Origin of the sequence: Pseudomonas sp. TAE6080 (assembly GCF_018732265.1) — a bacterium.
Taxonomy (GTDB): domain Bacteria; phylum Pseudomonadota; class Gammaproteobacteria; order Pseudomonadales; family Pseudomonadaceae; genus Aquipseudomonas; species Aquipseudomonas brenneri.
In genome coordinates, this window is sequence record NZ_JAHIDY010000006.1 from 1 (window position 1) to 57,671 (window position 57,671).

The window sequence follows — 57,671 nt, forward strand, 5'->3', positions numbered from 1 at the left end:
CGGTAGCCCCGCTCTTTTTCAAGAGGGGTGTCAGATTAAGTCGAGACTTCTACAAATAATGGGATCTCTTACTTGATCAATGTCACCCCCTATATTCTTCTGCGTAACTACCCGTCCAATCCGCTCGATATTCGAATAGGCGACAACTTAGGTCTGTTACGCCTTACCAGTTCGAACAATTACGACAGCACCCGACCACAACTCACCGTCACATACACCGCTGCCAACAACTTCACCATCTCCCCATCAACCTGCACTATCAACAATAACAATCCAATCGAAATCAACTTCGGCAACGTACACCAGCGAGCAATCGGCACCGACCCACTGACATCAACCATCGTCAGCAACCGCAGACTTACCTACTCATGCCCGGATGGGGGGATTAATACACCGATCACCATTACCTATCGAGGTACTGCATCGTCGTTCGATTCACGTCTGCTGAGAATGACCAACCCGAATGTAGGCACGGCCCTAGTGCGTGCAGGCTCTGCGGTTCAAGTGAACGGTTCGTTCCTGACCCGCATTACCAACAGCGTAGGAGGGGACGATGTAACATTTTCCCTTGTTCGACGAGCCGGATCCCTGCCGACTCCCGGGGCCATCAGCGGCAGCGGTGTCCTCGTGATGGGGGTGCCATAAGGCCGAACATTGCCAAGGGCTTGAAGGTCCGGGCCGGGCACACCGCCATGGGTGCCCGGTAAAAATCAGAGAGCCTTTAGTGCGTGGGAATGATCGATACCCAAAGCGCCTCGCATCCCCCTAGAATGCCTGCTCCTCCACCTCTGGTTTTTTGGGGCTCTCATGCACATCTCTTCCGGCCGCGGGGTCTACGGTTTATCCCTGACCCTGCTGACCGCGCTGCTCTGGGGCATTCTGCCGATCAAGCTCAAACAGGTCCTGCAGGTGATGGACCCGATCACCGTGACCTGGTTTCGCCTGATGGTGTCCGGTACGTGCCTGTTTGTGTACCTGGCCGCCGTCAAACGCCTGCCCAGCCCGAAGGTGCTGGGCAAGCGCGGTGGCTGGCTGGTGGCAATGGCGGTGTGCGGCCTGGTGGGCAACTATGTGCTGTACCTGGTCGGGCTGAAGATGCTGAGCCCCGGCACGGCGCAACTGGTGGTGCAGATGGGGCCGATCTTCTTGATGATCGCCAGTGTGTTCCTGTTCAAGGAGCGTTTCAGCCTGGGGCAGGGCGTTGGCCTGCTGGTGCTGATCATCGGTTTTGCGCTGTTCTTCAACCAGCGCCTGGCAGAGTTGTTGACGTCCCTGGGCACTTACACAGCTGGGGTCTTGACCATTCTGCTGGCGACCACCATCTGGGTGTTCTACGCCCTGGGCCAGAAGCAATTGCTGACGGTGTGGAATTCATTGCAGGTGATGATGGTGATCTACCTGTGCTGCGCGTTTCTGTTGCTGCCCTGGGTGCATCCCATGGAGGCGCTGCAATTGAGCCCATTGCAAGGCTGGCTGTTGCTGGCGTGCTGTTTCAATACGCTGATTGCTTATGGCGCGTTTGCCGAGGCGCTGGCCCATTGGGAAGCATCGCGGGTCAGTGCGACCCTGGCGATCACGCCTTTGGTGACGTTCGTGGCGGTGGCGATTGCGGCCTGGTTGTGGCCCGACTATGTACACGCCGAACAGATCAACGGCCTGGGGTATGGTGGCGCGGTACTGGTGGTGCTGGGGTCGGCGTCGGTGGCGTTGGCGCCGTCCTTGATCGCCGGGCTCAAGGCCCGGCGCGCAAGGTTGGTACAACCCCTGTAGGACGGTTACAGGGAAGGTCAATGCCCTGCTTCGAGCATATTCTCCGGGCGGACCCACTGATCGAACTCGGCGTCGGTGAGGTAGCCCAGGTCCAGCGCCGCTTCGCGCAGTGTCAGCCCTTCGGCATAGGCTTTCTTGGCAATCTCTGCTGACTTGTCATAGCCGATATGCGGGTTCAGCGCCGTCACCAGCATCAGGCCCCGTTCCAGGTGCTCGGCCATTTGCTCGGCGTCGGGCTCAAGGCCGGCGATGCAATGCTCCTGGAAGTTGCGACAGCCGTCGGCGAGCAAGCGGATCGACTCCAGCAGGTTGTGGATAATCACCGGCTTGTACACGTTCAATTGCAAATGCCCTTGGCTGGCGGCAATGCCGATGGTCACGTCGTTGCCCAGGACCTGGCAGGCCAGCATCGACAGCGCCTCGCACTGGGTCGGGTTGACCTTGCCGGGCATGATCGAACTGCCCGGCTCATTGGCCGGCAGGCGCACTTCAGCAAGCCCCGCGCGCGGGCCAGAGCCCAGCAGGCGCAGGTCGTTGGCGATTTTCATCAAGGCCACGGCCAGGGTTTTCAGGGCGCCGGACAGGGTGGTCAGCGGTTCATGGCCCGACAGCGCGGCGAATTTGTTCGGTGCGGTGACAAACGGCAACCCGGACAACGCAGCGATTTCTGCGGCAATCGCCTCGCCAAAACCATGGGGCGAGTTCAGGCCGGTGCCCACCGCCGTACCGCCCTGTGCCAATTCGTAGACGGCGGGCAGGGCACTGCGAATGGCGCGCTCGGCGTAGTCCAGTTGCGCGATAAACGCCGAGACCTCCTGGCCGAAGGTGATGGGGGTGGCATCCATCATATGGGTGCGGCCGGTCTTGACCAGCTTCATGTGGCGCGCCGACAACTCTGCCAGTCCGCCGGACAGTTCACGCAGCGCCGGCAGCAACTGTTCGTGCACCGCCTGCACAGTGGCAATGCTCATGGCGGTGGGGAAGCAGTCGTTGGAGCTTTGGGAGCGGTTGACGTGATCGTTGGGGTGTACCGGGCTCTTGCCGCCACGGGGCTGGCCCGACAGCTCGTTGGCGCGACCGGCGATCACTTCGTTGGCGTTCATGTTGCTTTGGGTGCCGCTGCCGGTCTGCCAGACCACCAGCGGGAATTGGTCGTCGTGCTGGCCATCTAGCACTTCATCGGCGGCCTGTTCGATCAGCCGGGCGATATCGGCGGGCAGGTCGCCATTGCGGTCGTTGACCCGTGCCGCGGCTTTCTTGATCAAGGCCAGGGCGTGCAATACCGCCAGTGGCATGCGTTGCTCGCCGATGGCGAAGTTGACCAGCGAACGTTGGGTCTGTGCGCCCCAGTAAGCGTCATCCGGGACCTGTACTTCGCCCAGGCTGTCGGTTTCGATACGGCTCATCGCGGGGACCCTCCTTGTAGTCGGTTTGCGCAGTTTAGGCCCTGGGCGCGCGTTTGGGTTCCATAAAACCCATTTCATCGGCCAAACTCCCGCAAAACCAGGCCCTACAAGGCGTGGGGTTGAGTGCCAGCGTTTTTTAGGCGCAGAATGGTCGCCCTTGGGGTCTTACCTCGCCTGCTAGAAAAGGAAACTCGATGACTCGTCTTCGTGCCATCTGTACCGCGGTTGCTCTGGTATGTGCCAGCGGCCAGGTTCTTGCCGATACCGCCAGCCACAACGCCAGTGCCGAAGCCTTCCTGACCCTGGCCCACGCAGACAAGCTGGGCACCCCGGTGTACATGCAAGTGCAGCAAATGTTTGCCCAGCGTTTCGAGCAGACCAAGGCACCTGCCGCCAAGCAAACCGTACTCGACACTTACCAGGCCAAGGCCAACGCCGCCCTGGACCAGGCCATTGGCTGGAACAAGCTCAAGCCGGACATGGTCAAGCTGTACACCAGCAACTTCAGCGAGTCCGAACTCAAGGACCTGGTTGCCTTCTACAAGTCGCCACTGGGCAAGAAAGTCCTGGAGAAAATGCCGCAACTGACCCAGCAATCGGCCCAGTTGACCCAGGCCAAGCTGGAAAGCGCAGTGCCGGTGGTGAACAAACTGTTGGAAGACATGACCAACGAACTGGCTCCGGCGAAAAAAGCCGCCGCGCCTGCCAAGAAGTAAGTGGAGCCAGGAATGACCATGCAACAGCGCATCGAGACGGCGCTTGCCGCCCTGGGCCCGGAACACCTGAGTGTGCTGGACGAAAGCCATATGCACAGCCGTGGATTGCAGACGCACTTCAAGGCCGTGCTGGTCAGCCAGCAGTTCGACGGGCTCAACCGCGTCAAGCGCCACCAGAAGGTCTACGCCACCTTGGGCGACCTGATGGGCGAGTTCCATGCGCTGGCGCTGCATACCTACACGCCTGAAGAATGGGCAAAAACCGACGCAGCCCCGGCCTCGCCGACTTGCGCTGGCGGACATTGATGGGTAACGCCCAACTTCTGTAGGAGCGAGCTCGCTCGCGAAAAACGCAAAGGCGCCGCGTTTACCCAGGGTGCCAGCGTCATCGTTAACGAGCTTCGCGAGCAAGCTCGCTCCTACAGTTCAGGGTTTATCCCTGATAGAATCCGCAACGCGCCGCTCAGTCGGCGCGTTTTTTTTGCATCCGGTTCACCCTTTGCGAGGGTAGCCACCTGGAGAGAACACCCATGACACAACCCATCGTCGTGGCGGCACTGTATAAGTTCGTCACCCTCGAAGATTACGTCAGCCTGCGCGAGCCTCTGCTGCAAGCCATGGTCGACAACGGTATCAAGGGCACCTTGCTGATCGCCGAAGAAGGCATCAACGGCACCGTTTCCGGTAGCCGCGAAGGCATTGATGGCCTGATGACCTGGCTGAAGAACGACCCGCGCATGATCGACATCGACCACAAAGAGTCGTACTGCGACGAGCAGCCGTTCTATCGCACCAAGGTCAAGCTCAAGAAAGAGATCGTGACCCTGGGCGTCGAAGGCGTCGATCCCAACAAAAAAGTCGGCACCTATGTTGATCCACAAGACTGGAACGCGTTGATCAGCGACCCAGAAGTGCTGTTGATCGACACCCGTAACGACTATGAGGTGTCGATCGGCACCTTCGAAGGCGCAATCGACCCGAAAACCACGAGTTTTCGCGAATTTCCCGACTATATCAAAGCCAACTTCGATCCGGCCAAGCACAAGAAAGTCGCCATGTTCTGCACCGGCGGCATTCGCTGTGAAAAAGCGTCGAGCTATATGCTCAGCGAAGGCTTCGACGAGGTGTATCACCTCAAGGGCGGCATCCTCAAGTACCTCGAAGAGGTGCCGCAGGAAGAAACCAAGTGGCAGGGCGACTGCTTTGTTTTCGATAATCGCGTGACCGTGCGCCACGACTTGAGCGAAGGTGACTACGATCAATGTCATGCCTGCCGCACACCGATTAGCGTAGAGGATCGCGCATCCGAGCATTACGTGGCCGGCATCAGTTGCCCGCATTGCTGGGATAAGCTGTCCGAGAAGACCCGTCGCAGTGCGATCGACCGCCAGAAGCAGATCGAACTGGCCAAGGCCCGCAACATGCCGCACCCGATTGGTTACAACTACAAGCAATCATCCACCGAGGCTTGAACCATGTCCGCACGCCTGCTCTATGTTATGGACCCGATGTGTTCCTGGTGCTGGGGTTTTGCCCCGGTGGCCAAGGCCTTGGTCGAGCAGGCCCAGGCGGCGGGCGTGGAGCTGCACCTGGTGGTGGGCGGCTTGCGTACCGGCAGTGGCGCGGCGTTGGAGCCGGCGACCCGGCGCTATATCCTGGAGCACTGGCAGGCGGTGACTGAGGCCACTGGCCAGCCGTTTCACCTGGAGGGCGCCTTGCCTGACGGTTTTGTGTATGACACGGAGCCGGCATGCCGCGCGATAGTCACGGCGCGCAGCCTGGCGCCGGATTGCGCCTGGACGTTGCTCGGGCTGATCCAGCAGGCGTTTTATGTCGAAGGTCGCGATGTGACCCGCGCCAGTGTGCTGGTGGAGTTGGCCGAGACTGCGGGCGTGCCGCGTATCGAATTTGCCGAGGCCTTTGACCGCGCTGAACAGCATGCCGCCACGGCCGCCGATTTCACCTGGGTGCAGGACCTGGGCATCGCTGGGTTCCCCACGTTGCTGGCCGAACGCAATGGTCAGTTGGCGTTGTTGACCAACGGCTACCAGCCGCTGTCCGAGCTGTCGCCTTTGCTCGGTCGCTGGCTGGAGCGAGCTGCCTGTGCATGACCCGTCTCATACCGGCGAGCCACGCGCGCGCATCGATCGGCTGACCTGGGCAGAAATTCGCCGCCTGGCCCTGCGCCATAAAAAAGCCCTGTGGATTGCCAATGGGGTCGCCGTATTGGCAACCCTGTGCAGCGTACCGATCCCCTTGCTCTTGCCCTTGCTGGTGGACGAGGTACTGCTGGGCAATGGCGATGCCGCGTTGAAGGTGATGAACCACGCATTGCCTACGGCCTGGCAACAGGCTGCTGGCTATATCGGCCTGATGCTGCTGATCACCCTGATCCTGCGTTGCGCGGCGTTGGTATTCAACGTGGTCCAGGCGCGCTTGTTTGCGGGGCTGGCCAAGGACATTGTCTACCGGATCCGTGTGCGGCTGATCGAACGGCTCAAGCGCGTCTCCCTTGGCGAATATGAAAGCCTGGGCAGCGGCACCGTGACCACGCACCTGGTCACCGACCTGGACACTGTGGACAAGTTTGTCGGTGAAACCTTGAGCCGCTTCCTGGTGGCCACGTTGACCCTGGTCGGCACCTCCGGGATCCTGATGTGGATGCACTGGAAGCTGGCGCTGTTGATCTTGCTGTTCAACCCGTTGGTGATCTATGCCACGGTGCAGTTGGGCAAGCGGGTCAAGCACCTCAAGAAGCTGGAAAACGACAGCACCTCGCGGTTTACCCAGGCCCTGACGGAAACCCTCGATGCTATCCAGGAAGTACGCGCTGGCAATCGCCAGGGCTTTTTCCTCGGGCGCCTGGGGCAGCGCGCCCAGGAAGTGCGCGATTTTGCCATCAACTCCCAGTGGAAAAGCGACGCCTCCAGCCGGGCCAGTGGCCTGCTGTTCCAGTTTGGCATCGATATCTTTCGTGCGGCGGCGATGCTCACCGTGCTGTTTTCCGACCTGTCCATCGGCCAGATGCTCGCGGTGTTCAGCTACCTGTGGTTCATGATTGGTCCGGTGGAGCAACTGCTGAACCTGCAATACGCCTATTACGCCGCCGGTGGTGCGCTGACGCGGATCAACGAACTGCTGGCCCGTGCCGACGAACCGCAATACGCCGGGGGCGAGGATCCGTTTGCCGGGCGCGAAACCGTGGGCATCGAGGTACGGGGCCTGGATTTCGGCTACGGCGAGGAGTTGGTGCTCAATCAATTGAACCTGGCCATTGCGCCGGGCGAGAAGGTCGCGATTGTCGGCGCCAGCGGCGGCGGTAAAAGTACCCTGGTGCAACTGTTGCTGGGGCTCTACACCCCGCAAGCGGGCACGATACGCTTCGGCGGCGCGACTCAGCAGGCGATTGGCCTGGAAACCATCCGTGAGAATGTCGCGGTGGTGCTGCAACATCCTGCGCTGTTCAATGACACCGTGCGCGCCAACCTGACCATGGGCCGCGAACGCAGCGACTTGGCCTGTTGGCAGGCTCTTGAAATTGCCCAGTTGGATGCTACGGTCAAAGGGTTGCCCCAGGGGCTGGACAGTATTGTCGGGCGCTCGGGGGTACGCTTGTCCGGTGGCCAGCGTCAACGCCTGGCGATTGCCCGGATGGTGCTGGCGGAGCCAAAGGTAGTGATTCTCGACGAAGCCACCTCGGCCCTGGATGCGGCCACCGAGTACAACCTGCACCAGGCGCTGGCGCGGTTTCTCAGTGGGCGTACTACACTGATCATTGCTCACCGTTTGTCGGCGGTGAAGCAGGCTGATAGGGTGTTGGTGTTTGACGGTGGGCACATTGCCGAAGATGGCGACCATCAGCAGCTGATTGCCGATGGCGGTTTGTACGCCAAGCTTTATGGACACTTGCAACAAGTTCGCTGAATCGATCCCGGCTACGATCCTGGAGGGATCGCGTTTGGCTTCGGCTGTGCTGTCAGGAGCAGTTTTTACTCGCCTGTGCTGATGCAAGGGACCTCATGAAGCAGAAGCGAACTCTCGGAACACCCCGGTTGCTCGGTATTGTCTGGCCCTTTATTGCCGTCGTGCTGTTCCAGGCACTGCTGGGCTGCGTCAGCCTCTACGTGCTGTCGGCCGTGCGCGGCTATGTGGCGGGCGAAAGCCTGTGGTCCAAGGGCCAGAAAGACGCCATCTACTACCTGACCCTGTACGCCGACAACCGCGACCAGGCGACCTATCTCAAATACCAGAACGCCATTGCCGTGCCCCAGGGCGGGCATGAGCTGCGCGTGGCCCTGGATCAGCCCAGCCCTGACCTGACGGCCGCGCGCCTGGGCATTCTCAAGGGGGGTAATCATCCTGATGACGTATCGAGCGTGATCTGGTTGTACCTTAATTTTCGCCATTTCAGCTATCTGGAGAAGGCCATCGAGTTGTGGACCGTGGGCGATGGTTACCTGGTGCAACTCGATGACTTGGCGCAGGAGATGCACCGGGCAATCCTGGTCAATCAGGTCAGCAGCAGCGAGATCCGTGCCTGGAAAGAACGCATTATCGCGATCAACGATGGCGTGACGCCGGCGGCCAAGGCCTTCAGTGATGCGTTGGGCGAAGGCTCCAGGATGATTCTGCGCCTGTTGCTGATCACCAACCTGGCCACCGCTTTGGGCCTGATTGCCTTGGCGTTGTTGCGCACGCGTAAGCTACTGGCCCAGCGCCATGCGTTTGCCGATGCCTTGCAACTGGAGAAGGAGCGGGCACAGATCACCCTGGAGTCCATCGGCGACGGAGTGATCACCACCGATGTCGATGGCGCGATCGCCTATATGAACCCGGCGGCGGAATCCCTGACCCACTGGAGCGCCGCCCAGGCCCAGGGCTTGCCCTTGGCCGCATTGTTCAATCTGCTGGATGAAAACGCCCAGGCCGATGGGTTTACCCTGATCGACCATATTCTGGGTGGCCAGCTCAGCGGTGGCAGCGAGCATTCCAAGCTGATCCAGCGCCTGGATGGCAGCACCGTGTCCGTGACCCTGGTCGGCGCGCCGATCCGCAGTGCCGGCAAAGTCAGCGGGGCGGTGCTGGTGTTGCACGACATGACCCAAGAGCGCCAGTACATTGCCAATCTGTCCTGGCAGGCGACCCATGATGCCTTGACCGGGCTTGCCAACCGACGCGAGTTTGAATACCGCCTGGAGCAAGCGCTGCATGGCATCGGGCGCCAGCAGTCGGGGCACCATGCCTTGATGTTCCTCGACCTGGACCAGTTCAAGCTGGTCAATGACACCTGTGGCCACGCGGCGGGCGATGAGTTGCTGCGCCATATCTGCGCCCTGCTGCAATCGGACCTGCGCGAAGGCGATACCCTGGCCCGCCTGGGGGGCGACGAATTTGGCATTCTGCTGGAGAACTGCCCGGCGTCGGTGGCCGAAAAAATCGCCGAAAGTCTGCGTCACACCGTTCAAAACCTGCACTTCGTCTGGAAAGGGCGGCCATTTGTCACCACGGTCAGTATCGGCCTGGTGCATATCTCGCACACCCCGACCACCCTGGAAACCTCATTGCGGGCTGCGGATATGGCCTGCTACATGGCCAAGGAGAAAGGCCGCAATCGGGTGCAGGTCTATCACGCCGATGACACTGAGTTGTCCTTGCGCTTTGGCGAGATGGCCTGGATCCAGCGCCTGCATATGGCCCTGGAAGAGGACCGTTTTTGCCTATATGCCCAGGAAATTGCACCCTTGGGCCACACCGAGGCAGGTGCCGGGCATATCGAAATCCTGCTGCGCCTGCACGATGAAGCAGGGCGGATCATCTTGCCCGACAGCTTTATCCCTGCCGCCGAACGTTACGGGTTGATGACCTCGCTGGACCGCTGGGTGGTAGAGAACGTGTTCAAGCTCATTGCCCGTTGCATGATCGAGCGACCGGGCAGGCCGATGGCGATGTGTGCGATCAACCTGTCGGGCATCACCATTGGCGATGACGACTTCCTGCGCTTCCTGCGGGAGAAGTTCGCCGCCTATGACATTCCCCCGGGCATGATCTGCTTTGAAATCACCGAAACCAGTGCCATCTCGAATTTGGGCAGTGCCATTCGTTTTATCAACGAACTCAAAGCGTTAGGTTGTTGCTTCTCGCTGGACGACTTTTGCGCCGGAATGTCCTCATTCGCCTACCTCAAACATTTACCTGTAGACTTCCTGAAGATCGATGGAAGTTTTGTAAAGGATATGCTGGACGACCCGATTAACCGCGCCATGGTCGAAGTGATCAATCACATCGGCCATGTCATGGGTAAACGTACGATTGCCGAGTTTGTCGAGACACCGCACATCGAGCAGGCATTGCTTGAGATTGGCGTGGACTACGCTCAGGGCTACCTGATTGAACGCCCGCAATTGTTTACCTTCGATAGTTTGCAGTGTCGACCTGCGCGCCCGCAGCCCCTGTTATTCAGGGCGCCCGGCACATTCCGCTGAAGCATCTGCCGGTCTGTACACATCACACATCAAAAGGAGCCCGACAGTGATCGACACATTCAGCAGAACCGGCCCGCTTATGGAAGCCTCAAGTTACCCCGCCTGGGCTCAGCAATTGATCCAGGACTGTAGCGAGAGCAAGCGCCGGGTTGTCGAACACGAACTGTACCAGCGCATGCGCGATAACAAGCTCAGTGCCAAAACCATGCGCCACTACCTGATTGGTGGATGGCCAGTGGTTGAACAGTTTGCGTTGTACATGGCACAAAATCTGACCAAGACCAAATTTGCCCGCCACCCAGGCGAGGACATGGCGCGGCGTTGGCTGATGCGCAATATCCGCGTGGAACTGAACCATGCCGATTATTGGGTGCACTGGGCGCGTGCCCATGGCGTAGGTCTGGAGGAGCTGCAGGCGCAGAACGTACCGCCAGAGCTGCATGCACTGAGCCATTGGTGCTGGCACACCAGTTCGGCCGATTCGTTGATCGTGGCCATTGCCGCTACCAACTACGCCATTGAAGGGGCCACTGGGGAGTGGTCTGCGCTGGTGTGTTCGACGGGCGTCTATGCCGCAGCTTTCCCCGAGGAAGATCGCAAGCGCGCCATGAAGTGGCTGAAGATGCATGCCCAGTATGACGATGCCCATCCGTGGGAAGCGTTGGAGATCATCTGCACCCTGGCTGGGATGAACCCGAGCAAGGCGCTGCAAGTGGAACTGCGCCAGGCCGTGTGCAAGAGCTACGACTACATGTATCTGTTTCTGGAGCGCTGCATGCAGTTGGAGAAAACCCCGGTGACCCGCGAGCGCCAGGTGCTGGCAGCCAGCGAAGCCTGACCCAGCATGGCGGGGTAGCGTTTACCCCGCCATTGCCAGGCGGTTGCGGCCTTCGCGCTTGGCCACATACAAGGCGTTGTCGGCCCGGCGCAGCAGGCTTTCGGCTGACTCTCCGGTCAACAGGGTCGAGCAACCCAGGCTCACCGTCAATTCGATACGCGTGGTGTCCGCCCAGTAGTCCTGGGCCTGCGCTGCCTGGCGCAGACGCTCGCCCACCATGGCTGCGGCATCCCGGCCGGTGTTGGAGAGCAGGATCAGAAACTCTTCCCCGCCAAACCGAAACACCATGTCCACATTGCGCAACTGGTTCTTGATCGAAGCGGCGACGGCCTTGAGCACTTTGTCGCCGGTGGCATGGCCGTGGCTGTCGTTGATGCGCTTGAAGTGATCGATGTCGAGCATCAGCAAGGACAACGGGTGCAGATGCCGCTTGGCCATCTCGATTTCCCGGCCCAGGGTCTGGTCCATGGCGATGCGGTTGCCGGTCTCGGTCAGTGGGTCGCGCAGGGCGCTGCGGGTCGCGGCGCGATACAGCAAGGCGTTGCGCATGGGATAGAGCAAACTGGCCAGCAGCGACTCCAGATTGCCCTGTTCCTCTTCGCTGAAACGCTGGTTGCGGCGAAATACCAGTTCGCCCAGGTGCTCACCCTGATGGCTGAGGCTATAACTGACTGAATGATGGCCGCGCTGGCCATATTCCAGGCGTAGGTCGCTGGTTTCATGACTGTATTGCAGGGCATCCAGGGGCACCAGGCGCTGCACTTCGCGAAAGAACAGGCCAAGGATCCGCTCGGGTTCCAGGCTGGTCTGCAATTGCAGGTTCAACTGCTGACGCAACTGCGCCAGGCTGATGGGGCGCCGTGCAATCAGGGAAGGCTGGCCAAAGCCCAGGCGCTGCAATTTGGCACTGTCGAAGTCAATTGCGTTGGTCTGGGTCGGTGTTTTCATAAGCAGGTAGGCCTCTAAGCACTTAATGCTGTCTTACAGGCTCGGTGGGAGCGGCGTTTTACTGTTCCTTCAGTTCCGTAAAACATAGGTAACAGTCTAGTCCGCTTTGCCGGGGGTTATAACCCCTGATCCCATGCCACACGTCTTGACGTCGCGCCGCCTGCTTAAACAAATTGGAGCGAAAAGCGTGCCATTTCGTGCGAAGTATTTTTATTGCTTGTAAAACAATGGGATGGGGTTTTATTGCGTATGCACAGTGCTGGAAATTTGGCACCGGCCCCTTGTGGGAGCCAGCGCCAGCTGCAGGGTTATTGCGCGTCAAACGCCTGCCCATTGATCCCTGAGCTGTCCGGGCCCATCAGGTACAGGTACACCGGCATGATCTCTTCCGGCAGCGGGTTGTTGGCCGGGTTTTCTCCAGGGTAAGCCTGGGCGCGCATGCTGGTGCGGGTCGCTCCGGGGTTGATGCTGTTGGCGCGCACGGCGGCAACGGTGTCGAGTTCGTCGGCCAGGGTCTGCATCAGGCCTTCGGTGGCGAATTTCGACACGCCATAGGCGCCCCAGTAGGCGCGACCCTTGCGTCCGACGCTGCTGGAGGTGAACACCACCGAAGCGTCCTGGGACAGCTTGAGCAACGGCAGCAAGGTCGCGGTCAGCATAAACATGGCGTTGACGTTGATATGCATGACGCGCATGAAGTTTTCGCCCGACAGCTGTTCGACCGGGGTGCGCGGGCCGATGATCGAAGCGTTGTGCAGCAGCCCGTCGAGATGGCCGAATTCTTTTTCGATCATTGCCGCCAGCTCATCGTATTGATGGGGCAGGGCTGTTTCCAGGTTGAACGGGATCACCACCGGCTGCGGGTGGCCGGCGGCTTCGATTTCATCGTAGACCTGGGCCAGGTTGGCTTCGGTCTTACCCAGCAACAACACGGTGGCACCGTGGGCGGCATAGGTCTTGGCCGCCGCTGCGCCAATCCCGCGACCGGCGCCGGTGACCAGGATGACCCGGTCCTTGAGCAATTCTGGGCGTGCGGAGTAATCAAACATAATCGACCTCAACAAAAATCAGTGGGGCAGCACATATCTGAATGTGGGAGCTTCATTTAACCTGTCAGCAACTGCAGAGTGCGCTATCGAGCACCTTGCGCAGTTCCAGCGGGTGATCGACCACGACGTCGGCGCCCCAGTTACGGGCATTGTCGTCGGGGTGGATGTAGCCGTAGGTGACGGCGGCGGTGCGGGTGCCGGCATCGCGGCCCGACTCGATATCGCGCAGGTCATCGCCGACGAACAGCACGCTGGCTGGGTCCAGGTCGAGCATTTTGCAGGCCAGGATCAGCGGCTCCGGATCAGGTTTGCTGTTCTTCACGTGGTCTGGGCAGATCAGCAGCGCCGAGCGCTCGGCCAGGCCCAGTTGCTGCATGATCGGTTCGGCGAAGCGCAGTGGCTTGTTGGTGACCACACCCCAGATCAGCTTGGACCGCTCGATGTCTTCCAGCAGTTCGGCCATGCCATCAAACAACTTGCTGTGGATCGCGCAGCCCTTGAGGTAGCGTTCGAGGAACTCCAGGCGCAACGCTTCAAAGCCCGGCGACTCGGGGTCCATGGAAAATGTCACGGCAACCATGGCCCGGGCGCCGCCGGAGATTTCATCACGGATATGCTGGTCGTTGATCGGCGCAAGCCCGCGCTCGGCGCGCATGGCCTGGCAGATGGCGATAAAGTCCGGCGCGGTATCGAGCAGCGTACCGTCCATGTCGAAAAGAACCGCTTTCAACTTCACAGGCTTATTCCTCTCGCAGGGTCTGGATCATGTAGTTGACGTCCACGTCGCTGGCCAGCTTGTAGTGCTTGGTCAGTGGGTTGTAGGTCAGGCCGATGATGTCCTTGACCGTCAGCCCGGCCTGGCGGCTCCAGGCGCCCAGTTCGGAAGGGCGGATGAATTTCTTGAAGTCATGGGTGCCGCGCGGCAGCAGCTTCATGATGTATTCGGCGCCGATGATCGCGAACAGGTAGGCCTTGGGGTTGCGGTTGATGGTGGAGAAGAACACCTGGCCGCCCGGCTTGACCATGCGGAAACACGCGCGGATCACTGATGAGGGGTCTGGAACGTGCTCCAGCATCTCAAGGCAAGTCACCACGTCGAACTGCTCGGGCAACTCTTCGGCCAGGTCTTCGGCAGTGATCTGCCGGTATTCCACGCTCACGCCCGACTCCAACTGATGCAACTGGGCCACGGCCAGAGGCGCTTCGCCCATGTCGATGCCCATGACCGTGGCGCCACGCTGGGCCATGGCTTCGCTGAGAATGCCGCCACCGCAGCCCACGTCGAGGACTTTCTTGCCGGCCAGGTTGACGCGCTCGTCGATCCAGTTGACCCGCAACGGGTTGATGTCGTGCAGGGGCTTGAACTCGCTCTCGCGGTCCCACCAGCGATGGGCCAGGGCTTCGAATTTGGCGATTTCGGCGTGGTCGACGTTACTCATGGGTAGTCCTCTAAATCCGATAAAACGGTGTGCCGGGCCTGGAATGCTGATCCAGGGCCGGCGTTATTCGTGGTGTCCGCTGATGCGCCGGCCCCAGGCAGCGGCTGTGGCGCTCAACTGCTGTTCGTCCATGCGTGTCAGTTGCCGGTCGTCGAGCAATAGCTTGCCGCCGACCCAAAGGTGTTTCACGCAATCGCGTCCAGTGGCATATATAAGCTGCGAGACCGGATCGTAGATCGGTTGCTGGGCCAGTCCCGACAGGTCGAAGGCCACGATATCCGCGGCCTTGCCTACTTCCAGCGAGCCGATTTCAGCCTCCAGGCCCATGGCCCGCGCACCGTTGAGGGTGGCCATGCGCAGCGCACGGTGGGCATCCAGGGCGCTGGCCGAACCGGCGACGGCTTTGGCCAGCAGCGCAGCGGTGCGGGTTTCGCCCAGCAGATCCAGGTCATTGTTGCTTGCCGCGCCGTCGGTGCCTACTGCCACATTGACGCCGGCCTGCCACAGGCGTTCCACCGGGCAGAAGCCGCTGGCCAGTTTCAGGTTGGATTCCGGGCAGTGGATCACGCTGCTGTTGCTTTCTACCAGCAACGCCAGGTCGTCTTCGCTGATTTGGGTCATATGAACGGCCTGTAGGCGCGGGCCGAGCAACCCCAGGCGAGCGAGGCGGGCCAGGGGCCGTTCGCCGTACTGCTCGACGGACTGCTGCACTTCAAAGGCGGTTTCGTGGATGTGCATATGAATGGCGGCGTCCAGTTCCTCGGCGATCACCCGGACTTTTTCCAGGTTGGCATCGCTGACGGTATAGGGCGCGTGGGGGCCAAAGGCGATTTTGATCCGTGGGTGGTGCTTGAGGTCGCCAAACAGTTCGATGCCCTGGCGCAGGGCCTCGTCGGCGGTGGCGGCGCCAGGGATCGCAAAGTCGAGGATCGGAATCGCGATCTGCGCGCGGATGCCACTGTTGTGCACGCGTTCGCTGGCGATCTTGGGGAAGAAGTACATGTCCGAGAAGCAGCTAATGCCGCCCTTGATCTGTTCGGCGATCGCCAGGTCCGTGCCGTCGCGCACGAAGGCTTCATCGACCCACTTGGCTTCGGCGGGCCAGATGTGCTTTTCCAGCCAGGTCATCAGCGGCAGGTCATCCGCCAGGCCGCGAAACAGGCTCATTGCCGCGTGGCCGTGGGCATTGACCAGGCCCGGGCTGAGCAGAACACCCGGCAACTCGCGCACTTCATGGGCCGCCAGCTTCAGGGCCTGCGTACGCGGCCCGATATACGCAATGCGCCCGTCGCGGATGCCCAGGCCATGCTCCTTGAGCACCACGCCCGCAGGCTCGACCGGTACCAGCCAGGTTGGCAGTAGCAAGAGGTCGAGCGGGGCAACGGGTGGTGTCATGGCGAGCAGCGTCCGGGGCGGTGATATAAAGAGGGGCGAAGTATACCCGAGCGTCCTGGCTGGCGGATCGCTATAATCGGCGGCTTTTGTTCACGAGTGCGGGGTTAGGGATGCGTGATCGACTGTTGGCAGCGGAGAAGGTGAAGGCCATCGATTGGCGTGATGGCGCACTGCACCTGCTCGATCAGCGTGCGTTGCCGTTTCGGGAAAGCTGGGTCGTGTGCTCGACTGTCGAAGAGGTGGCCGCAGCCATTCGCTCGATGGTGGTGCGTGGCGCTCCGGCCATCGGCATCAGCGCTGCCTACGGGCTGGTGCTGGCCGCCCGTGAGCGGATCGCCGAGGGCGGTGACTGGCAGGCCTCCTGGGAAGAGGACTACGCGCTACTGGCCGATTCCCGTCCTACTGCTTCAAACCTGTTCTGGGCCCTCAAGCGTATGCGCGATCGCCTGGACCGCCTCCGGAAGCACGCCGACCCGCTGGCGGTGCTGGAGGCCGAAGCTGTCGCAATTCATGAAAGCGATCGCGAAGCCAACCTGACCATGGCGCAATTGGGCGTCGAATTGATCCGCAAGCACCAGGGCAACGCCCAGGCCATCCTGACCCATGGCAATGCGGGGGCCTTGGCCAGCGGTGGTGTGGGCACGGCTCTCGGGGTGATCCGTGCAGCTTTCCTGGAAGGCATGGTCGAGCAGGTCTACGCCAACGAAACCCGCCCGTGGCTGCACGGATCGCGGTTGACCGCCTGGGAGTTGGCGGGCGAGGGCATTCCGGTCACGGTGAACGCCGACTCGGCGGGCGCGCATATCCTCAAGACCAAGGGCGTGACCTGGGTGATCGTTGGCGCCGACTGCATCGCCGCCAATGGTGATGTCATCAGCAAGATCGGCACTTACCAGTTGGCCGTGTGCGCCATGCATCATGGCGTGCGCTTTATGGTGGTGGCGGCGAGTTCGACCCTGGACCTGATGATGGCTACTGGCGATGACGTCGCCCTGGAAGAGCGCGATGCCGGCGAGTTGCTGGAGGTTGCCGGGCAGCGCTTTGCCGCCGATGTCAATGCGTTCAACCCGGTGTTTGATGTGACCCCTGCTGACTTGATCGACGTGATCGTGACGGAAAAAGGCATCGTCGAGCGGCCTGATAGCGCAAAGATGGCCAAGTTGATGTGCCGCAAGCGCCTGCATTAAAGGCGTTGGTGTCTGGCAGATTGCTATCGCGGGCAAGCCCACTCCCACATTTGATCTGTGAATACAGTCAAAATGTGGGAGTGGGCTTGCCCGCGATTGGCCCGAAAAGCCAGCAAAACCCTCGGATCCATACGCAAATCCGAGCCTTGAACCAGCTCTGAGCCCCTCTCGTCGCCCTCAAGCCTGTCATCCGTCAACTTACTACGCTCCATGCGCATCTGGGGGATAGGTGCGTGGCGGCGATTGTGATACCATTCGGCGGTTTCCAAGGTCACCCCGAGGGGCGACCTTTAATGCGCAGATCCGTGTCATAACTCGTTGATTTGTCGTAAGTCGTTGCCAGGCATCATGCCGGCGGCGGCGAGCTTCGTTCGTCCCATATGGATGTGACGAGGTTTCACCCGAAAAAGGAATCAGGCTTCTCATGGGCGAACTGGCCAAAGAAATCCTCCCGGTCAATATCGAAGACGAGCTGAAACAGTCCTACCTCGACTATGCGATGAGCGTAATTGTCGGGCGGGCACTGCCTGATGCGCGCGATGGCTTGAAGCCCGTGCACCGGCGTGTGCTGTTCGCGATGAGCGAGCTGGGTAACGACTGGAACAAGCCGTACAAGAAATCTGCCCGTGTTGTCGGTGACGTGATCGGTAAGTATCACCCTCACGGCGACACTGCGGTGTACGACACCATCGTTCGGATGGCCCAGCCGTTTTCCCTGCGCTACCTGCTGGTAGACGGCCAGGGCAACTTCGGTTCGGTGGACGGCGATAATGCTGCGGCCATGCGATACACCGAAGTGCGCATGACCAAGCTGGCGCACGAACTGCTGGCCGACCTGCATAAAGAAACCGTGGACTGGGTGCCGAACTACGACGGCACCGAAATGATCCCGGCGGTCATGCCGACCCGTATTCCCAACTTGTTGGTCAACGGCTCCAGCGGTATCGCCGTGGGCATGGCCACCAATATCCCGCCACACAACCTCGGTGAAGTCATCGACGGTTGCCTGGCCCTCATCGACAACCCCGAGCTGACTGTCGATGAGTTGATGCAATACATCCCCGGTCCGGACTTCCCGACTGCCGCGATCATCAACGGTCGCGCCGGCATCATCGAAGCCTATCGCACCGGTCGCGGGCGCATCTATATGCGCGCCCGCTCGATGATCGAAGACATCGACAAGGTCGGTGGCCGCCAGCAGATCGTCATCACCGAACTCCCGTACCAGTTGAACAAGGCGCGTCTGATCGAGAAGATCGCCGAGCTGGTTAAAGAGAAGAAGCTCGAAGGCATCACCGAACTGCGCGACGAGTCCGACAAAGACGGTATGCGCGTGGTGATCGAGCTGCGTCGTGGCGAAGTGCCTGAGGTGATCCTCAACAACCTCTACGCCCAGACCCAGCTGCAAAGCGTGTTTGGTATCAACGTCGTGGCCCTGATCGACGGTCGCCCGCGCATCCTGAACCTCAAGGATCTGCTGGAAGCCTTCGTGCGTCACCGTCGTGAAGTGGTGACCCGCCGTACCGTATTCGAACTGCGCAAGGCTCGCGAGCGTGGGCACATCCTGGAAGGTCAGGCGGTTGCGCTGTCGAACATCGACCCGGTTATCGCCCTGATCAAGGCTTCGCCGACCCCGTCGGAAGCCAAGGAAGCACTGATCAAGATGCCGTGGGAATCCAGCGCCGTAGTGGCGATGGTTGAACGTGCCGGTGCCGATTCGTGCCGTCCGGAGACCCTGGACCCACAATACGGCCTGCGCGATGGCAAATACTTCCTGTCGCCGGAGCAGGCCCAGGCCATCCTGGAACTGCGCCTGCACCGCCTGACCGGTCTGGAGCATGAAAAGCTGCTGGCCGAGTACCAGGAGATCCTCAACCAGATCGGCGAGCTGATCCGCATCCTCAACAGCGCTGTGCGCCTGATGGAAGTGATCCGCGAAGAACTGGAAGTGATCCGCGCCGAATACGGCGATGTGCGCCGTACCGAAATCCTCGATGCCCGCCTCGACCTGACCCTGGGTGACATGATCCCGGAAGAAGAGCGCGTGGTGACCATCTCCCACGGTGGCTATGCCAAGACCCAGCCTTTGGCTGCGTACCAGGCCCAGCGCCGCGGTGGTAAAGGTAAATCGGCTACCGGCGTGAAGGATGAGGACTACATCGCTCACCTGCTGGTTGCCAACAGCCACACCACGCTGTTGCTGTTCTCCAGCAAGGGCAAGGTGTACTGGCTCAAGACCTACGAAATCCCGGAAGCGTCCCGCGCTGCCCGTGGCCGTCCGCTGGTCAACCTGCTGCCGCTGGACACTGATGAATACATCACCACCATGCTGCCGGTTGAGGAATACACCGAAGGTCACTTCATCTTCATGGCAACCGCCAAAGGCACCGTGAAGAAGACCCCGCTGGAATCCTTCAGTCGTCAACGCAGCGTGGGCCTGATCGCCCTGGAGCTGGACGAAGGCGACGTACTGATCTCCGCCGCCATCACCGATGGCGAGCGTGAAGTCATGCTGTTCTCCGACGGCGGCAAGGTGACGCGCTTCAAGGAATCCGACGTGCGTGCCATGGGCCGTACCGCCCGTGGTGTGCGCGGCATGCGCCTGCCGGAAGGGCAGAAGCTGATTTCCATGCTGATCCCGGAAGAAGGCAGCCAGATCCTCACGGCTTCGGCGCGTGGTTATGGCAAGCGTACCGCTATTGGCGAGTTCCCTGAGTACAAGCGTGGCGGCCAGGGCGTTATCGCCATGGTCAGCAACGATCGCAACGGCCGTCTGGTTGGCGCGGTCCAGGTGCTCGATGGCGAGGAAATCATGCTGATTTCCGACCAGGGCACCCTGGTGCGTACCCGGGTTGATGAAGTGTCGAGCCTGGGCCGTAACACCCAGGGCGTGACCTTGATCAAACTGGCCAGCGACGAGACCCTGGTGGGCCTGGAGCGTGTCCAGGAACCGTCGGAAGTCGAAGGCGAGGAGCTGGAGGGCGAGGCATTCGATGGCGAGGTGATCGCAGCCGACGATGACAACGTCGACGAGCCAACCCTCGATGCCGCCGCAGACGAAGAAGAGCCGCAGGCGTAAGCGGAAAAACAAGGGGGCGGATGAAGATTCGCCCCCTTGTTATTTGTCCCTTTTGAAAGTTTGCGATACTGCGCATTCCCTTGTGGGAGCGGGCTTGCTCGCGAAGACGGTGTATCAGTCAGCGCATAGGCGGGCTGACACACCGCCTTCGCGAGCAAGCCCGCTCCCACAGGGGTTATGTGTCGAACACGAATTATGTGACCAACAGATCAGAGCGAGATTGGATGTGAGCAAGAGAGCCTATAACTTCTGTGCTGGTCCCGCGGCACTTCCTGAAGCAGTCCTGCAGCGCGCGCAGGGTGAACTCCTCGACTGGCATGGCAAAGGCCTCTCCGTGATGGAAATGAGCCATCGCAGTGATGAGTTCGTGTCCATTGCCACCAAGGCCGAGCAGGATCTGCGTGACCTGCTGGACATCCCGTCGGACTACAAGGTGCTGTTCCTGCAAGGCGGCGCCAGCCAGCAGTTCGCCCAGATCCCGCTGAACCTGCTGCCGGAAGACGGCACTGCCGACTATATCGATACCGGTATCTGGGGGCAGAAGGCCATTGAAGAGGCCTCGCGCTACGGCAACATCAACGTGGCCGGTACTGCCAAGCCCTACGATTATTTCGCTATTCCAGGTCAGAACGAGTGGAAGTTGTCCAAGGACGCGTCCTATGTTCACTACGTCCAGAACGAAACCATCGGCGGCCTGGAATTCGACTGGGTGCCGGAAGTCGGTGACGTCCCGTTGGTGTGCGACATGTCCTCGGACATTCTCTCGCGCCCGATGGATGTGTCCCGCTACGGCATGATCTACGCCGGCGCGCAGAAGAACATCGGCCCGAGCGGCATCCTGGTCAATATCATCCGTGAAGACCTGCTCGGTCGTGCCCGCTCGCTGTGCCCGACCATGCTCAACTACAAGGTCGCAGCCGACAACGGCTCGATGTACAACACCCCGCCGGCCTTTGCCTGGTACCTGTCGGGCCTGGTGTTCGAGTGGCTCAAGGAGCAGGGCGGCATGGCAGCCATGGGCAAGCTCAACGAAGAGAAGAAGCGCACTCTGTACGACTTCATCGACGCCAGCGGCCTGTACAGCAATCCGATCAGCCTGAGCGCCCGTTCGTGGATGAACGTGCCGTTCCGCCTGGCCGACGACCGCCTGGACAAGCCATTCCTGGCGGGTGCCGACGCGCGTGGCTTGCTGAACCTCAAGGGGCATCGTTCGGTCGGCGGCATGCGCGCCTCGATCTACAACGCTGTCGATATCAATGCCATCAAGGCGCTGGTGGCCTACATGGCAGAGTTCGAAAAGGAACACGGCTAATGTCTGAGCAAGAACTCAAGGCCTTGCGCGTGCGCATTGACGCCCTGGACACCAAAGTCCTGGAGCTGATCAGTGAGCGGGCGCGCTGTGCCCAGGAAGTGGCACGGGTCAAAATGGCCTCCCTGGCTGAAGGCGAAGTGCCGGTTTTTTACCGTCCGGAGCGTGAAGCCCAGGTGCTCAAGCGCGTCATGGAGCGCAACCAGGGGCCGCTGGGCAATGAAGAAATGGCGCGGTTGTTCCGCGAAATCATGTCTTCGTGCCTGGCCCTGGAGCAGCCATTGAAAGTGGCTTACCTCGGCCCCGAGGGCACCTTCACCCAGGCGGCGGCCATGAAACATTTCGGCCACGCGGTGATCAGCAAACCCATGGCGGCCATCGACGAAGTGTTCCGCGAAGTGGCTGCGGGTGCGGTGAATTTTGGCGTGGTGCCGGTGGAAAACTCCACCGAAGGTGCGGTCAACCATACCCTCGACAGCTTCCTTGAGCACGACATGGTGATCTGTGGCGAAGTCGAGCTGCGTATTCACCACCATTTGCTGGTGGGCGAAAACACCAAGACCGACAGCATCAGCCGTATTTACTCCCATGCCCAGTCGCTGGCCCAGTGCCGCAAGTGGCTGGACGCCCATTACCCGAATGTCGAGCGCGTGGCGGTGTCCAGCAACGCCGAGGCGGCCAAGCGGGTCAAGGGTGAGTGGAATTCGGCGGCGATTGCCGGGGATATGGCGGCGGGTCTGTATGGCCTGACACGCCTGGCCGAGAAAATCGAGGATCGCCCGGACAACTCCACGCGTTTCTTGATGATCGGCAGCCAGGAAGTGCCACCGACCGGCGACGACAAGACCTCGATCATCGTCTCCATGAGCAACAAGCCCGGCGCGCTGCATGAGCTGCTGGTGCCGTTCCATGACAACGGGATTGACCTGACGCGCATCGAGACGCGTCCTTCACGCAGCGGTAAATGGACCTATGTGTTCTTTATCGACTTCGTCGGCCACCACCGTGATCCGCTGGTCAAGGGTGTGCTGGAGAAAATCAGTCAGGAGGCCGTGGCACTCAAGGTGCTGGGCTCTTACCCGAAAGCGGTTTTGTGAGGCTTTGACATGAGTGGCAACTTCCTCGCCCTGGCACAGCCGGGCGTGCAGCAACTGTCGCCTTACGTTCCAGGCAAGCCTGTGGACGAGTTGGCGCGCGAGCTGAACCTGGATCCGGCAAAGATCGTCAAGCTGGCGAGCAATGAAAACCCCCTGGGTCCAAGCCCCAAGGTGCTGGCGGCGCTTCGCGAAGAGCTGGCCGAACTGACGCGTTACCCTGATGGCAATGGTTTTGCCCTCAAGTCCCTGTTGGCCGAGAGCTGCCGGGTTGAGCTGGCTCAGGTCACCCTGGGCAATGGTTCCAACGATATTCTGGAACTGGTGGCGCGTGCCTATCTGGCGCCGGGCTTGAATGCAGTGTTCAGTGAGCATGCGTTTGCGGTCTATCCGATTGTCACCCAGGCCGTCGGTGCCGAGGCGCGGGTGATTGCCGCCAAGGACTGGGGGCATGACCTGCCAGCCATGTTGGCCGCCATCGACGCCCAGACCCGGGTGGTGTTTATCGCCAATCCGAACAACCCGACCGGCACCTGGTTTGGTGTCGAGGCGCTGGACGAGTTCCTGCAAGACGTGCCGGAGCATGTGCTGGTGGTGCTGGACGAGGCCTATATCGAGTATGCCGAAGGCAGTGATCTGCCCGACGGCCTGGACTTCCTGGCGGCCTACCCGAACCTGCTGGTCTCGCGCACCTTCTCCAAGGCTTATGGCCTGGCGTCGTTGCGGGTCGGTTACGGGTTATCCACAGCTGTCGTCGCTGATGTGCTGAACCGGGTGCGCCAGCCGTTCAACGTCAACAGCCTGGCGCTGGCGGCGGCTTGTGCGGCGCTCAAGGATACCGAGTACCTGGAAGAAGGGCGGCGGATCAACGAGAGCGGTATGCAGCAACTGCAGCAGGGCTTTCGTGAGCTGGGCCTGGGTTGGATTCCCTCCAAGGGCAATTTCGTTTGCGTCGACCTTGGCCAGGTGGCAGCCCCGGTGTTCCAGGGCCTGCTGCGCGAAGGTGTGATCGTGCGTCCGGTGGCCAATTACGGCATGCCGAACCACTTGCGTATCACCATTGGTTTGCCGGCTGAAAACAGCCGCTTCCTTGAGGCGCTGGCCAAGGTTCTGGCCCGTGGTTGATGTGATTGCAAAGCAACTTGCTGTGCCTGTGATCGGTCGCCTGGTGGTGGTCGGTCTGGGATTGATTGGTGGCTCCTTTGCCAAGGGCCTGCGTGAAAGCGGCCTGTGTGGCGAAGTGGTCGGCGTGGACCTGGACCCGCAATCGCGCAAACTGGCGGTTGAGCTGGGCGTGGTGGATCGCTGCGAGGCGGACCTGGCGGTTGCTTGTCAGGGGGCTGATGTCATTCAGTTGGCGGTGCCAATCCTGGCTATGGAAAAACTGTTGGCGTTGTTGGCAGGCATGGATCTGGGCCAGGCGATCCTGACAGATGTCGGCAGCGCCAAGGGCAATGTGGTGCGCGCGGCACGGTTGGCGTTTGGCGGTATGCCGGCGCGTTTCGTGCCGGGGCATCCGATTGCCGGCTCCGAGCAGAGCGGGGTGGAAGCCTCCAACTCGCAGTTGTTCCGTCGGCATAAGGTGATCCTCACGCCATTGGCCGAAACCGACCCTGCGGCCTTGGCTGTAGTGGACCGTCTGTGGCGCGAACTGGGTGCGGATGTCGAGCATATGCAGGTCGAGCGCCACGACGAAGTGCTGGCGGCGACCAGTCATTTGCCGCATCTGCTGGCGTTTGGCCTGGTTGATTCCTTGGCCAAGCGTAACGAGAATCTGGAAATTTTCCGTTACGCAGCCGGTGGTTTCCGCGACTTTACCCGGATCGCAGGCAGTGACCCGGTGATGTGGCACGACATCTTTCTCGCCAATCGCGAGGCGGTGCTGCGGACTCTAGATACTTTTCGCAGTGACCTCGACGCCTTGCGCGACGCGGTCGATGCTGGCGACGGGCACCAGTTGCTAGGTGTCTTCACCCGTGCGCGGGTCGCGCGTGAGCACTTCAGCAAGATCCTGGCACGCCGGGCCTATGTGGATGCGGCTGTGAACGCCGATGATGTGGTCTTTGTCGCCAGTCCGGGTGGGCGTTTGAACGGAACGGTCAGGGTGCCGGGTGACAAGTCCATTTCCCATCGTTCGATCATGCTGGGGTCGCTGGCGCAGGGTGTTACTGAAGTCGAAGGTTTCCTGGAAGGGGAGGATGCCCTGGCGACCTTGCAGGCGTTCCGTGATATGGGCGTGGTGATTGAAGGCCCGCATCATGGGAAGGTGACCATCCATGGTGTCGGCCTGCATGGCTTGCAGCCTGCGCCGGGTCCTATCTATCTCGGTAACTCAGGTACTTCCATGCGCCTGTTGTCGGGATTGTTGGCGGCGCAGCGTTTTGACAGTGTCTTGACCGGCGATGCTTCGCTGTCCAAGCGACCAATGAATCGCGTGGCCAAGCCGTTGCGGGAAATGGGGGCGGTGATCGAGACTGCGCCTGAAGGCCGACCACCGCTGACCATTCGTGGCGGGCAGGCTCTCAAGGGTATGGATTACACGCTGCCGATGGCCAGCGCCCAGGTCAAGTCCAGCCTGTTGCTGGCCGGGCTGTACGCCGAAGGTCGCACGGCTGTGACTGAGCCTGCGCCCACCCGTGATCATACTGAGCGGATGTTGCGTGGCTTTGGCTGCCCGGTGGAAGTCGTTGGTGCGACTGCGGCGGTTGAGTCGGGCCATGCTCTGGTGGCTACGCACATCGAAGTGCCGGGTGATATCTCTTCCTCGGCATTCTTCCTGGTGGCCGCCTCGATCGCCGAGGGTTCCGAATTGTTGCTGGAGCATGTGGGAATCAATCCTACCCGCACTGGGGTGATCGATATCCTGCGCCTGATGGGGGCTGATATCACCCTGGAAAACCCGCGCGAAGTCGGGGGCGAGCCTGTGGCCGATCTGCGCGTGCGTGCTGCACCGCTCAAGGGTATCGAGATTCCGGAGGCGCTGGTGCCCCTGGCAATCGACGAGTTCCCCGTACTGTTTGTTGCTGCCGCCTGCGCGCAAGGGCGCACGGTGTTGCGGGGTGCCGAAGAGTTGCGGGTCAAGGAGTCCGACCGGATCCAGGTCATGGCCGATGGTCTCCTGGCGCTGGGCGTGAAGTGTGTGCCGACACATGATGGGATTATCATTGACGGTGGCAGCATGGCGGGTGGCGAGGTGCATGCTCACGGTGATCATCGGATTGCCATGGCATTCAGTGTGGCTTCCTTGCGTGCCACTGGGCCGATTCGTATCCATGACTGTGCCAACGTAGCTACATCTTTTCCGAATTTTCTTACACTGTGTGCCCAAGTCGGCATTCGTGTTGCCCAAGAGGCTCAATTGTGAATATCAAAGCACCGGTGATTACCATCGACGGGCCAAGCGGCTCTGGCAAAGGCACGGTTGCGGGCCTTCTGGCCAAGCGCCTGGGTTGGTGCCTGCTGGATTCCGGGGCGCTGTATCGCCTACTGGCTTTCGCGGCGCGCAACCATGGCGTCGACCTGACCAACGAAGAGTCGTTGGTGCTGTTGGCGGCTCACCTTGATGTGCAGTTCGTCGGGGCGACCGAAGGTCACTCGCTGCGCATTATCCTCGAAGGCGATGATGTGACCGATGACCTGCGTAACGAGCAGGTCGGCTCCTGGGCCTCCCAGGTCGCCGCATTGCCGGCCGTGCGTGATGCCTTGCTGCAACGCCAGCGGGCTTTCCAGGAGCCGCCGGGCCTGGTGGCTGATGGTCGCGACATGGGCACCGTGGTGTTTCCCGAGGCGCCGCTGAAGATTTTCCTGACAGCCAGTGCCGAGGAGCGGGCGCGCCGCCGTTACTTGCAGTTGAAGGGCAAGGTGGATGGTGTTAGTCTGTCGAGTCTGCTAGATGAGATTCGTGCACGCGATGAGCGTGACACCCAGCGTGCGGTAGCCCCGCTCAAACCGGCGGCTGACGCCATACAGCTGGATTCCACGGAATTGTCCATCGAGCAGGTGTTGGAACGCATCTTGAGTGAAATCGCTCTTCGCGATATCGCCGGATGACTCAGAGGAAGTGCAGGGGACCAGTCCTAGACCTGCGCTTCTTCTCTTATATGAACGTAACCCACACCGTCTGGGGTGTGGCAGATGGGCGTATTCTTCGCCCTTATCAACAGGAATTAAAATGAGCGAAAGCTTTGCGGAACTCTTTGAAGAAAGCCTAAAAACCCTGAACCTTCAGGCAGGCTCCATCATCACCGGTGTTATCGTTGATATCGATTACCAAGCTCGCTGGGTAACCGTTCACGCTGGTCTGAAGTCTGAAGCACTCATCCCGCTTGAGCAGTTCTACAACGACGCTGGCGACCTGACTATCAATGTCGGTGACGAAGTTCACGTTGCTCTGGACTCGGTTGAAGACGGTTTCGGTGAAACCAAGCTGTCCCGTGAAAAAGCCAAGCGCGCTGAATGCTGGATTGTTCTCGAAGCAGCCTTCGCAGCTGAAGAAGTGGTCAAGGGCGTTATCAACGGTAAGGTTAAAGGCGGCTTCACTGTCGACGTTAACGGCATCCGTGCGTTCCTGCCAGGTTCTTTGGTCGACGTTCGTCCTGTGCGCGACACCACGCACCTGGAAGGCAAAGAACTCGAATTCAAGGTCATCAAGCTCGACCAGAAGCGCAACAACGTTGTCGTTTCCCGTCGCAGCGTCCTGGAAGCAGAGAACTCCGCCGAGCGTGAAGCTCTGCTGGAATCCCTGCAGGAAGGCCAACAAGTCAAAGGTATCGTCAAGAACCTCACCGATTACGGCGCATTCGTCGATCTGGGTGGCGTCGATGGCCTGCTGCACATTACCGACATGGCTTGGAAGCGTATCAAGCATCCTTCCGAAATCGTCAACGTTGGCGACGAGATCGATGTCAAGGTTCTGAAATACGATCGCGAGCGCAACCGTGTTTCCCTGGGCCTGAAGCAACTGGGTGAAGATCCATGGGTTGCTATCAAAGCCCGTTACCCAGAAAGCACTCGCGTAACCGCGCGTGTTACCAACCTGACCGACTACGGCTGCTTCGCAGAGCTGGAAGAAGGCGTGGAAGGCCTGGTACACGTTTCCGAAATGGACTGGACCAACAAGAACATCCATCCTTCGAAAGTCGTACAAGTCGGCGACGAAGTGGAAGTTATGGTTCTGGACATCGACGAAGAGCGTCGTCGTATCTCCCTGGGCATCAAGCAGTGCAAATCTAACCCATGGGAAGATTTCTCTGGCCAGTTCAACAAGGGCGATAAAATCTCCGGCACCATCAAGTCGATCACCGATTTCGGTATCTTCATTGGTCTGGACGGCGGCATCGACGGCCTGGTTCACCTGTCCGACATCTCCTGGAACGAAGTTGGCGAAGAAGCTGTTCGTCGTTTCAAGAAGGGCGACGAGCTGGACACCGTTATCCTGTCGGTTGACCCAGAGCGCGAGCGCATCTCCCTGGGTATCAAGCAACTGGAAAGCGATCCGTTCTCCGAGTACGTTCAAGAGAACGACAAGGGTGCAATCGTTAAAGGCATCGTGAAGGAAGTTGACGCTAAAGGCGCCATCATCACTTTGGGTGACGATATCGAAGCGACTCTGAAAGCCTCCGAAATCAGCCGTGACCGCGTTGAAGACGCTCGTAACGTTCTGAAAGAAGGCCAGGAAGTAGAAGCCAAGATCATCAGCGTTGACCGCAAGAGCCGCGTAATCCAACTCTCCATCAAGTCGAAAGACGAGATCGAAGAGAAAGAAGCAATCCAGAGCCTGCGCGACAAGCCAGCTACCTCTGACATTGCTTCGGGTCCGACCACTCTGGGCGACCTGTTGCGTGCACAAATGGAAAAACAGAACTAAGTTCTGTCAGACCATAGAAAAAGGGCGACTTCGGTCGCCCTTTTTTGTGCCTGTGATTTGGGTTTTACGGGGCGGGAGGTTGGCAGGTGTAGTGCGTTCGTCCTGAGGCTGCTTGCAGGCGGTGATCTTGCTATTCAGGCACGCTTCCAGTGCTTTTCTGGGGAAGGGTCTCCTGCGCTTTTCTGGAGGGAGCCTGCTCTTATCCTTGGTCTTGTGGGGGTTGCGATAATTTGCGCAAGATAAGTCAAGCCACAGGCTGTTCAAATTCATCTGGTCATGCTAAAACCTTCGGAGCGCTTTTCCTAGCTGCTTGAAAAAGAAGGGAAAAATATGACGAAGTCGGAGTTGATCGAACGAATTGTCACCCATCAAGGGCTGCTCTCATCCAAGGATGTGGAGTTGGCCATCAAGACCATGCTTGAGCAAATGTCCCAGTGCCTGGCCACTGGTGATCGAATCGAGATCCGCGGCTTTGGCAGCTTCTCGCTGCACTACCGCGCCCCGCGCGTGGGCCGTAACCCGAAAACCGGCCAGTCCGTCAGCCTCGACGGCAAATTCGTGCCCCACTTCAAACCGGGCAAGGAATTGCGGGATCGAGTGAACGAAGACGAAGAAGAAAGCGTCTGAGTTTTTTTGGGGATAGGAGAAGTTTATGCGCGGTGTAAAGCGCGTCGCCCTGGTACTGATTGTGCTGATCGTCGCCTTGGTGATCCTGGCATTCGTACTGGAAAACCAGCAAGGCGTCGCCCTGGCGTTTTTGGGGTGGTCTACGCCAGAGCTGCCGGTTTCGGTGTTTGTGACATTGGCGTTGATTGTCGGGATGCTGGTGGGGCCGATCCTGGGGTTGCTAGTGCGCCGCAAGAAGCGCCTAAAGCCAGTGTTGTAGGGTTGGACTGACGGCTTAGACCGTTTGTCGACTGTATTGTAGGGTTGAGCCTTCCCTTTGGCGTCGGTTCCCTAGGCGGTTAAGCGCTTTTCTGTGTTCGGGAAATAGTGGCTTTAATAGGCTCTCTGGCCTTAATTCTTACAACTTCTTCGATGTTTGAGAATTGCCTTAAAGTCATGTCAAGTCTTGCAATGTGACGGCGAGATGGCAAAATGCAACCTGTTCTCGATACCAGTCATTTTGTGTGTCCAAGGCCAGGCAGCGACGCTGGGCTTTTGGCCGACCCTTATAAATATAAAATCACCACAAGATAGTCTGCATAACGAGCCCGCAGTTTCTCCTTGAAGGCAGGTTTTTGTTGTGAGTAGTAGCTTCCGCGCGCCCCCAATTCCTTCGTCCGACGAGATTGATCTCGTTGCGCTTTTTCAGGCTGTCTGGAAGCAGAAAAAGTTAATCATGGCCGCTACTGCAAGCGCTGGTCTGGTTGCTGCGATCTATGCGTTCCTCACGACTCCTCAGTATGAAGTCAGCAGTGTGTTGCGCCCGGCTGCAATCAACGAGCTGGATGCTTTGAATCGCTCCGAGATTTATACGCTTCCTCCTGGTGATGCTCTTGTCAGAGTGGGCGCGTCACTGGAGTCCTACGATACCCGCTTGGGTTTTTTCCGTTCGCACCAGAAGCTGTTCAAGGCCTTTGAACAGCCAGGCAGGACGTTGGAGCAGAGTTTCGAAGAGTTCAATCGCAACTCTATTGAGCTCAGTCTGCCTGATCCGAAGAAGGCCAACTCCCTCAGTGCTTATATCAAGCTTGAAATGAGTTATCCGAAAGGCGTTGATGGCGTCGCCATTCTCAACGGCTTCATCGATTATGCGATTGCCACGGAGCGCGAGCAGATTGCGGCGGATCTGGACGTTATCGTAAAAAACCGATTGAGCGAGCTCAAAGGCAAGATTGATGCTGCTCGCTCTGCCTATGAGATTGATAAAGAGGCGAGGATTGCGGCCCTCCGGGAAACGGATAGCTTGCGACGGGCGCAGTTGCAGGATGAACTCAAGGCGTTGCGGGCACAGTTGAAGACTGGGCGCACCGACCGAATGGCACAGTTGAACGAAGCCATTGGGATTGCCAGGTCACTTGGGATCAGAAAGCCCAGCACACCTTCCGCTCTGGGTGAGTCGGACCGTAGCGGTTCATCAAGCGTGATGCGCACCGAAATAAACAATCAACAAATCCCTCTGTATTTCATGGGTGTCGAGGCGCTTGAGGCTGAGCGCACTGCTTTGATGCAGCGCAAGTCCGATGATTTTACCGAGGGGCGCATTGCGCAGATTGCCAAAGAGCTGCAATTACTCCAATCCAATCGTGAGATTGAAGTGCTCAATCGTCGTGAAAATGAGGATCTGTTCCTTGCGGGCGTTCAGCCGGTGCGTGCTGAAGTGGCCCGGTTGAGTAACCTGAGCATTGATATGAGCCGGCTCAAGCTGGTGACGATCGATCAGCAGGCGCTGGAGCCGTTGCGCCCGGTCAAGCCGCAGAAGGCGTTGATTATCCTGCTGGGGCTGGTTTTGGGTGGCTTTATCGGGGCCTTTATTGCCGTGATTCGTCATCTCATCAACACCCGTCAGCCTCAACCGCAGTCAGTAGTACTGTCCGTGCAGCCGGGCTCGCCGACGATGGTGGGTAGCGATGCTGGTTTGAACAAGCCGCAATAAATGACCATGCCCCCTGCATTTTTTTCTCCAGACAGTGCAGGATTTGATTCTGCAAGGAAACTAGCCTGCAACTTGTTGTCTATAGCGCGCTGGGATAAACAGTTCTCGGCTTCAGGTCTCGCGTGATACCTGAGGTTAGCCGCAGTGACTGGCATTCGAGGGGCGGTCTTCCTGTCTGGCGGTATTCATGTAAAAAAAACGGCAGCGACTCGTAGCGGATGGATCATAATCACGCGAGTCGATCCGCCTGGACTGTCCTTTCCCGGCGCAGAGTATTGCCTGCGTCTTGCTGGAGACGGCAGCAGGCGAGGGCTCTGCCGTGAAAAGATTAAATTTTTATGTTGGCGATTTCGGATTGCCGGCCGCAGGCATTGAAATTGCGGTTCAATACCGAGAAGCTACGCGCTATTTTTCATCCGCCTGCCCGCGTGTTGGCCTGGTGTAACGCAGATATTTAAGGAAGTTTTACAGATATGACGGACATCAAACGCAAAGGCATCATCCTCGCTGGCGGCTCCGGGACGCGTTTGCACCCGCTGACACTGGGTGTATCCAAGCAAATGTTGCCGATTTTCGACAAGCCGATGATTTTCTATCCGCTTTCGGTGCTGATGCTGGCTGGCATGCGCGAAATTTTGATCATCTCTACCCCTGAAGATCTGCCTTGCTTTAAAAAGCTTCTGGGAGACGGCAGCCAGTACGGCATCCAGCTCAGCTATGCCGAGCAACCCAGCCCAGACGGTCTGGCCCAGGCCTTCCTGATCGGTGAAGAGTTTATTGGTGATGATCCTTGCTGCCTGATCCTTGGCGACAATATTTTCTACGGCCAGCACTTTTCCGACAACTTGCGCTCCGCCATGTCCCAGACATCCGGTGCGACAGTCTTTGGCTATCATGTATCAGACCCAGAGCGTTTTGGTGTCGTTGAGTTCGACGCCACCGGGCGGGCACTGAGTATCGAAGAAAAACCTGCGCAGCCGAAGTCCAACTATGCAGTAACAGGCTTGTACTTCTACGACAATCGCGTGGTGGAAATTGCCAAAAGCATCAAGCCATCCCCGCGTGGCGAGCTTGAAATCACTGACGTCAACCGTGCCTACCTAGATGACAAGTCGTTGACCGTCGAGATGCTGGGCCGCGGCTTTGCCTGGCTGGACACCGGTACTCACGAGTCGCTCCTAGAGGCGAGTCATTTCGTGCATACCATTGAGCACCGTCAGGGACTGAAAGTCGCCTGTCTGGAAGAGATTGCGTTCCACAAAGGCTGGATTACCCCAGAGCAGCTTGGTGTCCAGGCAGAGAAGCTGAAGAAGACCGGCTATGGCCAGTACTTGCAAAAACTTCTGGAAGAGGCTTCCAAGGCATGAAACTGATTCAGACTGCTATTCCTGACGTTGTAATCATTGAGCCAAAGGTTTTTGGCGATGATCGCGGCTGGTTTATGGAAAGCTTTAACGAAGAGCGGTTTCATACAGCACTTAAAGAGCTAGGGCTGCCCATCCCGCGAGCGTTTGTTCAGGATAATCACTCCTGTTCGGCAAAGGGCGTGCTTAGGGGGCTGCACTTCCAGCGTGCGCCGCATGCCCAGGGCAAGCTGGTGCGTGTGGTGCGGGGTGCTGCATTTGATGTGGCGGTGGATATTCGGCCTGAGTCCAGCACGTATTTGAAATGGGTGGGCGTGCATCTGAATACTACCAACAGCCATATGCTCTGGATCCCAGAAGGGTTCGCACATGGCTTTGTCTCGCTAGAGGACGACACTCATTTTCTGTACAAGACCACCGATTATTATGCTAAGGAATCGGAGGGCGCGCTTCATTGGAGTGACCCGGCATTGAACATTGATTGGCCTGATGCAGGGGATTACCTCGTCAGTGAGAAAGACGATAGTGCGCCTGGATTGGATGCGTTTTTGGAGGCGCAGCAATGAGTTTGATTGAGATTTTGAACATCCAGGCGAAAGGGGATGAGCGGGGGCAGTTGATCGCTCTAGAGAATAACAAGAATATTCCTTTTGAAATCAAGCGAGTTTATTACCTTACCCAAACACAGGAAGGGGTTGCTCGTGGCTTTCATGCTCATAAAGAACTGATGCAGGTTGCAGTCTGTATATCGGGTCGATGCCTTATGAAATTGGATGATGGGATCGTTCAAGAAGATGTCTGGTTGGATTCTCCCGCCAAGGCGATTCTCATCAGGAAGATGGTTTGGCATGAGATGCATCATTTTAGTTCGGATTGCGTCTTGCTTGTCCTGGCCGATGAGCTTTACGACGAACAAGATTATATCCGTAGTTATTCTGAATTTAAGTTATTGGCCAAGACGTATTGATTTCTGTCGGTTGTCATGGAGCGTATGACGGTTACGCACTAATGTGTTGGGTTGATTTTAGTCTGTTGTTTAACCGAAAAGATCAGGTATTTTTAAGATGATAAAATTTTTAGAGTTGAAAGATATAAACAACCTCTGTCGCGATGAACTGGTCGCTGCCTGCGCTCGTGTTGTTGACTCTGGTTGGTATATCGGCGGAGCTGAACTTAAGATTTTTGAAAAAGAATTTGCAGCTTATTGTGGTACTCGTCATTGCATAGGCGTTGCTAACGGTCTTGATGCTTTGATGTTGGTTATCAGGGCGTGGAAAGAACTCGGCTACATGAGTGAAGGCGACGAAGTCATTGTTCCTTCCAATACCTACATCGCAAGTATTCTGGCTGTATCTGAGAATGGGCTGGTGCCTGTACTGGTAGAGCCAGATCCTGATACACGGAATCTCAGTCCGGCTAAAGTCGAAGCTGCGATAACAAAGAAGACCAAGGCGATTCTTCCTGTTCACCTTTATGGTCGAATGGCTGATATGCCCAAGATTATGGATATTGCCAAGCGACATAGCTTACTGGTGCTGGAAGATTCCGCGCAGGCTCATGGCGCCAAAATTGATGGGAAAAAGGCTGGCAGTTGGGGGGATGCATCTGGATTTAGTTTCTATCCAGGGAAAAATCTTGGTGCACTTGGCGACGCTGGTGCCGTTACAACCAATGATGATAAATTGGCTGCAACAATTCGAGCGCTGGGTAATTACGGGTCTAATGAGAAGTACAAGAATATTTATCGCGGTGTAAATAGCCGGCTTGATGAGATTCAAGCTGCCTGTCTATCGGTTAAACTCAAGTATTTGGATGCACAAACCGTTTATCGTCGTGAAGTAGCGCAGTTGTATACCGCCACAATCACAAATCCGCTTATTACTTTGCCTGTCGTGTCAGATTTTGGTGTGTCACGTGACTCTAGTCATGTATGGCATGTTTACACGGTTTTGTGTGAAAAACGAGATGAGCTTCAGAAGCATCTGTCGGATCATGGCATACAGACATTGATTCACTATCCTATTCCCCCTCATCAGCAACAGGCATATGCTGAACTCGCGTGTCTGTCTTATCCCGTAGCAGAGCGTATACACCAGCAAATATTGAGTTTGCCAATCGGACCTACATTGTCTATGGCGGAGGCGCAGACTATTGTCTCGGCGTGCAACAGTTTTGGTCGCTATTGATGAACCTTGTTAAAACCAGTCTTTTGAATGGCATTGCTGTTGTTATAAAGATGTTGACCTTGCTGGGTTTGAACAAGTTGCTGGCCGTTTACGTCGGGCCTGGTGGTTATGCAGCGATCGGCCAATTTCAGAACGCCGTACAGATGCTGACCACCTTTGCCAGTGGTGCTATTAATAATGGAGTAACAAAGTACACAGCAGAACATGCTGGAGACGAGCGTCGTCTACATACATTGTGGAGGACTTCAGGGACAATTGTTTTGATTGGCGCAACACTGGCCTCATTATTGATAGCACTATTTAGCAAAGAGTTAGCGTTCTGGGTTCTGGGCGATATCGAATTCTATGGTGTATTTCTTTGCTTTGCCGCTACCTTGGTATTTTTTAGCTTCAATACCTTACTACTGGCAGTGTTAAATGGTCGTAAGGAAATCATTATTTATGTATATGCAAATATTGCTGGGAGTATTTTTTCATTAGCTGTTACTTCTGTGATGGCAATCTACTTTGGGCTATACGGTGCGTTGGCCGCTCTTGCGATATATCAATCGTTGAGTTTTCTGGTAACGGTTTTTCTCTGTCGTAAAACTGCATGGTTTAAAGTTGGATTATTTTTTGGTGCTATAGATCGCACTGTCGCATTGAGCTTGCTAAAGTTTGCTGCTATGGCGTTGACCTCTGCTATTTGCATGCCCATTAGTACGATGCTTATTCGAAATGATATTGTTTCAACGCTTGGTTGGGATGCAGCAGGGTATTGGGAGGCGATGCTTAGGCTCAGCGCAGCCTATCTTCTACTGGTGACCACAACGCTGGGTGTTTATTATTTGCCACGACTATCGGAACTTTCCACCGCAAAAGAGTTGATTTCTGAAATAAAGCAAGGTTACAAAATTATACTTCCTTTTGCCATTCTGGCAGGCATTGCGATGTATTTTTCGCGTGATTTGTTAATATTTTTATTATTCACAATGGATTTTTTCCCGGTGCGTGAACTGTTTGCTTGGCAAATGGTGGGTGACGCGTTGAAAATCGGTAGTTGGATTCTTGCTTATTTGCTTTTGGGTAAGGCGATGTATAAGACCTACATCGTTACTGAGGTTGTTTTTTCTACGTCATATGTATTATTTGCGTGGTATTTTGTGCGTCAAATAGGCTTGGAGGGCGTGGTGATGGCTTATGCAGTAAATTATGCAATTTATTGGGCTGTTATGATCGCATGCGTGGCAGTTTATTTTAGAACAATGCGCAGTACTTCGTCCTCTGTAGCTAAATAAGGTGTATTAGATGCTGACTATTATTATTCCTGCTTATAATCACGAGAAATATGTCATAGAAGGGCTTGAGGCTGCGTGCTCGGTTGATCTGCCAGGAACGGAAATAGTCATTATTGATGACGGGTCGACTGACTCAACGAAGCTAAAAGTAGAGCAGTTTCTTCAAGATAAAGGTCCTGAAAATGTTACTTTCTTGGTTAAGAAAAATGGTGGTGTTGTTTCGTCTTTGAATCTTGGACTTGAAGTAGCGAAAACCGAGTTTATTTACTTTGTTGCATCAGATGATATTCTTTGTTCTGCGGGTATTGCGGCATGTGTCCAGCAACTGAAAGACAAGCCCTCTGCTATGTTTTGCATCGGCGCAGGGGTGAGCTTTACTAGCGACGCTCCAGAAGTAAAAAAGACTATTTATAATAAGCTGCATGAGCAGTTTTTTTCTATGAGTGCTTCTTCGCGGGAAAGTGCGCTGTATTTGAATTATCCACAGCCCATTCTTCTACAGTCAACGGTCTTTAGACGTACTGGGTTAAACGAAGTGGGGGGGTGGGATCAGCGAATTACTCTAGATGATTATTCAATGTTTATAAAAATGTTTACTAGGTTTCCGTTGTTGAATCGAGACTTTTTGTATGCCTCGGATCAAGTGGTAGTGAAGTATAGGCAGCACGACGCTAATGTTCACAAGAATATATCGCGGCAATTTTTTATAATAAACGAGATGTTGAGTTTTTTGGCGCCTGCTAAAATTTATCCTAAGGCGTTGGGGAAAGTGCTTGCGATGCATTTTTTAGGGGCTGTTCGATTAGGTCGTACCGCCGATGGTCTCGCTCTTTTTAAGGGGGTTTCAGTCGGTGCTAAGGTATATTTTGTATATTATCTTATCTTCTATATCTCCGGTTTTCTACTGCGATCTGTCAGTAAGTTGATGAGGAGATTATTCGGTTGAATCCATCAAACAATGAGCAAGGTCATCGAGTTTATTTTGGTGGGCGCTGGAGAGTGACAACTCCTGGTGCTATCGTTGCGTTTTTTTTTGTTGCCGTAGCCTCATTATTGATTGCATTGCGCCCCATAGGATTTGATAACGACTATCAGACCTGCTTGGAGTATTACGATAATATTCTTGCTGGAGACCCTCCTGGTGTTGAAGTTGGTTATCAGCTAATTTCACTTGTTTTTGATTATCTTGGGATTGGCTTTGTTGGGGTGCTTTATACATATGCTTTTATTGCATTGTATACAAAATTTAAGTTCTTTCAGAGGTTGGATAGTTATCGTGGCATGAGTGAGGGGTTGTTTTTTTTCATCGTTTATTTTCTTGTTTTTTTTCCAGTTTGGGAGTTGACGCAAATTCGCAATGCGGCAGCAGTAGCTGTGGCGGCATTAGCCATTCTTGAAAAGCGAAAAGCCAGTTCAGGGGTTTATTTTTTATTTGCTGTGCTTTTACATAACGTTAGCTTTTTGATCATCGCTTTGTGGCTCGCTCAGCGATTTTTCAGTTCGATAAAGTATCCTATTGTTCTGGGAGTGGCTTTGGTGGTTTTTTTAGGGCTCGAATATGCACCCTATTATCAACTGTATGCAGCTGACATATACAAAGAGGACTTTAATCCTCTCTCGTTGAAGAATTTATTTATCGTGTTGACATTTGTTTATATACAGTTTTGCAAGCAGCCTTTAGCGAAAAGCTATGCATACTACTCGTTATCGTTGTTGCTGTTTTATCTGGCGATGGGGAAAATGCCAGCTGCCGCTATCAGGGTTGCGGACATTTCGCTCTTTTTTGCCTTGTTAGCTTTATCTCTCGCACATCTGCGTTTCAGTTGGCTCTATAAACTATTGACCATTTTTGCGTTGGGTTATGTTTTTACGAATATCAGTTATTTAGGGGAGAGTCCTCTGATTAACCTGGGCGCAATTTCATGGGCTGGCTGAGGAGCCGGTCTCCTATTTTAGCTGTAAGTGAGTTTTATGTTAGAGGTGGAAGTGGCTAAAGTTGCTGCGGTAGTTGTCGGATATATGCCGGAATTAGACGTCCTGGACAAGCTGTTGATTTCGCTTGGTTCGCAGGTGGATATGCTGGTTTTTCTCGATAATGGAGGCTCATCAAAAGTGCTGATGGGGGCCCCCATCGAGCGGCAATCTCTCGTTTATGTGGATATGGAGGGGAACAAGGGCTTAGGGGCAGCCTTAAATAAGGGCTTCGAATTAGCGGTTAATGCTGGCATGGACTATGTGGTTACCTTCGACCAGGACAGTCACGCTGAACCTGAGTTGATTGCGAACCTAGGCGTGGCAATGACTCACGCAAAATTGAAAGATCCGTTCTGCATTGCAGTCAGTCCGACTTTTTTTGACCGTCGAGACGGTAAAAAAATTAATTTTCCATTTTATCAGTCTATTAATGATGTTATTAAACCCATGTATCATTCTGATGATGAGCATGGTTTAGTAAAAGTGGATGTTTTGATTACTTCAGGCATGTACATCAGTACACAGGCCTGGATTGAGGGAAACCGATACAACGAAGGTTTGTTTGTTGATTTTACCGACTCTGAGTGGTGCTTTCGAGTTAGAAATCAAGGGTATACGCTTTACGGGTGTCTCAATGTTGAAATGGGACATGCTTTGTCCGATGCGCCACCTGTCAAAATTCTAGGGCTTAGCTTTCTTCGATATTCCCCGGTGCGCCGATACTTTTTCTTTCGTGCCACAGTTGCGGTATGCCGGATGAACCATACGCCTGCATACTGGAAAAAACGCCTATTGTTGGCTTTGGTCCTGCGTTTCTTCGCCAACCTATTGATCGACAAAAATAAAATCCAGTCTCTGAAGATGATGTTGCGAGGCGCGCTCCATGGCTGGCAAAACAAATTGGGCCCACTGCGTTAATATTCAGCTGTGATTGAGTTCCCTCGTTCCGGTACGTGGGTTAAGTATTAAAGGTAGAGAGTTATGCAACCACGTATTTTGGTTTTACTCGCGGCTTATAATGGTATGCGTTGGATTTCTGAACAGGTCAATTCGATCCTGAGCCAAGAGGAGGTCTCTGTTTCATTGCTGATCAGCGTAGACCGCTCTGATGATGGCACTGAGAATTGGGTCGACCAGTTGTGCCAGCGTGACTCAAGAGTAAAATCCCTGGCCCACGGAGAGAAATTTGGAGGAGCGGCTCGAAATTTTTTTCGTTTGATAAGCGAAGCGCCGGTTGAGGACTTTGATTACTTCTCATTTGCGGATCAGGATGATATCTGGCTGCCAAACAAGCTGATCAGTGCCACCAGGTTCATGCATGAGAAAAAGTCTGACGGCTACTCCGGTAATGTCACTGCATTTTGGCCTGATGGTCGTGAGTCGATCATTGTGAAGTCTCAGCCACAGGTGGCATTTGATCATCTATTTGAGGCGGCAGGTCCTGGGTGCACATATGTCTTTACCCAAGCGTTGTTTGCCGAGCTTCAGCGAGATATCAACAGCCGCTTCGCGCAGGTGCAGAATGTCACCCTGCATGATTGGTATTGTTACGCCTATAGTCGTTCACACAGCTTTAAATGGGTGATTGATGCCCAGCCGTACATGCGTTATCGCCAGCACGGGGGTAACCAGGTTGGTGTGAATAGTGGTGCTAAAGCATTTAAAAAACGGTTATCTCAGGTTTTTGACGGCTGGTGGCTAAATCAGGCCGCGCTGATTGCCAGTATGGTCGGCATGGAGAATGACCCTTTTGTTCGGCGCTGGATCGGACTGGGGCGCTGGGAGCTGCTCTGCCTGGCAGCCAGTGCCTCGAAGTGCCGTAGACGGCTACGAGATAAACTGGTTTTCAGTGGGCTGTGTTTGATGTTGGTGGTGTTGAGGCAAAAGAAATGAAAACCCAGTTATTGATCACCGGCAGTAGTGGTTTCGTCGGGCGCCAGCTGATTCAACAGCTACAGGGCCATATAGATTACAACATACGTGCTCTTGTCCGCCGTATGCCCGATGTTTTGGCGACTGGTGTTGATTACGCACAACTCCCAGACTTTTCCGCTGTGACAGCGGAGCACCCGGCTCTGCAGGGTATTGACGTTGTTGTCCACCTGGCATCACGCGTGCACGTCATGAATGATACGGAGTCTGATCCTCTCGAAGCGTTTCGCAGAGTGAATGTGGGTTATACGCTGCAATTGGCCCGTAGCGCTGTTGCAGCAGGGGCGAAACGTTTTATCTTCGTCAGCTCTGTCAAGGTCAACGGTGAGCAGACGGCTTTCGGCAGGCCATACAGCGAAACCGATAATCCTTTGCCTGTTGATCCTTATGGCATCTCAAAAATGGAGGCCGAAGATGCGCTCAGAGAACTTGCAGCGCAAACAGGTCTTGAGGTAGTCATTGTCCGCCCCGTGTTGGTTTATGGGCCGGGTGTGAAGGCTAATTTTGCGAATATGATGAAGTGGTTGAAAAAGGGCGTTCCGTTGCCCTTTGGTGCTATTGGCAATCAGCGAAGTCTTGTGGCATTAGATAACTTGGTCAGTTTTATTCTGACCTGCTTATCTCATCCAGCCGCTGCTAACCAGACGTTTTTGATCAGTGATGGTGAGGATGTATCCACCACTCAATTGTTAATTCGATTAGGCAAGGCCTTGGGCTCACCTGCCAGACTCATCCCGGTTCCTGAGTGGTTGTTGGTGTTAGGGGCAACTCTGCTTGGGCGCAAGGCACTATCCCAGCGACTGTGTGGTTCGCTGCAAGTGGATATTACAAAAGGCCGGCAACTATTGGGCTGGGCGCCAGTCGTTACCCTTGATGAGGGGCTCGATGCAACTGCGCAACATTACCTTAGTGAGCAAATTCAATGACATATTGGTACATTTTTCCCCTTGTCGCGCTTGTGTCTCTGCTACTCACAGCTGTGCTGCGCCAATATGCGCTGCGTCGTAGCATTATTGATATTCCTAATGCACGTAGCTCTCATACGGTACCAACGCCCAGAGGGGGCGGGGTAGCAATTGTACTTACGTTTGCATTTTCACTGTTCGTACTGGCACTCCTGCAACGGGTGTCAATGGCTGAAAGTGTCGCGCTATTAGGGTCAGGTCTACTGATCGCAGTGATTGGCTTTATGGACGATCATGGTCATATAGCTGCGCGTTGGAGGCTATTGGGGCATTTTATTGCGGCCGCCTGGGCACTTTTCTGGGTGCAAGGGCTGCCCTCAATCACTGTATTTGGCTTTTCTTTGAGCCTTGGATGGTTCGGCCATTTACTTGGCGCACTTTACTTGGTCTGGATGCTGAATCTTTATAATTTCATGGACGGAATAGATGGCATCGCCAGTCTGGAAGCTATTTGTGCGTGCGTCGGTTTGTCGCTGATTTATTTTTTTAGTGGTCATGAAGCATTGATATGGTCCCCACTTTTATTGGCCGTGGCCGTTGTAGGATTCTTATATTGGAACTTCCCACCTGCCCGAATTTTCATGGGGGATGCGGGAAGTGGGTTTCTAGGCATTGTTCTGGGCGTTTTTTCTATTCAGGCTGCCTGGGTCGGCAGTGAGTTTTTTTTCGCCTGGTTGATCATGCTGGGAGTCTTTGTAGTTGACGCTACCTTTACCTTGGGCCGGCGACTGGCCCGGGGAGACAAGGTCTATGAGGCTCATCGTAGCCATGCGTACCAATTCGCCTCACGCCAATTTGGAAAGCACCTCCCGGTAACGGTGTCTATTGGTGTTATCAACGTTGTCTGGCTTTTCCCTCTGGCTCTCTGCGTTACGTTACTGGGACTGGATGGCACCCTGGGTGTAATAATCGCTTATGTGCCATTGTTGTTGTTGGCTGTAAAATACAAGGCGGGCATGCGTGAATAGATGCTTTGGTGAGCGCTTTTTTCTTCTCATTCTGGCGTAACCTGTATGATCAGGGGGCCTCATGAATGAAACTTTAGTTTCAACCGGTGCGGCGTGTCGTCCGCAGAAGCTGCGGGCAGTAGCTGCCCGTTGAGAGTTTTAATTTAATTGTGAGTAATAAGGTCGTCAGAAAAACATGGATAAATTACGAACATTCCTGCTGAATCTCCCTCGCAGGCAAAAGCGCATCCTCCAGGTCCTTGCCGACATCGTGTTGGTCTGGCTCGCCCTCTGGATGGCGTTTGTTGTTCGTCTCGGGATTGATGAATTGGTCAATCCCGTCGTCCTGCATTCATGGCTGTTCATCAGCGCGCCAATCGTTTCCATCCCGCTGTTTATCCGTTTTGGCATGTACCGCGCTGTGATGCGGTACTTCGGTAATGATGCGCTTATTGCAATCATCAAGGCGGTCAGCCTGTCGGCGCTGATTCTTGGCGTTGTCGTCTATTGGTACAGCAATCACGAGAATGTGGTGCCGCGCTCTATCGTGTTCAACTACTGGTGGCTCAGCCTGATCATGATCGGTGGTTTGCGACTAGCCATGCGCCAGTACTTTTTGGGTGACTGGTTTGCAGCAGCCCAACATGTACCGTTTACCAGTCGCGATGATGGGCTGACCAAGGTTGCGATCTACGGTGCAGGTGCTGCCGGCAATCAACTCGTTGCTGCGCTTCGCATGGGACGGGTCATGCGCCCGGTGGCATTTATCGATGACGATAGCAGTATTTCTGATCGCGTTATCTCGGGCCTTCAGGTGTTCAAGCCCAAGCATATTCAACAGATGATCGACGCCACGGGGGCCCAGGAAATCCTGTTGGCCATTCCGTCGTCCAATCGTGCGCGTCGTCGCGAGATTCTCGGCCTGCTGGAAGGGTTTCCACTGCACGTACGCAGTGTCCCGGGCTTCATGGACCTTGCTAGTGGCCGGGTGAAAGTCGATGACATTCAGGAAGTAGACATTGCCGACTTGCTCGGGCGTGATGCGGTGCCTGCCCAGGGTGACCTGCTGGAGCATTGCATCAAGGGGCAGAGCGTTTTGGTGACGGGGGCGGGCGGTTCTATTGGTTCCGAGCTATGTCGGCAGATCCTGGCATTGCGTCCAACGACTTTGTTGCTGTTTGAGCACAGTGAATTCAACCTTTACAGCATCCTGTCCGAGCTTGAGCAGCGTATCACCCGTGAGTCGCTGCCTGTTCGTTTGCTACCGATCCTTGGCTCGGTGCGCAACCAGGCAAAATTGCTCGACATGATGAAGACCTGGCATGTTGATACGGTGTACCACGCGGCAGCCTACAAACATGTGCCGATGGTCGAGCACAACATTGCCGAAGGCGTCCTGAACAATGTCATTGGTACATTAAATACTGCTCAGGCGGCGCTTCAGGCCGGGGTCTCCAACTTTGTACTGATCTCCACGGACAAGGCTGTCCGCCCAACCAATGTGATGGGCAGTACCAAGCGTTTGGCCGAGTTGACCTTGCAGGCGTTGAGCCGCGAGTTGGCCCCCGTATTGTTTGGCGACAAGGCCAACATTTCCCGCGTCAACAAGACCCGTTTCACCATGGTTCGCTTTGGCAATGTACTGGGTTCGTCCGGGTCGGTCATTCCGTTGTTTCACAAGCAGATCAAATCCGGCGGGCCGCTCACGGTCACTCACCCCAAGATAACCCGTTACTTCATGACGATTCCTGAAGCGGCCCAGTTGGTGATCCAGGCGGGCTCGATGGGGCAGGGCGGGGATGTGTTTGTGCTCGATATGGGCGAGCCGGTGAGAATCGTCGAGCTGGCAGAGAAGATGATTCATCTGTCCGGTCTGAGTGTGCGCTCGGATAAAAATCCCCATGGGGATATCGCCATCGAGTTCACCGGGTTGCGTCCTGGTGAAAAACTCTACGAGGAGCTGTTGATTGGCGACAACGTCGTGGCTACACAGCACCCGATGATCATGAGTGCCAATGAGGATCATCTGGATTGGGAGATACTCAAAGGCAAGCTGACAGAGCTTCTCGCAGCGGTGGATGCGGACGACTACAGCAGGGTCCGTCAACTGCTACGCGATACGGTCAGTGGATATGCCCCGGATGGCGAGATCGTGGACTGGATTTACCAGCAGCGTCGATTGGAGCCTTAGGGCGGGCCAGTATGCGTCAATGTTGCCAGGCATAATGCCTGGCAAGTTGGTTCTATATTTTGCTCGATAGACGGGCTTTAGTTTGATTAACAGCATCTTTTTTGATTTCAAAGAGATAGTCGAGTTCGGTTTCACCTGTCTTGAATGCTCCCATTTTTTCGTGAAATGAGATTACTCGATCATTTCCTTTTCTAACTTCAAAGTGTGACTTTTCAAATTCAAGATGTTCAAAGGCAAACTGGTACACCAAGAAAGCACTTTCCAAAGCAGCAAATCTGGTTTTGTCTTCGTTGAGAATCCAGCTGCCCCAAGAAAATGAGCTTCCTTTAAAGTCATAAAGTCTGACGGTGCCGCAAGGTACGCCGTCAAGGCGCTCAATGATGAAGTAGTATTGAGCACCTTTCTGCTCATCGCTCTTATACTTGTTGATCCACTCTCTCTGAGCCTCAATGCTTGGGGCTACAGAAGACAGGAACTGGTTGTAGTTTTTGTCGAGGCGTAGCTTTAGAACAAATCCAGCATCGTTCTCTTCAATGAGTCGTAGTCTTACAGTTTTAGATTCTAAGTTCATGTTTTTTTCCATTTAACAGGTCGCGTAAATACAGGGTACATGTTTTTCTTTACAGACGCTGGGCCGAAAATTTTTCTTCAGGTTGACAATGCGTAGGTCCGGATGGACATGATACGTCCCTGTGTTTAACTCGAAAAGTTCTATCTATAGTTAAATCAAGAGAATATCGAAACCATTTGTCGATTTTTGAACGTTAAGGCGGGCGCAGCTACATCTTGCAATACCTCAATTTTTGACACCCACCCCACATCACCTAAGTTTGAAAGGCAGCTTCGGAAAGCTGCTTTTCCCACTGATGTCATGGAGCGTCTCTAATGCGTAGATCCGTTTTTTCCTCCCTGGTTTTTGCCGTCCTCACCAGCCTGTCCGTAATAGCCATCGCCGCCCCATCGTCCAAGCCTGAGGCGCAGGTACCGCTCGCGGCCCAGGTGAGTACAACCGAACAAGCAACCCCCAAAATCAACCTCAACGCAGCCGACGCTGAAACCCTGCGCCGCGATTTGTTCGGCATTGGCGCGGCCAAGGCCAAGGCGATCATCGCTTATCGCGAGTCCAATGGGTCGTTCACTGCGGTAGATGAGTTGTTGGAAGTGAAAGGGATCGGCAAGTCACTTCTGGAGAAGAATCGCGACAGGTTGGAGGTTAAGTAATCAAGGCGGGAGGCCGGTCATTGACCGGTCTTTTTTTCGTCTGCGGTTTGTGAGGTGGCCGAGGTTTTCAGGCTTTCCCGCACGACGTCGAGTATGCGTGTTGCCAGTTCCGGATTGTCGACACTACGCGCCAGCACCAATGCGCCTACCAGTGTCGACATGATCACCAGGCTTTGTTCGTCCGCGCTGGGGCTGGCCAATGCGGTTTCGATTTGCTTGAGTCGGGCGTCGAGGACTGTGTCGGTGGTGGGGCTTTGTTGCCCGCGCTGCCCCAGTTCCGATGACATGGTGGGCAATGGGCAGCCTTGGTCGGGGGAGGTGTGGTGCCACTCGGACAAGTAGCTGTCGATGAAGGCTTCCAGCGGTCGTTCCTGGCTGAAGAGCATTTCGCAGTGGGCGTCCAGTTCGGCGGCGGCGGCTTGCAGGGCCTTTTCCACCAGTTCGCCCTTGGATTTGAAGTGGGCGTAGAACCCGCCATGGGTCAGGTTCAGGGCTTTCATCAGGGGTTGCAGGCCGGTGGCGCCGATGCCGTCGCGGCGAAATCGAACCGACGCCTCTTTAATGATGCGCTGGTGGGTTTGAGCTTTGTGATCTTGTGAATAGCGCATTAGAGGGCCCTCTGAAACATCGGGCCATATTAACCAAGGTTCGGTGCTGTTTCTCGGCTGTATTACAAAATATCTGAACCGATTCGCCTGGCGTGCTGCCGGTAAGGGTCAGCACGGGGCGTTGGTTTCAGCGATCCTGCGCGTCCTTGGCGTCGGCCTGAGCATTGCGTTCGGCGACACGTTTGCGTTGTTCGTCGGTCAATTCCACTTTGTTGGCGCTGTCACGCAGCATCATCAAGCCACCAACGATCGAACCAATGGCGACCACCATGATCAACCAGGCATACCAGGGCATAGGGCTCTCCTTGAGGCCGACTGCCATGGGGAAGATTCCCCACGGCACTATCAGCTTTGAGTGACGACGTTCGTCAGTCGTTCCATTGTAGGCCCGTTCTGCCTCGCTGGTTTAGAGCCCGGTCAACATGGCATCTGCCGGTGCATCGGCGCGGTCTTGGGCGGTCAGTTGGAAGTAGATGAAACCTACCGCCATGAACCCGAGGAAGATCAGGCCGATCAAGGTGTTGAACCACGCCATGGCCACCAGGCAGACCAGCGCCAGGATCAGCGCAATGGCTGGCACGATTGGGTAGCCCGGTGCGCGGAAGGTGCGCTCCAGCAGCGGTTCGCTCTTACGCAGTTTGAACAGGCTGAGCATGCTCATGATGTACATGACGATGGCGCTGAACACGGCCATGGTGATCATTGCGGCGGTGAGGGTCATGCCGCCGAGGTTGATCAGGCCATCGCTGTAGATCGCGGCGATGCCCACCACGCCGCCGGCGATGATGGCTCGATGGGGTGTCTGGAAGCGCGACAGTTTGGCCAGGGAGGAGGGCAGGTAGCCTGCGCGGGCCAGGGCGAAGAACTGGCGCGAGTAGCCGAGGATGATCCCGTGGAAGCTGGCCACTAGGCCAAACAGGCCGATCCACACCAGCATATGCAGCCAGCCGGAGTTTTCGCCCACCACGGTTTTCATCGCCTGGGGCAATGGGTCGTTGATGTTCGACAGGGTGCGCCAGTCGCCCACGCCGCCAGCAAAGAACATCACGCCCATGGCCAGGATTACCAGGGTCAGGATGCCGCTGATATAGGCCTTGGGAATCGTGCGTTTTGGATCCTTGGCTTCTTCGGCGGCCATGGCGGCGCCTTCGATGGCGAGGAAGAACCAGATGGCGAAGGGGATAGCCGCGAACATCCCGGCAATCGCCGGGGCGCCAAAGGTGTCGGAGCCCGCCCAGCCGTTGAGGGCGAAATTACTGAAACTGAAGGCCGGCGCGACCACGCCCATGAATACCAGCAGTTCGGCCACGGCGAGTACGCATACCACCAGTTCGAAGGTCGCGGCCAGTTTGACCCCGAGAATATTCAACCCCATGAACACGAAGTAAGCCCCGACCGCCGCGTGTTTCGGGTCCAGAGCCGGGAATTGCACATTCAGGTAGGCGCCAATGGCCAGGGCAATGGCCGGGGGGGCGAAGACAAACTCGATCAAGGTGGCCAGCCCGGCGATCAACCCACCTTTCTCGCCGAAGGCCCGGCGGCTGTAGGCAAACGGTCCACCTGCGTGGGGAATCGCGGTGGTCAGTTCGGTGAAGCTGAAGATGAAACAGGTGTACATGGCGGCGACCATCAACGACGTCACCAGGAAACCCAGGGTCCCGGCTACGCCCCAACCATAGCTCCAGCCGAAGTACTCGCCGGAGATCACCAGCCCCACGGCGATGCCCCACAGGTGCAAGGTGCCCAAGGTGGGCTTGAGTTGTGTGTTCATTGTGTTGCTCCCTGAACGGTTTGGAATGTTTCAGGACATTGCAGCGGCCATGCCAGCTTGGAAAAGGGTGTCGTAAAGGGCTGGAACTGTCGTGTGGGAGATAGTCTGTTGTTTGAGACCGTTATTTCGTGCACCAGGGTAGGGCGATAGCGGTCTCAACAGCCCCACAAACCTCACGCCCGCCCCACTCTTTACGCCCTCTTTACGCCCCCTCCACCCCCTCGCCCTCGTTCCTTTACGCCACTCCTGCGGACAATGCCCCCATACGCGGCAGTCGCCGTATGACGGAGAAACTTCCATGAGTGTTCTGGACGGGGTGTCACTGCTATTGGCCGTGGCGCTGTTCATTTATCTGCTGGTTGCGCTGTTGCGCGCGGACCGGGGCTAGGAGCGGCTATGCACAGTTATGACTATTGGCTGATCATCGCCTTCTTCGCCGTGGTGCTGGTTCCGGCGCCATTTCTGGGGCGGTTCTACTACAAGGTGATGGAAGGGCAGCGCACCTGGCTTACGCCGGTGTTCGGGCCGGTCGAGCGCGTTTGTTATCGCGTGGCTGGGGTCGATGCGCAGCAAGAGCAAAGTTGGCAGAAGTACATGTTGGCCCTGCTGGCCTTCAACCTCGCCGGATTTTTACTACTCTTTGCGATCCTGCTCTTCCAGGACTACTTGCCCCTCAACCCGCAGCAATTGCCCGGGCAGGAGTGGACGCAGGCGTTCAACACCGCGGTCAGTTTCATGACCAACACCAACTGGCAGTCCTACAGCGGTGAGGCGACTCTCAGCTACCTGAGCCAGATGGTCGGCCTGACCGTGCAGAACTTTGTCAGTGCGGCCACTGGCCTTGCCGTCCTCGTCGCTCTTTGCCGTGGGATTGGTCGTAAGTCCGCCAGCACCTTGGGCAATTTCTGGGTGGACATGACCCGCGCCACCCTCTATGGCCTGTTGCCGTTGTGCCTGGTACTGGCGTTGTTCCTGGTGTGGCAGGGCGTGCCGCAAACCTTCGCCCACTACGTTGATGCGCTGACCCTGCAAGGCGTCGATCAGGTGATCCCGCTCGGCCCGGCTGCCAGCCAGATTGCGATCAAGCAACTGGGGACCAATGGCGGTGGCTTCTTTGGTGTCAACTCGGCACACCCGTTCGAAGATCCGACGGCCTGGGCCAACCTGTTTGAAGTGGCGGCGATCATCATGATTCCGGTGGCGCTGGTGTTCACCTTTGGCCACTACGTCAAGGACCTGCGCCAGAGCCGCGCAATCCTTGGCTGCATGCTTGCGCTGTTCCTGATTGGCGGCTCGGTGTCGTTGTGGTCCGAGTATCAGCCCAACCCGACCCTGAACAACCCGGCCGTCGAGCAGACTGCACCGCTGGAAGGCAAGGAAGCGCGCTTCGGCACCACCGGTACGGTGCTGTGGTCGGTGACTACCACGGCGGCGTCCAACGGTTCGGTCAACGGCATGCAGGATAGCCTCAGCCCCCTGAGCGGGATGGTGGCGCTGGTCAACATGATGGTCGGCGAAGTGATCTTCGGCGGTGTCGGTGCCGGCATGTACGGCATGTTGCTCAACGTGCTGATCGCGGTATTCCTCGCCGGCTTGATGATTGGTCGCACCCCGGAATACCTCGGCAAGAAACTCCAGGCCCGGGAAGTGCAACTACTGGTGGTGACCCTGCTGGTGATGCCCGTGGGCGTGCTGGTGCTCAGCGCGATTGCCGCCAGCGTGCCGGCTACCGCCGCGACCATCACCAACCCCGGGCCCCATGGCTTCAGCCAGTTGCTGTACGCCTACACCTCGGCCAGTGCCAACAACGGCTCGGCGTTTGCTGGCCTTGGCGCCAACACGCCGTTTCACAACCTGATGCTGGGCTTGGGCATGTTGATCGGGCGCTTCGGCTACATCCTCCCGGTGCTGGCCCTGGCCGGCAGCCTGGCGATGAAGAAAAGCGCACCGATTGGCCAGAACAGTTTCCCGACCCACGGCCCGTTGTTCGTGACGTTGTTGACCGTGACCATATTGCTGGTGGGCGGCCTGACGTTCCTGCCGACGCTGGCACTGGGTCCTATCGCTGAACACCTGAGCATGGGCTTCTAAGGGGTATGAACATGAATATGCCTGTAAACAATGCCGCTCCGGTCAAGACTCAGGAGCCGGCGAAAACCGCGATCTCCGCCCTGTGGCGCCCGGCGCTGGTCCAGGCGTTCGTCAAGCTGGACCCGCGCCAGTTGAAGCGTTCGCCGGTGATGCTGGTGGTCGAATTGACCGCGATCCTCACCACCGTGCTGTGCCTGGTGCCGGACAGCAGCGTACCGACTTTTGTCGCGGTGCAGATTGCCCTGTGGCTGTGGTTCACCGTGCTGTTCGCCAACTTCGCCGAAGCCTTGGCCGAAGGTCGCGGCAAGGCCCGCGCCGACAGCCTCAAGGCCGGCAGTGAGGGCCTCAGCGCTCGGCGTAAAGAGGCTGATGGCAGCTTCAAGGTGGTGCCCGCCACCAGCCTGCGCAAAGGTGATGTGGTGCGGGTTGCGGCCGGGGAAATGATCCCAGGCGACGGTGAAGTCATCGAAGGCATCGCGGCGGTCAATGAAGCGGCGATTACCGGTGAGTCCGCACCGGTGATCCGCGAATCCGGCGGCGACCGCTCGGCCGTCACCGGCAATACCCGGTTGGTCTCGGACTGGCTGGTGATTCGCATCACCGCCAACCCTGGCGAGTCGACACTGGACCGCATGATCGCCCTGGTCGAAGGCGCCAAGCGCCAGAAAACCCCCAACGAAGTGGCGCTGGATATCCTGCTGATCGGCCTGACCCTGATCTTCCTGTTGGTAGTGGTGACCTTGCAGCCGTTCGCCCATTTCGCCAATGGCAGCCTGCCGCTGGTGTTTCTGGTGGCGCTGCTGGTCACGCTGATTCCGACCACCATCGGTGGCCTGTTGTCGGCCATCGGCATCGCCGGCATGGATCGCCTGGTGCGCCTCAACGTGATCGCCAAGTCCGGTCGCGCCGTGGAAGCTGCGGGGGACGTGCATGTGCTGTTGCTGGACAAGACTGGCACCATCACCTTCGGTAATCGGCGCTGCGCTGGCATCTATGCTGCGCCTGGCGTCAACGGCAAGGAGTTGGCCGAAGGTGCGCTGCTGGCCTCGCTGGCGGACGATACGGCCGAAGGTAAATCCATCGTCGAATACCTGCGTGCCCTGCATCCGTACACCGAGCCCTCTGTGCAAGAGCTGACCGGTGTGCCGTTCAGCGCCGAAACGCGCTTGTCCGGTGTGGACTATCAAGGCCGCATTTACCGTAAAGGTGCTGTCGATTCGCTGCTGGCGTTTATCGGCCAGAAACGCCAGGACCTGTTGCCGGCGCTGTCCCGGGAAATCGACAAGATCGCCCAGAGTGGTGGCACCCCGTTGCTGGTGTGTGCCGACGGTAAACTGCTCGGCGCGATCCACCTCAAGGACGTGGTCAAGCCCGGCATTCGCGAGCGCTTTGCCGAGTTGCGCAAGCTGGGGATCCGCACGGTGATGGTGACCGGCGACAACCCATTGACCGCCGCCGCGATTGCCGCCGAAGCGGGTGTGGATGATGTGCTGGCGGAAGCCACGCCGGAGAAGAAACTGGCGCGTATCCGTCACGAGCAGAACGACGGGCGCCTGGTGGCCATGTGTGGCGACGGAGCCAACGACGCGCCGGCCCTGGCCCAGGCGGATGTCGGCATGGCGATGAATGACGGCACCCAGGCGGCACGCGAGGCGGCGAACATGGTCGACCTCGACAGCGACCCGACCAAGCTGCTGGACGTGGTGCAGATCGGCAAGGAATTGCTGGTGACCCGTGGCGCGCTGACCACCTTTTCGATTGCCAACGACGTGGCCAAGTACTTCGCGATCCTGCCGGCGCTGTTCGCCTCGATCTACCCGCAACTGGGCGTGCTCAACGTGATGCACCTGAGCAGCCCGCAGAGCGCGATTCTGTCGGCGATTGTGTTCAACGCGCTGATCATCGTGGTGCTGATCCCCCTGGCCCTGCGCGGTGTACGGGTGCAGGCAGCGAGTGCGGCGGCGTTGCTGCGGCGCAACCTGCTGATCTATGGCGTGGGTGGGCTTTTGGTGCCGTTCGCCGGGATCAAGGCGATCGACATGCTGCTGACCGCGCTGCACTTGGTCTGACCCAACCCTGTAGGTGCCGGCAAGCCGGCTCCTACAGGTCACGAATCAATTGAGGAAGATGAAATGTCCAGTACGATCCGTCCGGCCATAAGCCTGTTGGTACTGATGACCCTGATCACTGGCGTCGCCTATCCGCTGGTGGTGACCGGCGTCGCCCAGGTCGCTTTTCCCGACCAGGCCAATGGCAGCCTGGTGCGTGATGCCGAAGGCAAGGTGCGCGGTTCCAGCCTGATTGCCCAGCAATTTACCGGTGACAGTTGGTTCCACTCGCGGCCTTCGGCAGGTGCGTTTGCCACCGTCTCCAGCAGCGCCAGCAACCTTGGCCCGAGCAATCCGGCGCTGGCGGCGCGGGTGTTTGACGACGCCGCTAAAATTCAGGTGCCAGGCCAGGGCCCCGTGCCCCTGGCGCTATTGACGACCTCCGGCAGTGGTCTTGATCCACACTTGCCACCGCAGGCAATTGCCTATCAACTGGCGCGGGTGGCGGCGGCGCGGCAGTTGCCGGTGTCGACCCTGGAGCGCTTGATGGACGAGCATATCGAGCAACCGCTGGTGGGGCCGCCGGTGGTGAATGTACTGGCGCTGAACATGGCGCTGGAAAAGCTGTAACTCCCTGTAGGAGCGAGCTTGCTCGCGAAAAGCTCAAGTGCACCGCGTTCATCCTGGATAACCGCGGCGCCCTCAGGTTTTTCGCGAGCAAGCTCGCTCCTACAATGGCTCTATTGACCTTGAGAGACCTTTGCACATGAGTGACTCCGGCCGCGCCGACGCCCTTCTAGCCGACCTACCCAAGCACGGCCGTGGCCGGCTCAAAGTATTCCTCGGCGCCGCCCCTGGCGTGGGCAAGACCTACGCGATGCTCCAGGCTGCCCACACCCAACTGCGCCAGGGCGTCAAAGTGGTGGCCGGGGTGGTCGAGACCCACGGCCGCGCCGAGACCGAGGCCTTGCTCGGTGGCTTGCCCCAGCAGCCGTTGCTGCGCTCGGAATACCGCGGGGTGATGCTCGAAGAGATGGACCTCGACGGCTTGCTCGCCACCAAGCCCAAGCTGGTGCTGGTGGACGAACTGGCCCACAGCAACGCCCCGGGCAGCCGCCACGAAAAGCGCTGGCAGGACATCCAGGAACTGCTCTCCGCCGGCATTAACGTGTTCACCACGGTCAACGTCCAGCACCTGGAAAGCCTTAACGATCAGGTGCGCGGCATCACCGGCGTGCAGGTGCGCGAAACCCTGCCGGACTGGGTGTTGCAGGAAGCCGATGAGTTGCTGCTGATCGACCTGCCATCGCGCGAGCTGCTGGAGCGCTTGCGTGACGGCAAGGTCTACGTGCCGGAGCAGGCGCGCGCCGCCATTGATGCGTTCTTTACCCAGACCAACCTTATGGCCCTGCGCGAGTTGGCGATGCAGACGGCCGCCGCCCACGTCGATGACGATTTGGCCCAGGGCTATCGGCAACTGGGCCAGGCCGCTCCCACCGTGCGCGGGCGCCTGCTGGTGGGGGTGGACGGCGATGCCGAGGCCGAGCGCCTGGTACGCCACGCCAGCCGTGTGGCCCAGCGCCGGCATTTGCCCTGGAGCCTGGTGCATGTGGACAACGGCCGGGTGCGTGACGAACAGTCTCGGCTGCGCCTGCAAAACGCCCAGCAATTGGCCGAGCGCCTGGGCGGTGAAGTGGTGTTGTTGCGTGCTGGGGAGGTGGCCAAGACGTTGATCCAGCACGCAGCCGAACGTCGTGCCAGCCTGGTGCTGGTCGGGCAGTCGCGTCCGCGCTGGTGGCGCAGGATCTTCGGTGGCGGCTTGGCCGCGCGCTTGTTGCGCAATGCCCGGGGCCTGGAAATCAACGTCCTCGACAGCGATGAAACGCCGGTGCCACCACGCTTGCCCGAGGTGCGAGGCCTGGTGTGGTTCGACTACGCCCTGGCGCTGCTGGCGACCGTGCTGGCCAGTGCGTTGGCGTGGGGCGTATCAAGTGTCCTGCCGCTGCCCAATATCTCCCTGGTGTTCCTCGCCGCGGTGCTGCTGGTGGCGGTTCGCAGCAGCCTGGGCCCGGCATTGGCCTGTGCGGCGCTGTCGTTCCTGACCTATGACTTTTTGTTTATCCCGCCGAACTTCTCCTTCGCCATCCAGCGTGAAGAAGATGTGCTGACGCTGTTGTTTTTCCTGCTGATGGCCGCGCTCACCGGCAACCTGGCTGCGCGCCAGCGTCGGCAATTGCAGGCCCTGCGCGACACCCAGGAAGAAACCAGCGAGCTGCTCGACCTGTCGCGAAAACTCACCGCCGCCACCGACCGCCAGGCGGTGATCAGCGCAGCGGCCCATCATCTGCAGGGCTGGAGCGATTTGCAGCTGTGCCTGGTCAATCGCGACGGGCTCAGTGACTGGAAGGTCGAGACCGGTGGCCCGATCACCTTCACCGAGGCCGAGCGCGCCGCCGCCGACTGGGCCTGGCAGCACGACCAGCCGGCAGGCATGGGCACCGGGACCTTGCCATTTGGGCGTTGGTGGTGGTGGCCGTTGTCCGCCGAAAATGGTCCGTTGGGCCTGCTCGGTGTCAGCCCCAAGGCCGGCCTGGAACTCAGTGGTCAACGCCGGCGTCTGCTCACGGCCTTGAGCCAGCCATTGGCCCAGGCGCTGGCCCGTGCTCAGTTGGCGCAGAATCTGGAGGCGGCCCGTTTGCATGGCGAGACTGAACAACTGCGCAGTGCCTTGCTGGCTTCGGTGTCCCATGATTTACGCACGCCGCTGACCTCCATGCGTGGCAGCATCGACAGCCTGCTGGCCCTGGGCGAAGCCATTCCCCTGGAAGATCGCCGCGAACTGCTGGAAGGCACTCGCGATGAAGCCGAGCGCCTGGACCGCTATATCCAGAACCTGCTGGACATGACCCGTCTCGGCCACGGCGCCTTGAAGCTGGCGCGGGACTGGGTGTCGCCCGGTGATATCGTCGGCAGTTCCCTCGGCCGTTTGCGCGCGGTGCTGGCGCCGTTGCAGGTGAGCACCGATGTGCCGGCCGAGTTGCCATTGCTGTATGTACACGCCGCCTTGATCGAGCAGGCGTTGGTCAATGTCCTGGAAAACGCCGCGCGCTTTTCACCGCCCCATGGCCGCTTGCAACTGCGTGCCGGCGTGGCGGAGCAAGCGTTGTTTTTCTCGGTCAGTGACGAAGGCCCGGGGATTCCCGAGGAGGAGCGGGCGAAGATTTTCGACATGTTCTACACCGCTGCGCGCGGCGACCGGGGCGGCCAGGGCACCGGGCTCGGTCTGGCAATCTGCCAGGGCATGGTCGGTGCCCACGGCGGGCATATCAGCGTGACCGAGGGCATCGAGGGGCGGGGCACATGCATCACTTTGTTCCTGCCGTTGCAGGCGCAGCCAAGCCTGGACAGTGAAGCGTGATACCCGGTGCGCTACTCTTATCTTTTTTTAGCGATTGTGACGGAACACCATGAGCCAGACTGCGACGATTTTGGTCATTGATGACGAGCCGCAGATCCGCAAGTTCTTGCGCATCAGCCTGGCCTCCCAAGGCTACAAAGTGCTGGAGGCCGGAACCGGTGCCGAAGGACTGGCCCAGGCGGCATTGAACAAACCGGACCTGCTGGTGCTGGACCTGGGCCTGCCGGACATGGACGGCCAACAGGTGCTGCGCGACTTGCGCGAATGGTCGACGGCCCCGGTGCTGGTGTTGTCGGTACGTGCCAGCGAAGGGCAGAAGGTCCAGGCACTGGACGGTGGCGCCAACGACTATGTGACCAAGCCGTTTGGCATCCAGGAGTTCCTGGCCCGGGTCCGTGCATTGTTACGCCAGGCACCTGCTGGAGAAGCCCAACAGGCGGCGCTGCAGTTTGGCCCGTTGACGGTGGACCTGGCCTATCGGCGGGTGTTGCTGGACGGGGCCGACGTGGCCCTGACCCGCAAGGAATATGCCGTGCTGGCGCAACTGGCGCGCCATCCCGGCCGGGTGATCACCCAGCAGCAGTTGCTCAAGGATATCTGGGGGCCGACTCACACCGAAGACAGCCACTACCTGCGGATTGTGGTGGGGCACTTGCGTCAGAAACTGGCGGATGACCCGACCCAGCCGCGGTTTATCGTGACCGAGGCGGGGGTGGGGTATCGGTTGTTGGGGGCTGAGGGCTGAGGGATTGTGGTTGCTGGGCCGGCCTCATCGCGAGCAAGCCCGTTCCCACCTTTTGAATGCATTCACAAATCTAAATGTGGGAGTGGGCTTGCCCGCGATAGGGCCCCAAGCCCCATCGAAGATCTCAACCCTGCTCACTCTCATACCGATCCAGCGTATCACTGGCAATCTCGCGCCCCAGCGCGATCAATTCCGGTGCCTTGTAGAACTCGAAGAACCGGCACACCCGCTTGGGCACGTTGATCAGCACATCCGGCGGATAACCGGCGATCTTGTACTGCGCCAACGATGTCTGCATCACCTCGAAACTCTGGTTGATCAAATCCAGCAGCGACGCCGGCCCGACGTTGTCGATGATGAACGAGCCGGTAGCGGATTTCGGTGCGCCGGCAGCTTGCGGCGCGGCAGCCGGTTGCTGGGCCTCAGGCTCGGCGCCTTCGAGCCATGGATTGATATCGGCGGCTTGCGCCTGTAGCGCTTCCTGCTCCAGCAGCAACAAGTTCTCGGCTTGTTTGCGCCGAAACGGCAAGTGCGAGCCCAATGAACGCACCAGGCTGTCGAAGCGGCTTTTGAACGCCGGTGGGCGCTGGATCACCGGCAGTTTGTAATGCTTCTGGTTGGTGGCGTTGAGGTTGACCGCAATGATCAAGTCGCAATGGCTCGACACCACCGGCACGATGGGCAGCGGGTTGAGCAGGCCGCCGTCCACCAGCATGCGGTTGCCTTGCATCACCGGGGTAAACAGGCTGGGAATCGCCGCCGAGGCTCGCATGGCCTGGTGCAGGCAGCCTTCCTGGAACCAGATTTCCTGCTGGTTGGTCAGGTCGGTGGCCACCGCCGTGTAGGGAATGCGCAGGTCCTCGATATTGATCTCGCCGACGATCTTGCGGATCTGCCCGAAGACTTTTTCGCCGCGTATCGCCCCCAGGCGAAAGCTCACATCCACCAGGCGCAACACGTCCAGATAGTCCAGGCTTTCGATCCAGTTCCGATAGTCTTCAAGCTTGCCTGCCGCATAGACCCCGCCCACCACCGCACCCATGGAGCAGCCGGCGATACAGGCGATTTCATAGCCGCGTCTTTCGATCTCTTCGATCACCCCGATATGGGCATAACCCCGCGCACCGCCGGAGCCCAGGACCAATGCAACACGTTTTTTCATGACCGAATCCTTCGCAAAACAGCTGTCCACAATGCACCCATCGAGGGGGCTGCTTCAATCCTAGCTGACAAGAGTGATTATTTTCAGAAGCCGAGCTATTTGCTCGGGTATGCTTTGGCCATCGGCGCTGGGCATTTCAGGCTGTGTGATAAGGCACTTTTCGATGTAGGCAACGTCTACATCCCACGACTGTTTTCTTTTCTTGAGGTGTCATTGATGAAAGCCTGGATGTGTTTGCCTGTGATCGTACTGGCCTTGGCCGGTTGTGCTGGTAAAACGGCTTATCGCGATAGTTGTGGCAGCCAGTTGGATTCTGCCTGGCGTGAGCTGGACTTGGCCAAGGCTGAAGGTTTTGCCGGGACGGTCAGCTATTCCAAGGCCCTGTCGTTGCTGACCGGCGCCAAGACCCAGCAACAATTCGAAGCGTTCGAAGGGTGCGCCAGTAAAGCGCAAAAAGCCCGTTTCTATATCCGTGAGTCGCGCGCCGGGCGTTGATCCGAGTCAGCGCAACACGCCGGGGTAGTGGTTAAGGTGGTTCCAGGCGCCTGTTTTGCGCAGGCGTATGGACGTTGTTTAACAGGGGAAGCAGCATGT

General features: G+C 57.5%; 51 protein-coding genes and 1 pseudogene (1 of these 52 running past the window's edge). 41 read left to right on the forward strand and 11 right to left on the reverse strand.

The window, feature by feature from the left end:
- Positions 1–69: 69 nt before the first annotated feature.
- Positions 70–645, forward strand: a pseudogene (locus tag KL786_RS06415) (fimbrial protein); the annotation flags it as partial.
- Between the two features lie 162 nt (positions 646–807).
- On the forward strand, positions 808–1,770 hold the full coding sequence (locus tag KL786_RS06420) for a DMT family transporter (RefSeq protein WP_215517065.1): 963 nt from the start codon (positions 808–810) through the stop codon (positions 1,768–1,770).
- Between the two features lie 17 nt (positions 1,771–1,787).
- Here the strand turns inward: KL786_RS06420 and KL786_RS06425 are convergent, their stop codons facing one another.
- Positions 1,788–3,176 carry a class II fumarate hydratase gene (locus KL786_RS06425; RefSeq protein WP_065942629.1) on the reverse strand — a complete coding sequence of 463 codons (1,389 nt, stop codon included), beginning with the start codon at positions 3,174–3,176 and terminating at the stop codon, positions 1,788–1,790.
- Between the two features lie 194 nt (positions 3,177–3,370).
- On the opposite strand from KL786_RS06425, the gene KL786_RS06430 reads away from it, so the two are divergent.
- The 7 genes from KL786_RS06430 (at position 3,371) to KL786_RS06460 (ending at position 11,212) form a co-directional block, all read left to right on the forward strand.
- Positions 3,371–3,892, forward strand: coding sequence for a DUF2059 domain-containing protein (locus tag KL786_RS06430; RefSeq protein WP_029298732.1), 522 nt, complete (start codon positions 3,371–3,373; stop codon positions 3,890–3,892).
- Between the two features lie 12 nt (positions 3,893–3,904).
- Positions 3,905–4,198: a BolA family protein gene (locus KL786_RS06435; RefSeq protein ID WP_076965310.1), complete on the forward strand. Its 294-nt coding sequence runs from the start codon at positions 3,905–3,907 to the stop codon at positions 4,196–4,198.
- A 224-nt stretch (positions 4,199–4,422) separates the two neighbouring features.
- On the forward strand, positions 4,423–5,364 hold the full coding sequence (trhO, locus tag KL786_RS06440; RefSeq protein WP_215517066.1) for an oxygen-dependent tRNA uridine(34) hydroxylase TrhO: 942 nt from the start codon (positions 4,423–4,425) through the stop codon (positions 5,362–5,364).
- Between the two features lie 36 nt (positions 5,365–5,400).
- Positions 5,401–6,003: a DsbA family protein gene (locus KL786_RS06445; RefSeq protein ID WP_215517169.1), complete on the forward strand. Its 603-nt coding sequence runs from the start codon at positions 5,401–5,403 to the stop codon at positions 6,001–6,003.
- The gene (locus KL786_RS06450) at positions 5,996–7,816 is read left to right on the forward strand and encodes an ABC transporter ATP-binding protein (protein WP_421527473.1); all 1,821 of its coding nucleotides are present in this window, start codon (positions 5,996–5,998) and stop codon (positions 7,814–7,816) included. Before KL786_RS06445 ends, KL786_RS06450 begins: the two co-directional genes overlap by 8 nt.
- Positions 7,817–7,911: 95 nt before the next feature.
- Complete coding sequence (locus tag KL786_RS06455) at positions 7,912–10,374, forward strand: EAL domain-containing protein (protein ID WP_215517067.1); 2,463 nt, start codon at positions 7,912–7,914, stop codon at positions 10,372–10,374.
- 79 nt (positions 10,375–10,453) lie between these two features.
- Complete coding sequence (locus tag KL786_RS06460; RefSeq protein WP_252193628.1) at positions 10,454–11,212, forward strand: iron-containing redox enzyme family protein; 759 nt, start codon at positions 10,454–10,456, stop codon at positions 11,210–11,212.
- 21 nt (positions 11,213–11,233) lie between these two features.
- Here the strand turns inward: KL786_RS06460 and KL786_RS06465 are convergent, their stop codons facing one another.
- The 5 genes from KL786_RS06465 to KL786_RS06485 form a co-directional block, all read right to left on the reverse strand.
- Positions 11,234–12,160, reverse strand: coding sequence for a GGDEF domain-containing protein (locus tag KL786_RS06465; RefSeq protein WP_215517069.1), 927 nt, complete (start codon positions 12,158–12,160; stop codon positions 11,234–11,236).
- 308 nt (positions 12,161–12,468) lie between these two features.
- Positions 12,469–13,209 carry a YciK family oxidoreductase gene (locus tag KL786_RS06470; RefSeq protein WP_215517070.1) on the reverse strand — a complete coding sequence of 247 codons (741 nt, stop codon included), beginning with the start codon at positions 13,207–13,209 and terminating at the stop codon, positions 12,469–12,471.
- 64 nt (positions 13,210–13,273) lie between these two features.
- Positions 13,274–13,945 carry an N-acetylmuramic acid 6-phosphate phosphatase MupP gene (gene mupP, locus KL786_RS06475; RefSeq protein ID WP_032863164.1) on the reverse strand — a complete coding sequence of 224 codons (672 nt, stop codon included), beginning with the start codon at positions 13,943–13,945 and terminating at the stop codon, positions 13,274–13,276.
- Positions 13,946–13,949: 4 nt separating this feature from the next.
- The gene (gene ubiG / locus KL786_RS06480; RefSeq protein ID WP_032863162.1) at positions 13,950–14,648 is read right to left on the reverse strand and encodes a bifunctional 2-polyprenyl-6-hydroxyphenol methylase/3-demethylubiquinol 3-O-methyltransferase UbiG; all 699 of its coding nucleotides are present in this window, start codon (positions 14,646–14,648) and stop codon (positions 13,950–13,952) included.
- Between the two features lie 63 nt (positions 14,649–14,711).
- The gene (locus KL786_RS06485; RefSeq protein ID WP_215517071.1) at positions 14,712–16,043 is read right to left on the reverse strand and encodes a TRZ/ATZ family hydrolase; all 1,332 of its coding nucleotides are present in this window, start codon (positions 16,041–16,043) and stop codon (positions 14,712–14,714) included.
- Between the two features lie 110 nt (positions 16,044–16,153).
- Between KL786_RS06485 and mtnA the strand changes: the two genes are divergently transcribed.
- The 23 genes from mtnA to KL786_RS06600 all read left to right on the forward strand — a co-directional run bounded on the left by mtnA (position 16,154) and on the right by KL786_RS06600 (position 44,013).
- Positions 16,154–17,230 (forward strand): S-methyl-5-thioribose-1-phosphate isomerase, encoded by a 1,077-nt coding sequence (gene mtnA, locus KL786_RS06490; RefSeq protein ID WP_215517072.1) that lies wholly within the window; start codon positions 16,154–16,156, stop codon positions 17,228–17,230.
- Positions 17,231–17,654: 424 nt separating this feature from the next.
- Positions 17,655–20,309, forward strand: a complete 2,655-nt coding sequence (gyrA, locus tag KL786_RS06495) for a DNA gyrase subunit A (RefSeq protein WP_076964868.1) — start codon at positions 17,655–17,657, stop codon at positions 20,307–20,309.
- 226 nt (positions 20,310–20,535) lie between these two features.
- Entirely contained in the window at positions 20,536–21,621 is a 1,086-nt protein-coding gene (gene serC, locus KL786_RS06500; protein ID WP_215517073.1) for a 3-phosphoserine/phosphohydroxythreonine transaminase, read from the forward strand.
- Positions 21,621–22,715: a prephenate dehydratase gene (pheA, locus tag KL786_RS06505; RefSeq protein WP_029298704.1), complete on the forward strand. Its 1,095-nt coding sequence runs from the start codon at positions 21,621–21,623 to the stop codon at positions 22,713–22,715. Before serC ends, pheA begins: the two co-directional genes overlap by 1 nt.
- A 9-nt stretch (positions 22,716–22,724) precedes the next feature.
- A complete protein-coding gene (gene hisC, locus KL786_RS06510) occupies positions 22,725–23,837 on the forward strand; it encodes a histidinol-phosphate transaminase (RefSeq protein WP_215517074.1) in 1,113 nt (370 codons plus the stop codon).
- A 28-nt stretch (positions 23,838–23,865) separates the two neighbouring features.
- A complete protein-coding gene (locus KL786_RS06515) occupies positions 23,866–26,076 on the forward strand; it encodes a bifunctional prephenate dehydrogenase/3-phosphoshikimate 1-carboxyvinyltransferase (protein ID WP_353844647.1) in 2,211 nt (736 codons plus the stop codon).
- Positions 26,073–26,762, forward strand: coding sequence for a (d)CMP kinase (gene cmk / locus KL786_RS06520; RefSeq protein WP_032863151.1), 690 nt, complete (start codon positions 26,073–26,075; stop codon positions 26,760–26,762). The genes KL786_RS06515 and cmk overlap by 4 nt, the downstream gene beginning before the upstream one ends.
- Before the next feature lie 121 nt (positions 26,763–26,883).
- Positions 26,884–28,578, forward strand: coding sequence for a 30S ribosomal protein S1 (gene rpsA, locus KL786_RS06525; protein ID WP_029298694.1), 1,695 nt, complete (start codon positions 26,884–26,886; stop codon positions 28,576–28,578).
- A 330-nt stretch (positions 28,579–28,908) separates the two neighbouring features.
- On the forward strand, positions 28,909–29,205 hold the full coding sequence (ihfB, locus tag KL786_RS06530; RefSeq protein ID WP_008437689.1) for an integration host factor subunit beta: 297 nt from the start codon (positions 28,909–28,911) through the stop codon (positions 29,203–29,205).
- 25 nt (positions 29,206–29,230) lie between these two features.
- Positions 29,231–29,464, forward strand: coding sequence for a lipopolysaccharide assembly protein LapA domain-containing protein (locus KL786_RS06535; RefSeq protein ID WP_215517076.1), 234 nt, complete (start codon positions 29,231–29,233; stop codon positions 29,462–29,464).
- Positions 29,465–29,824: 360 nt separating this feature from the next.
- Positions 29,825–31,177, forward strand: a complete 1,353-nt coding sequence (locus KL786_RS06540) for a Wzz/FepE/Etk N-terminal domain-containing protein (RefSeq protein ID WP_215517077.1) — start codon at positions 29,825–29,827, stop codon at positions 31,175–31,177.
- A gap of 473 nt (positions 31,178–31,650) precedes the next feature.
- The gene (rfbA, locus tag KL786_RS06545) at positions 31,651–32,544 is read left to right on the forward strand and encodes a glucose-1-phosphate thymidylyltransferase RfbA (RefSeq protein ID WP_154841668.1); all 894 of its coding nucleotides are present in this window, start codon (positions 31,651–31,653) and stop codon (positions 32,542–32,544) included.
- Positions 32,541–33,107: a dTDP-4-dehydrorhamnose 3,5-epimerase gene (gene rfbC / locus KL786_RS06550; RefSeq protein ID WP_215517078.1), complete on the forward strand. Its 567-nt coding sequence runs from the start codon at positions 32,541–32,543 to the stop codon at positions 33,105–33,107. Before rfbA ends, rfbC begins: the two co-directional genes overlap by 4 nt.
- A complete protein-coding gene (locus KL786_RS06555; protein ID WP_215517079.1) occupies positions 33,104–33,508 on the forward strand; it encodes a sugar 3,4-ketoisomerase in 405 nt (134 codons plus the stop codon). Before rfbC ends, KL786_RS06555 begins: the two co-directional genes overlap by 4 nt.
- A 97-nt stretch (positions 33,509–33,605) precedes the next feature.
- The gene (locus KL786_RS06560) at positions 33,606–34,727 is read left to right on the forward strand and encodes a DegT/DnrJ/EryC1/StrS family aminotransferase (protein WP_215517080.1); all 1,122 of its coding nucleotides are present in this window, start codon (positions 33,606–33,608) and stop codon (positions 34,725–34,727) included.
- Positions 34,727–36,004, forward strand: a complete 1,278-nt coding sequence (locus tag KL786_RS06565; protein WP_215517081.1) for an O-antigen translocase — start codon at positions 34,727–34,729, stop codon at positions 36,002–36,004. The genes KL786_RS06560 and KL786_RS06565 overlap by 1 nt, the downstream gene beginning before the upstream one ends.
- Positions 36,005–36,014: 10 nt before the next feature.
- Positions 36,015–36,950 carry a glycosyltransferase family 2 protein gene (locus KL786_RS06570; protein WP_215517082.1) on the forward strand — a complete coding sequence of 312 codons (936 nt, stop codon included), beginning with the start codon at positions 36,015–36,017 and terminating at the stop codon, positions 36,948–36,950.
- Complete coding sequence (locus KL786_RS06575) at positions 36,947–37,939, forward strand: EpsG family protein (protein WP_215517083.1); 993 nt, start codon at positions 36,947–36,949, stop codon at positions 37,937–37,939. Before KL786_RS06570 ends, KL786_RS06575 begins: the two co-directional genes overlap by 4 nt.
- Before the next feature lie 36 nt (positions 37,940–37,975).
- Positions 37,976–38,896, forward strand: a complete 921-nt coding sequence (locus tag KL786_RS06580) for a glycosyltransferase family 2 protein (RefSeq protein ID WP_215517084.1) — start codon at positions 37,976–37,978, stop codon at positions 38,894–38,896.
- Between the two features lie 63 nt (positions 38,897–38,959).
- Entirely contained in the window at positions 38,960–39,871 is a 912-nt protein-coding gene (locus tag KL786_RS06585) for a glycosyltransferase (protein WP_215517085.1), read from the forward strand.
- The gene (locus tag KL786_RS06590; RefSeq protein ID WP_215517086.1) at positions 39,868–40,836 is read left to right on the forward strand and encodes a UDP-glucose 4-epimerase family protein; all 969 of its coding nucleotides are present in this window, start codon (positions 39,868–39,870) and stop codon (positions 40,834–40,836) included. Before KL786_RS06585 ends, KL786_RS06590 begins: the two co-directional genes overlap by 4 nt.
- Complete coding sequence (locus KL786_RS06595; protein WP_215517087.1) at positions 40,833–41,843, forward strand: MraY family glycosyltransferase; 1,011 nt, start codon at positions 40,833–40,835, stop codon at positions 41,841–41,843. Before KL786_RS06590 ends, KL786_RS06595 begins: the two co-directional genes overlap by 4 nt.
- A 175-nt stretch (positions 41,844–42,018) precedes the next feature.
- Positions 42,019–44,013, forward strand: a complete 1,995-nt coding sequence (locus KL786_RS06600) for a polysaccharide biosynthesis protein (protein WP_215517088.1) — start codon at positions 42,019–42,021, stop codon at positions 44,011–44,013.
- A gap of 52 nt (positions 44,014–44,065) precedes the next feature.
- Here the strand turns inward: KL786_RS06600 and KL786_RS06605 are convergent, their stop codons facing one another.
- The gene (locus KL786_RS06605; protein WP_215517089.1) at positions 44,066–44,584 is read right to left on the reverse strand and encodes a GNAT family N-acetyltransferase; all 519 of its coding nucleotides are present in this window, start codon (positions 44,582–44,584) and stop codon (positions 44,066–44,068) included.
- Between the two features lie 314 nt (positions 44,585–44,898).
- Between KL786_RS06605 and KL786_RS06610 the strand changes: the two genes are divergently transcribed.
- A complete protein-coding gene (locus KL786_RS06610) occupies positions 44,899–45,234 on the forward strand; it encodes a ComEA family DNA-binding protein (protein ID WP_215517090.1) in 336 nt (111 codons plus the stop codon).
- A gap of 17 nt (positions 45,235–45,251) precedes the next feature.
- On the opposite strand, the gene KL786_RS06615 is transcribed toward KL786_RS06610, so the two are convergent.
- The 3 genes from KL786_RS06615 to eat all read right to left on the reverse strand — a co-directional run bounded on the left by KL786_RS06615 (position 45,252) and on the right by eat (position 47,613).
- Positions 45,252–45,842 (reverse strand): TetR/AcrR family transcriptional regulator, encoded by a 591-nt coding sequence (locus KL786_RS06615; RefSeq protein ID WP_215517091.1) that lies wholly within the window; start codon positions 45,840–45,842, stop codon positions 45,252–45,254.
- 127 nt (positions 45,843–45,969) lie between these two features.
- Entirely contained in the window at positions 45,970–46,137 is a 168-nt protein-coding gene (locus KL786_RS06620) for a DUF2897 family protein (protein ID WP_003172675.1), read from the reverse strand.
- Between the two features lie 111 nt (positions 46,138–46,248).
- Positions 46,249–47,613, reverse strand: coding sequence for an ethanolamine permease (gene eat / locus KL786_RS06625; protein ID WP_215517092.1), 1,365 nt, complete (start codon positions 47,611–47,613; stop codon positions 46,249–46,251).
- Between the two features lie 298 nt (positions 47,614–47,911).
- Between eat and kdpF the strand changes: the two genes are divergently transcribed.
- The 6 genes from kdpF (at position 47,912) to KL786_RS06655 (ending at position 55,915) form a co-directional block, all read left to right on the forward strand.
- Positions 47,912–48,001, forward strand: coding sequence for a K(+)-transporting ATPase subunit F (gene kdpF, locus KL786_RS06630; protein WP_032863112.1), 90 nt, complete (start codon positions 47,912–47,914; stop codon positions 47,999–48,001).
- An 8-nt stretch (positions 48,002–48,009) separates the two neighbouring features.
- Complete coding sequence (kdpA, locus tag KL786_RS06635; protein ID WP_215517093.1) at positions 48,010–49,704, forward strand: potassium-transporting ATPase subunit KdpA; 1,695 nt, start codon at positions 48,010–48,012, stop codon at positions 49,702–49,704.
- Positions 49,705–49,709: 5 nt separating this feature from the next.
- Positions 49,710–51,773 carry a potassium-transporting ATPase subunit KdpB gene (gene kdpB, locus KL786_RS06640; protein WP_215517094.1) on the forward strand — a complete coding sequence of 688 codons (2,064 nt, stop codon included), beginning with the start codon at positions 49,710–49,712 and terminating at the stop codon, positions 51,771–51,773.
- A 63-nt stretch (positions 51,774–51,836) separates the two neighbouring features.
- Positions 51,837–52,382, forward strand: a complete 546-nt coding sequence (kdpC, locus tag KL786_RS06645) for a potassium-transporting ATPase subunit KdpC (RefSeq protein WP_215517095.1) — start codon at positions 51,837–51,839, stop codon at positions 52,380–52,382.
- A 136-nt stretch (positions 52,383–52,518) separates the two neighbouring features.
- Positions 52,519–55,170 (forward strand): DUF4118 domain-containing protein, encoded by a 2,652-nt coding sequence (locus KL786_RS06650; protein ID WP_215517096.1) that lies wholly within the window; start codon positions 52,519–52,521, stop codon positions 55,168–55,170.
- Positions 55,171–55,219: 49 nt separating this feature from the next.
- Positions 55,220–55,915: a response regulator gene (locus KL786_RS06655; protein WP_065942601.1), complete on the forward strand. Its 696-nt coding sequence runs from the start codon at positions 55,220–55,222 to the stop codon at positions 55,913–55,915.
- A 124-nt stretch (positions 55,916–56,039) separates the two neighbouring features.
- Here the strand turns inward: KL786_RS06655 and KL786_RS06660 are convergent, their stop codons facing one another.
- On the reverse strand, positions 56,040–57,077 hold the full coding sequence (locus KL786_RS06660) for a patatin-like phospholipase family protein (protein WP_215517097.1): 1,038 nt from the start codon (positions 57,075–57,077) through the stop codon (positions 56,040–56,042).
- A gap of 216 nt (positions 57,078–57,293) precedes the next feature.
- Here KL786_RS06660 and KL786_RS06665 point away from each other — a divergent pair, with 216 nt between their 5' ends.
- Positions 57,294–57,572: a hypothetical protein gene (locus KL786_RS06665; RefSeq protein ID WP_215517098.1), complete on the forward strand. Its 279-nt coding sequence runs from the start codon at positions 57,294–57,296 to the stop codon at positions 57,570–57,572.
- Positions 57,573–57,667: 95 nt separating this feature from the next.
- Positions 57,668–57,671: the 5' end (the start) of a CHAD domain-containing protein gene (locus KL786_RS06670; RefSeq protein ID WP_215517099.1), read on the forward strand. The gene runs 758 nt beyond the window's last position; the window shows 4 of its 762 coding nt (coding positions 1–4); the start codon lies at positions 57,668–57,670; its stop codon lies off the right edge, out of view.

What these genes read in the sequence shown, in the direction of transcription:
- pheA (WP_029298704.1), top strand. Translation starts at nt 21,621, where the DNA reads ATGTCTGAGCAAGAACTCAAGGCCTTGCGCGTGCGCATTGACGCCCTG.
- KL786_RS06460 (WP_252193628.1), top strand. Translation starts at nt 10,454, where the DNA reads ATGGAAGCCTCAAGTTACCCCGCCTGGGCTCAGCAATTGATCCAGGAC.
- KL786_RS06660 (WP_215517097.1), bottom strand. Translation starts at nt 57,077, where the DNA reads ATGAAAAAACGTGTTGCATTGGTCCTGGGCTCCGGCGGTGCGCGGGGT.
- KL786_RS06580 (WP_215517084.1), top strand. Translation starts at nt 37,976, where the DNA reads ATGTTAGAGGTGGAAGTGGCTAAAGTTGCTGCGGTAGTTGTCGGATAT.
- KL786_RS06470 (WP_215517070.1), bottom strand. Translation starts at nt 13,209, where the DNA reads ATGTTTGATTACTCCGCACGCCCAGAATTGCTCAAGGACCGGGTCATC.
- ubiG (WP_032863162.1), bottom strand. Translation starts at nt 14,648, where the DNA reads ATGAGTAACGTCGACCACGCCGAAATCGCCAAATTCGAAGCCCTGGCC.
- kdpC (WP_215517095.1), top strand. Translation starts at nt 51,837, where the DNA reads ATGTCCAGTACGATCCGTCCGGCCATAAGCCTGTTGGTACTGATGACC.
- KL786_RS06570 (WP_215517082.1), top strand. Translation starts at nt 36,015, where the DNA reads ATGCTGACTATTATTATTCCTGCTTATAATCACGAGAAATATGTCATA.
- kdpA (WP_215517093.1), top strand. Translation starts at nt 48,010, where the DNA reads ATGCACAGTTATGACTATTGGCTGATCATCGCCTTCTTCGCCGTGGTG.
- KL786_RS06605 (WP_215517089.1), bottom strand. Translation starts at nt 44,584, where the DNA reads ATGAACTTAGAATCTAAAACTGTAAGACTACGACTCATTGAAGAGAAC.
- KL786_RS06455 (WP_215517067.1), top strand. Translation starts at nt 7,912, where the DNA reads ATGAAGCAGAAGCGAACTCTCGGAACACCCCGGTTGCTCGGTATTGTC.
- KL786_RS06465 (WP_215517069.1), bottom strand. Translation starts at nt 12,160, where the DNA reads ATGAAAACACCGACCCAGACCAACGCAATTGACTTCGACAGTGCCAAA.
- trhO (WP_215517066.1), top strand. Translation starts at nt 4,423, where the DNA reads ATGACACAACCCATCGTCGTGGCGGCACTGTATAAGTTCGTCACCCTC.
- KL786_RS06650 (WP_215517096.1), top strand. Translation starts at nt 52,519, where the DNA reads ATGAGTGACTCCGGCCGCGCCGACGCCCTTCTAGCCGACCTACCCAAG.
- ihfB (WP_008437689.1), top strand. Translation starts at nt 28,909, where the DNA reads ATGACGAAGTCGGAGTTGATCGAACGAATTGTCACCCATCAAGGGCTG.
- KL786_RS06620 (WP_003172675.1), bottom strand. Translation starts at nt 46,137, where the DNA reads ATGCCCTGGTATGCCTGGTTGATCATGGTGGTCGCCATTGGTTCGATC.
- rfbC (WP_215517078.1), top strand. Translation starts at nt 32,541, where the DNA reads ATGAAACTGATTCAGACTGCTATTCCTGACGTTGTAATCATTGAGCCA.
- hisC (WP_215517074.1), top strand. Translation starts at nt 22,725, where the DNA reads ATGAGTGGCAACTTCCTCGCCCTGGCACAGCCGGGCGTGCAGCAACTG.
- KL786_RS06430 (WP_029298732.1), top strand. Translation starts at nt 3,371, where the DNA reads ATGACTCGTCTTCGTGCCATCTGTACCGCGGTTGCTCTGGTATGTGCC.
- KL786_RS06665 (WP_215517098.1), top strand. Translation starts at nt 57,294, where the DNA reads ATGAAAGCCTGGATGTGTTTGCCTGTGATCGTACTGGCCTTGGCCGGT.
- KL786_RS06615 (WP_215517091.1), bottom strand. Translation starts at nt 45,842, where the DNA reads ATGCGCTATTCACAAGATCACAAAGCTCAAACCCACCAGCGCATCATT.
- KL786_RS06435 (WP_076965310.1), top strand. Translation starts at nt 3,905, where the DNA reads ATGACCATGCAACAGCGCATCGAGACGGCGCTTGCCGCCCTGGGCCCG.
- eat (WP_215517092.1), bottom strand. Translation starts at nt 47,613, where the DNA reads ATGAACACACAACTCAAGCCCACCTTGGGCACCTTGCACCTGTGGGGC.
- KL786_RS06590 (WP_215517086.1), top strand. Translation starts at nt 39,868, where the DNA reads ATGAAAACCCAGTTATTGATCACCGGCAGTAGTGGTTTCGTCGGGCGC.
- KL786_RS06445 (WP_215517169.1), top strand. Translation starts at nt 5,401, where the DNA reads ATGTGTTCCTGGTGCTGGGGTTTTGCCCCGGTGGCCAAGGCCTTGGTC.
- KL786_RS06595 (WP_215517087.1), top strand. Translation starts at nt 40,833, where the DNA reads ATGACATATTGGTACATTTTTCCCCTTGTCGCGCTTGTGTCTCTGCTA.
- kdpF (WP_032863112.1), top strand. Translation starts at nt 47,912, where the DNA reads ATGAGTGTTCTGGACGGGGTGTCACTGCTATTGGCCGTGGCGCTGTTC.
- rfbA (WP_154841668.1), top strand. Translation starts at nt 31,651, where the DNA reads ATGACGGACATCAAACGCAAAGGCATCATCCTCGCTGGCGGCTCCGGG.
- KL786_RS06425 (WP_065942629.1), bottom strand. Translation starts at nt 3,176, where the DNA reads ATGAGCCGTATCGAAACCGACAGCCTGGGCGAAGTACAGGTCCCGGAT.
- KL786_RS06420 (WP_215517065.1), top strand. Translation starts at nt 808, where the DNA reads ATGCACATCTCTTCCGGCCGCGGGGTCTACGGTTTATCCCTGACCCTG.
- KL786_RS06560 (WP_215517080.1), top strand. Translation starts at nt 33,606, where the DNA reads ATGATAAAATTTTTAGAGTTGAAAGATATAAACAACCTCTGTCGCGAT.
- rpsA (WP_029298694.1), top strand. Translation starts at nt 26,884, where the DNA reads ATGAGCGAAAGCTTTGCGGAACTCTTTGAAGAAAGCCTAAAAACCCTG.
- KL786_RS06600 (WP_215517088.1), top strand. Translation starts at nt 42,019, where the DNA reads ATGGATAAATTACGAACATTCCTGCTGAATCTCCCTCGCAGGCAAAAG.
- kdpB (WP_215517094.1), top strand. Translation starts at nt 49,710, where the DNA reads ATGAACATGAATATGCCTGTAAACAATGCCGCTCCGGTCAAGACTCAG.
- KL786_RS06555 (WP_215517079.1), top strand. Translation starts at nt 33,104, where the DNA reads ATGAGTTTGATTGAGATTTTGAACATCCAGGCGAAAGGGGATGAGCGG.
- mtnA (WP_215517072.1), top strand. Translation starts at nt 16,154, where the DNA reads ATGCGTGATCGACTGTTGGCAGCGGAGAAGGTGAAGGCCATCGATTGG.
- KL786_RS06655 (WP_065942601.1), top strand. Translation starts at nt 55,220, where the DNA reads ATGAGCCAGACTGCGACGATTTTGGTCATTGATGACGAGCCGCAGATC.
- KL786_RS06610 (WP_215517090.1), top strand. Translation starts at nt 44,899, where the DNA reads ATGCGTAGATCCGTTTTTTCCTCCCTGGTTTTTGCCGTCCTCACCAGC.
- KL786_RS06585 (WP_215517085.1), top strand. Translation starts at nt 38,960, where the DNA reads ATGCAACCACGTATTTTGGTTTTACTCGCGGCTTATAATGGTATGCGT.
- KL786_RS06485 (WP_215517071.1), bottom strand. Translation starts at nt 16,043, where the DNA reads ATGACACCACCCGTTGCCCCGCTCGACCTCTTGCTACTGCCAACCTGG.
- KL786_RS06565 (WP_215517081.1), top strand. Translation starts at nt 34,727, where the DNA reads ATGAACCTTGTTAAAACCAGTCTTTTGAATGGCATTGCTGTTGTTATA.
- gyrA (WP_076964868.1), top strand. Translation starts at nt 17,655, where the DNA reads ATGGGCGAACTGGCCAAAGAAATCCTCCCGGTCAATATCGAAGACGAG.
- KL786_RS06535 (WP_215517076.1), top strand. Translation starts at nt 29,231, where the DNA reads ATGCGCGGTGTAAAGCGCGTCGCCCTGGTACTGATTGTGCTGATCGTC.